The sequence below is a fragment of the Micromonospora sp. PRAS1 genome (genome assembly GCF_059553435.1).
This window is the reverse complement of the sequence record NZ_JCANNB010000019.1, coordinates 57672-114869: the sequence shown is the minus strand read 5'-3', so window position 1 is coordinate 114869 and position 57198 is coordinate 57672. Positions and strand designations below refer to the sequence as shown.

Genomic DNA, 57198 nt, shown 5'->3' with positions numbered 1-57198 from the left:
CTCCACCGCCTGACGGGCGCCGAGCAGCCGGGCCAGGAAGGTCAGGAAGGCGGCCTGCTCCGGTGCGACCTGCATGGAAGCCTGCGCGGGCAGGAGGCTCAGCGTCTCCTCGGCCAGATCGCGGACCACCTCGTCGGGCGGGGTGCCGTGCGCGACAAGGTACGTGTGCAACTCGTCGGTGAGCGGGATCGACTTGAGCGTCATGCTCGGACGCTAGCCGAGCGGCTCGACCAACTGGTTGCCGGGCGCGACCTTCGTCCACAGATCGGTGATCCGCAGCTCCAAGTCGGCGAGCAGGCGCCGCAACAGTGGTAGGGAGAGCCCGACGACCGTCCCCGGATCGCCCTCGATCCGTTCCACGAAGGGCCCGCCGAGACCGTCGATCGTGAACGCGCCGGCCACCGCGAGCGGTTCACCCGTGCCGACGTACGTGGTGATCTCGTGGTCGGTGATGTCGGCGAAGTGCACCACCGTGGAGGCCACCGCCTCCGCCCTACGCCCACCCATCTCGATCAGACAGTGGCCGCTGTGCAGCACCCCGCTGCGACCGCGCATCCGCTCCCAGCGCCGGACAGCGTCGGCGGCGTCCTCGGGCTTGCCGAGGATCTCCCCGTCGAAGGCGAGCACCGAGTCGCAGCCCAACACGAGCGTGCGCTGGTCGTCGGTGGGCCGCAGGCGGGTCAGCACCGACTGCGCCTTGAGCCGGGCCAACTCCAGGCAGAGCTCCTCGGCCCGGTCGGTCACCACGAGCGATTCGTCGACCCCGCTGACCAGCACCTCCGGCTCGATGCCGGCGGCGTGCAGGGACTTTCGGCGGGCCGGACTCGCCGAGGCGAGCACCAGACGTAGCGGCAGGGAATCAGGCACCCCGTCGACGTTACCGGCTACCGCCGTCCGCCACGCCGCCCCGTCTGCCGTCCGGGCCGGAGGCGGCCCGGCCCGGCGCTGCCGGGTCGAACCGCCTCGGTCCAGTACGACGACCAGGTTCCCTTCGCCTACCCAGCACCCGGCTTCGGGATCATGTCGGGATTGCCCGAAGCTGTGGCAGTGCGGCGACCGCGAGTGGCCAACTCGTATTCTTGGCGGCCTCCGCCTCGATCCAGGCCCGGTCGAGCGGCCCCTGTATGAGCCACCCGCTGTCCGGGGCGTGCAGCCATGCCTCGTAATCCTTCACCCGGTTACCGTTGTAAGCGGTGCACTCATACCAGACCTCCCAGTAGTAGGCGCCCTCGGCGTTGTCCCACCAGACCAGGGGCCGGGTCTCGCATACCGGCTTGAGCTTGATGGTAATGGCTTGTGTGGTGTTGACGAGATCCTGGGTGACGAGGTTGATGTTGAAACCGGCGCTGGCCCGCGCCGCGATCGCGATCGCGTAGATCTGCGGCACGAGGCGAGCGATGGTGTCGGCCGCGCTCAGACTCTGTACGGCGTTGAAATAGGACGATGCCCGAGCGGCGCAGCTCGTTGCGTTCTGAGCCCAGAGTTGACGCACCGTGGGACTCATATTGTTGATGTCGGCGAATTCGATTGTGTGCTCCCGAGCGCACGCCTGGATGTCGGCGCTCGCGATCCTGTCGATGTGATTGAGGATTTCGGTCTTGGCCGACTCCACCGCCGCGACGATCTGGTTCACGGCATTCTGCAGGGCGGAGGAACCGCTGCCGCTGGAGGCGTAGGCGGACGCCACACTGACGATGAGCGAGGCCCAGTCGAAGAACATGAGTGGTTGAACGGCCGACGACCGTACAGCTTCGGCCGAGCTGGTCCGGGAGGGCGCCTCGGTGGCGAGGGCAGGATGCGTCGTTCCCGTCAGCCCGATCACCACCGCCAAGGTCGTGGCGACGAGACACCGCGCAATGCGTCTACTCATGTCGATATCCGTTCTCGTCGGTCGGTCCGGGTCTTTGCTGGAGTTGCGAGTTTTCCCGTCAGCGCGGGTCGGGTGCAGCTCGCTACGGAAGGGCGTTGATGGTGTCCCTCGCCACTCGCCAGCTCGAGTTCGCGATGGCCCGCTCCCGGACATCGTCGACGCTCACCGGTCCACGCACCCACTTGCCTGTGGACTCGTTGTAAATCTGGTAGTCCGAGGCTCGTTCACCGTTGGCCGCAACGCACTCGTACCGGGTCTCGGTGATGTAGCCGGGGGTGTCGGGGGCGATCCTCGATGTGCAGGTGGGGGCCAGCTCCGCATAGATCGACCGGAGGAGTGCGAGGTGCTCGGCCTTGATCTCGTCCAACTTGACGGTCGCCCCGGCATCCGTCCGCACGGCGAGCGCCAAGGGGTAGAGGGTGCTCGCCGCCATCCCGATCTGGTCCTTGGCCTTGCGATCCTGCACCACGTAATACTTGGCGTAGGAATTGCCCGCGGCGCGGTTGAGAAACATTGCGAAGTTCCACAGGACAATCTCGTTGTCGCGAAACGCCTGGTAGTTCGCCATATCGCGCCCGGCCGACTTGGCGTCATTCATGACGTCGGACGCCACGATGTTGTCGATGTGGCCGGTGACGGAGACTTCCATGGCGGTGACCGCGCCGACCGCCTCCCGGACGAGTTGCTCGACGTCACTCGCGGACAGCTGTCCGCTCTTGAAGATCCGGTACCCGGTGAAAATGATGGTGATGATGCTGCCGCTGGCGCCGTCCGCCGAGCTGGCCCGTGCCGGCACCACGGACAACGTCTGCACCAACGTCAGGGCGAGAGCCGTGCTGATGACGCTGCGTAGGATCTTGGTCCGCAAGGCGACGAATCCTCCTCCGTCAGATCGAAGAATGAAGATGTCGTCACAGTCTGTAGGCGGCGGTGATCGCTGTCTTCGTCACTTGCGGAAATCCGCGTGCCAACTTTCGTGAACCTGCGCAACGGGGTCAACGCGTGGTGGTCATCTGCCGTGGTCATCTGCCGTGGTCATCTGCCGTGTGCCGTGGTCATGTGCCGGCCCGAGATCCGGTTTACCCCCGGCCTCGGCAGCCGTGCGCCCAGAGGCCATCCTCGCCAGTTCGCGGACCCGATCGCTGACGGCTCAGCGAGCAATTCCCCGGCGTGTCGGGTAGCTCCAACGCCAACGATCAAGGCGGCGGCCGGCGGAGGGGCGGCGTTGCATCAGCGAGTGATTCTGGGCGGCGGGTCGTCGGATCGCCGCCGGTGCCGGACAAACAACGCCCAAGCGCCACCAGCCGCCAGCAGCACACCGAGGGTGACCAAGCCACGCACGGTGGCAGCACCCTCCCCATCGGCCCATGGCCCATCCGCCGCCGTGGTCGGGCTGCCGTCGTCCGGTGCGCTCGGCGGTACCGATTCAAAACCCCTCGGCGGTACGTCTGCCGTCAGCGCCGCCACCAGATCGATGACGCCGTACCCGTACTGGTCGTCCCGGCCCGGCGGCCCTTTGTCGATGGCAGTGGCGGTCAACCGATGCGCCACCTCGTCCGCCGGAAGGTACGGATACTTGGCCCGAATCAACGCCGCCGCCCCCGCCACAATCGCCGCAGCACTTGAGGTGCCCGTGCCGACTCGGTACTTGCCGTTGATGCTAGTGCTGTAGATGTCTTTTGCTGGTGCGACCAAATCGACGGCAGGTCCAGCGACTGAGATTGCAATTTGTTCGCCAGTGTTATCGATGCCGCCAACGGCTATCACATTAGCTGACGCGGCCGGAAAAGGAACCGTGAAATCTTCGGGATGGTTGCCCGCTGCCGCCACGACGATGATGTTAGCGGAACGTGCGGCATCGAGAGCGCGCAAAAGGCGGGCGTTAGGTCCGCCGCCTGCGGATACGCTGATTACGTCAGCGCCGGATTCGATTGCGTATTCGATCGCCGCGGCTAATCGGTCAATCTCGCCGTCGTTGCTTCCGTCGAAGCATCGCACTGGAAGGATCTTGGCTTTCGGTGCGACTCCGAGAGCGCCTGTGTTGCTTAGTTGGCCGTGCGCGGCAATAATTCCTGCCATCCCAGTCCCATGCCCCGATAGGTCCTGGTGGCCGTCCTTCTGTTCGCTGCTTACGAGGTCGATCCCATCAAGAAGATTATTTTCGAGATCTGGGTGGGCGGCCACTCCCGTGTCCACTACGGCGATCGTAACTCCTTCTCCTTGGCTAATGCGGTGAGCCTCGGCTGCTTTTAGATAGGGCAGATGCCATTGGTCTCCACGAGCGCGACCCGAATCGCTTGGTGCTGAATTTGTTGTTGCCGAAGTTGGTGCTGCTAGCGGTCCCAGCGGTAGTGCCAGTAGGGTGATGCATGCCATAGTGAGATTCAGCTTCACTTTGGGAAGCCAATTGCGGGACCAGGGTTAATTGGTCCCTCCTCTTCCGGCGGCAAGACTATCGGACTTACGCCCTGGTCGACCTGCCACGGGTGGTCCGGATCCCATCGCCGTGAACCATCGTTATTCTGATCCTCAATGCCCGGTCGAACAGAACCAAGGCCAGGCGCTAGGGCGCCGGGAGTTCCAGGCGTAGGAGAGCCCCCGACCGGGGCTTGGAGTCCGCCGAACCCTCTTCCCCCGCCTGGTCGAGAGCCCGCGCCTCCGGTCGGCGAGGTGCCTGCGGCCCCGCCGCCAATGACACCGCCAATCGGGTTGACGCGACGTGACTGTGGACCACTGGTGCCGGCTGGGCCGTATCCCGAGCCAGGAATGCCGCCGATGACTCCACCGGGCGGGATTGCCCTTAGGGGGCTCGTGCTAGGGGATGGATTGCCTCGAATAAAGGCTGATCGGCTATCCGGACGGTGGGGCAATGGTCCTGTACCCGGATAGCCTGGCCAGTTAACCGTTCCCGATCGTGACGGGGAATCGATGCCAGGTGTTGGAGGGGTAAGTCCGGCAGGCGTGGCACCGGCTGTTGTAGGTGTAATTGGACTAGGAGTCAGTCGAGGGTCTACTCCGCCGAGTACAGGCCCGATAGTCGGTGTTGCGGGCCCAGTCACCTGACGCGGCGACGACGCTGGACGCTTGTCTTGATTTGCTGGTGGTGGCAGGGGTAGTGGAACAATGGGCGGGATGATCGGTGCCGGGCCGCTTCCATAGGCATCAGGAGGTGACCCGTCCCGGACATTTGGTTTGGGTGAAGGGGGTTGGCGGAGCATTACTTGGGCTTGTTGGAGTTCGCCGCTGAGTCCGTACATGATGCCGCGTGCCTGGATGTTCAGCCGCTCGAGATCGGAGTCGGTGACCGGGGGCTGGCTCGCTCTGCTGCCGGCGGCGGCCTTGGGGTCGGCGATCGTCTCGTCCCACGCCCGCTTCTGTTGGAGTTTGCTGGCGTACTCTTCGTAGATTTTTCCGAGTTCGGTGCGGGTGCTGGCGAGCGCCTGGGTGGCGGCGGCCAGCGCACTCTGGTTGGCGGCGGCGGCATCGTGCGTCTGTTGTACCTGCTCGATCAGGCCGTCCAGTTCGGCGAGGTAGACGCGAGCCGCCGCGTTGGTTTCGGGTGGCCAGGCCTTTGCCAGACCGTCTCGGTAGGTCCGGAGCCGCGTGAGGTGCTCGCCGGCCAGGTCGCAGACCTTGCGCCAGCCGGCGACGTGGCGCCAATGCTGATCGGTCTGGTGGTCTTGCAGGCAGGCCCACATGTCGCCGACGTTCATGAGGTACCAGTCGGTGAGGCCGCCGCTGCGGCCGACGCCGGGATCTCTCATGGCAGCACCACCGGGCCGGCGCTGTCGGGGCCGGTGGGGTCGGTGAGCGAGGGCGATGGTCCGGACCGCCCGGACGCGAAGCCGGTGCGGTTGAGTGCCGTCTGGATGTCGGCGACCTGTGCTGCGGAGAAGGCGTCGGCTGTGCCGTACCGGTCGGCGACCTGACCTGCGGCGGCGGCCAGGTGGCCGGTGCTGTGGCCGAGGCCCCAGACGGCGTTGGTGGCGGCTTGTTGGGTTTCCCAGTGTGCCCGCATGAACTGCACCAACTCGATGAACGCGTCCGCCGGATTGGGCACCTTGGCGAGCATGTCATTGGCGATGTACGGCAGGTGGGTGGCGTAGTTCTTCTCCACCTCGGCGCGGAGCTGGTCGGCGAACTCCCGCATCTGCCGGATGTCTGCCTCGATGCCGCCGTAACCGCGTAACCAGGACGCTTGTCGATCCTCCTCGGGGATCATCGACCCCTCCCAATCCTGTCACGGCTTCGTTCCACTGAGTGAGGTTAGTGGGTGGCCGCCGCCCTCGGGAGCCCTCCCGCTGCCCGGGCAGCCGGCGCGTCCGGTGGGGTGTCGGATATCCGAAGGTCAGCGCGGAAGTCCGGCGGCGCGCCACGCGCCGGGACCGGGCAGCCGGCGTACGCCCGCCGGGCGACCGCTGCGTGCCCAGGCCGAGGCGGGAGCCGGAGCCGGCACGGGTGCCGGGCGGGACCGGGCGACGATCGCGCCGACCAGCGCGGCCAGTTCCTCGGCCGTGGGCGTGCCGCGCACGATCCGGAACAGTGGCTCATCCCCAGGCATGTCCTCCAGCGTACGCCGGGTCAGCTTTGATCTTCGTCGCACAGTGGCGTGCCGGCGGTGTGAGCGTCGGCGCTGCCGGGTACGGTCTCAGCGATGTCTGACGCTTCCTCCACCCAACTCGTCGCCGACCGGTACCGGCTCATCTCGCCGCTCGGTCAGGGCGGCATGGGTCGGGTATGGAAGGCCCGCGACGAGGTGCTGCACCGCGACGTCGCGATCAAGGAACTCGTGCCGCCGCCGGGCCTGACCAGCGACGAGCGCCGCGAGATGCGGGAACGCTCGCTCCGCGAGGCCCGCGCGATCGCCCGCCTCAACAACATAAACGTGGTACGCATCTTCGACGTGCTCCGCACCGACGGCGACCCGTGGATCGTCATGGAGTACGTGGCGTCCCGGTCGTTGCAGGACACTCTCGCGGCCGACGGGCCGGTGCCGCCGGCCCGGGCGGTGGAGATCGGGCTGGGCGTGCTGAACGCGCTGAAGGCCGCGCACAAGGCCGGCATCATGCACCGTGACGTGAAGCCCGGCAACGTGCTGCTCGGCACCGACGGCCGGGTGGTGCTCACCGACTTCGGGCTGGCGACGATCCCCGGCGACCCGAACGTCACCCGCACTGGCATGGTGCTCGGCTCACCGGCGTACATCGCGCCGGAGCGGGCCCGGGACGGCACGTTCGGGCCGGAGGCGGACCTGTGGTCGCTGGGCGCCACGCTCTACGCCGCGGTGGAGGGCAAGTCGCCGTTCGCCCGGCCGTCGGCGATCGCCACCCTGGCCGCGCTCGCCACCGAACCGGTCCCGCCGGCCCGTAACGCCGGTCCGCTCAAGCAGGTGCTCGCCGGGCTGCTGCGCAAGGATCCCCAGGAGCGCATCACCGCCGAGTCGGCCGAGCGCATGCTCCGCAAGGCCAGTGGGCGGCGGGCTCGCGGCATCTCGCTGCTCGACGGCGTACGCCGGCCGGGGCCGAACGGTCCGCGCGAGCCGCGCCCGCCGCTGGTGCCGGGACCACGCCCATCCGGGGAGCGGCCGGCCACGCCGTCCGCCCCGGTCACGCCACCCGCACCGCGTACGCCTCCGCTCTCCGCGCTCGCCGCTGGCGCTGCGGTCAGCGGCTCCACGCGGGACCAGTCGACCACCACTGCGCCCGGATCGGACGCGGACCCGACGGCGAAGGTCGACGGCGCCGCCTCGGGTCCGGAGGCCGCCCCGACGACCAGGGTGGACGCCTCCTCCGGTACCGGCTCGGATGCCGCGCCCACGGCAAAGGTGGATGCCCCTGATCCGGCCGCCTCGTCGAGCGGGCAGGGCTCGCCGCCCGCCGCCGAAGTCAAGGACTCCGCAGGCAGCAAGGAAGTCAAGGACTCGGCCGGCAGCAAGGACACAACCGAAGCAGGGGACACCGCCGGCATCGGGGGCACCGACGATTCGGTAACCAAGGGCGAGGACGCTGCCGGGGGCAAGACTGCCGGGGACAAGGCTGCGGCCGAGGGCAAGGCTGCCGGGGATGAGGCTGCTGCCGGAGGCAAGGCTGCTGTCGAGGGCGAGGCGGCTTCGTCCGGCGATGCGGTGTCGGGTGCGCAGGCTGGTGCGGCGGGCGCTGCCGCGAAGGTGACGCCGACGGCCAGCCCGGACCGGTCGACGTCGGAGGTCTTGGCGACCCGGGTGGATTCGCAGGCCCCGGTGGCGGACGCGACTCGGGTCGTAGCGGGTCGCACCTCACAACTGTCGTCGGCACCGGTGAGCCCGGCAGCGGCGCGCGGCTCCATCTTCAAGGCGGGTCAACTGCGGTCGGAGCGGATCCGCCGCGCTGTGCTCGTCGGTGCCCTGGTCGCTCTGCTGCTTGTCGGCCTGGTGGTGGTCGTACCGCTGCTCACCAACCGCGACGGCGGCGAGGGGGAGACCCCGCAGGGCACGGCCGGCACCACCGAGGCGTCCGCGCCGCCGACCTCCGAGGCACCCGCCCCGCCGCCACCCACAAGCGCCGCTCCGCCCAGCCCTTCCGCCTCACCCAGCCCGTCCGAGACCGCCGCCGACGGCGTGCCGGAGGGGTGGACGCTGCGCACCGACCCGGTGGGCTTCAAGGTGGCGGTGCCGGACGGCTGGCGGCGCACCTCCGGCAGCACCTGGGTCAAGTATCGGGACCCGGACGGGGTCAGCGAGCTGACCATCGACCGCACCGACACGCCGAAGAAGGATGCGGAGGCCGACTGGCGGCGCATCGAACCGGGTCGGAAGAACGTCCGTGGCGTGCAGAACTACAAGCTGATCGGCATTTCCTCGCTCGACTGCAAGTGGCGTACCTGCGCCGACTGGGACTGGTTGCAGACCCGCAACGGGGTCGAGATCCGGGTCCGTAACCGGGCCTTTGTCACCGCCAGCAACCGGGGTTTCGCCCTGCGTTGGGAAGTGCCGAACCGGGACTGGGATGCGCAACTCGAGAACTTCGAAATGATCTTCCGGGAGTTCGTGCCGGACCGCCAGGACTGACGCCGAGGCATGGTCTTCCTCCGTTCGGGGTATCTGATCTCCGAAGACGGAAGGGAGGCCCGAAATGGGTTACCGAGGAAGGGATGCCCGGCCCCGTCTGGCACTGTGGACGCTCGTGGCGCTCGGCAATCTCGCACTGCTGGTCGCCGCCGCCGGTGTCGCCGTGCTGGCCACGCTGGTCAGCATCCTGACGCTGGCCGGAGCCGCGTTCGTCGGCTGGAACGTTACCCGCCGGGGCACCATCACCCGCCGTGGCGGCATGACCGTGCCGGTTGCGCTCGCCGCCCGACGGCGAGCCTGAGCGACACCGTCCGGCGGTGGGTCGGTGTCTGCTTCGAGCAGGGACGCCAGCCCACCGCCGCAGCCGTACGTCAGGTGTTGTTGGCCAGGGCGATCAGCCGGTTGCGGTCGCCGTTCCAGTAGTTGCGGTCGACCGCGCCGCTGATGCCGGCGACGCTGCCGGAGTCGGTGTACTGCCAGAAGCTCCAGTACGGGGCGCCGGCCGGCAGGGTGCCGACCGAGGAGGACCAGCGGGCGACCCAGAGCGGGTGGTTGGCCCACGGGCCGCTCCAGCTGCCGGTGCACTGGTTCCAGAAGCTCGTGGTGGTGTAGATGACCGCGTACCGGCCGGTGCGGGAGCGGTAGGTGTTCAGGAAGTCCTGCACCCAGTTGCGCATCGCGGTGGTGCTCAGGCCGTAGCAGTAGCCGCCGCTGTACGGGTTCGCCTCCAGGTCGAGCGCCGCCGGGAGGGTACGGCTGTCGGCCGACCAGGCGCCGCCGTTGGAGGCGAGGAAGTTCGCCTGGACCGCGCCGGAGGAGATGTTGGGCCGGGCGAAGTGGTACGCGCCCCGGATCACCCCGGCGTTGTACGCGTTTACGTAGTTCGCGTTGAAGTTCGGGTCTTTGTAGCTCGTACCCTCGGTGGCCTTGATGAAGGCGAACTGGATGCCGGCGTTGCGGACGCTCGTCCAGTTGATGGTGCCCTGGTAGCGCGAGACGTCGATGCCCGGCACGGTGGCCGCGGCGGCCGGGGTCGCGGTGGCGACGAGCCCGGCTGCCGCGGTCGCGAGCACGGTGAGCGCGGCGGCGGTCAGCCGGCGCAACGATGATCTGGTACGACCCATGACGTCCTCCTGAGACGGGTGTCGATTGACAGTCATCTTTGGAGTGCGACGTCGGGCAAATCAATGGAGATGAGGAAAACTTAAACCGCGCGGAGTGTGGTGCGGGCACACCTGGCGTTCAGCGCAACGTCGCCGGATCGACCTGCCAGCGGAACGGCTCAGCGAGCGTGAGGGTCTCGCCGGCCTTGGCTACCTGGTCCTCGACGTAGTGCCCGCCGTCGAGCCGGTACAGCCGCAGCGAGTGAGCGTCACCGTCCTGCTCGACCAGCAGGTACCAGGGGATCCGGGCGATCGCGTAGAGCTGCATCTTGAGCACTCGGTCGGCGGCGGCGTTGCCCGGCGAGACGATCTCGCAGACCAGCGCCACCTCGGCCGCCTCGATCACAGTGCCCTCGTCGTCGGTGTCCGCCACGACAACATCCGGTATCGCGATCCGGTTGGAACCGAGCCGGAGATTCACCGCCTCGAACACCGCGAGGCCGGCGGGCTCGGCCGCGAGGTCGAGGCTGTTCGCCAGGCGCCGCGACACCAACTGGTGTCGCTTGCTCGGGGCAGGACTCAAGATCAGGCTCCCGTCGAGCAGTTCGATTCGGTCATTGGTCTCGCCCAAGGCGAGGTACTCGGCCTCCGTCCAGAGGCCGACGTGCGAGTCCAGGGGCATCGCGCTCACCGGCGTTCACCTCCCGATCCGATCGTCACCCGGTCAGTCTCACACCATACGGGCGGTTGGCCCGGGATCGACACCCGAACGCCTCACCCGCCTGAGGGCCGGGGCCGGAACGTGAGCGGTAGGCTCGCGCCTCATGGTGTCGATCGAGGGCATGACCGCGTTCTGGGACCGCCTGCTCGGTGCGCAGCCCGACCCACCCCCGCTGCTTGTGGTGATCACCGCCCTGGTCGCGCTGCTGGTGGTCGCCACCCGGCTGCCGTGGCGGATCGCCCGCAACGTGATCACCATTGCCCACGAGGGCGGCCACGCCCTGGTCGCCGTGCTCACCGGGCGCAAGTTGCAGGGCATCCGGCTGCACTCGGACACCTCCGGCCTCACCCTCTCCGCCGGCCGCCCCACCGGCCTGGGCATGGTGCTGACCCTGCTCGCCGGTTACCTCGCCCCACCCCTGGTCGGCCTGGGTGGGGCGTGGCTGCTCGCCGGCAACCGGATCACCCTGCTGCTCTGGATCGCGGTGATCCTGCTGCTGGCCATGCTGATCATGATCCGCAACGTCTACGGTGCGCTCACCCTGGTGGTCACCGGCGGTGCGGTGCTCGCCATCTCCTGGTACGCCAGCCCGCAGGTGCAGGCCGCCTTCGCCTGGACCGGAGTGTGGTTCCTGCTGCTCGGCGGCGTACGCCCGGTAGTGGAGTTGCAGCGGCTGCGTACGCAACGCGGCATGCCGGCCTCCGACGCCGACCAGTTGGCGGGGATCACCCCGCTGCCGGCGTTCTTCTGGGTGGTCCTCTTCGGCCTGGTCAACCTCGCCGTGCTGGTGACCGGCGGCCTGATGCTGGCCGGCCCGCTGCTCGCCGAGGCCGGCCTGGTGGCTTCCGGCTGACCGGTCACCGCACTGCCGCCAGGTGGTTGACCCGACCTCCGTTCAGCACACCTACATCGGCTCCCCCAAGTTCGCTTCATGGTCAAGTGGTGTGGGCTTGCCGACCCGCTCTGCGCGGGGAGTGATGATGGTCAGCCGCTCGGGGCTCATGCAGATCCACTGTCCGGAGCCGAACTCCGGTCGCAGTATCCAGATCGCCTCGCTGAGAATGTCGGTGACGATGCCCGGCCGGTCCGCGTCCTCGTCGTGGACTAGGTCGCCGACCCAGGCCAGGGGTGCGGCATGGCTGGACTCCTGGTCGAGGGGGTTCGCCTGCGGTGTTGGTTCCGGCATGATGCTCTACCTCCGATCGGGATGTGGGGATGGATGGCGAGTCCGCCGCGTATTCGTGGTGGCTGACCTGGGCTGCTGCGGTCGGTCGGCGCGTTGATTACCGCCTCGCCTGGGAGCGAAAGCGGGTGGATTGAGTCTTCGGAGTCCGGCTACCTCTGGCGGAACCGGTGCCATGCCGTGATCCGGGTGCGCGCGATGTGAGCCTCCGGGCACCAGCCGCTGTCCGTGCAGTGTTCGCAGCGGTGATGCCGGTGGTATTCGAGGACGTACCAGGCGTGCTTGATCAGGTGGGGCGTCCGCCGCGCTGTCACGACCAACGTCCCACCCTGGGCTTCACGGCCGAGTTCAGCAGCGGGCGGACTCCCCGCAGCAGGCCGAGGTGCAACGGGTTCTTCGCGTGCCAAGCCATCGCGCCTCCCGAAAGGCGATACTGATTCTGGTTTCCTAAATTAGGAATCCATAAACGGATGGTAAGGCGGTGATCCTGATTTGGGAACCCTTGGCGTGTCGTCAGGTCGATGGATCGCAGCGGCGGAATACTCGCCGCATGGTCACCCCGACGATCCAGCGACGTCGCCTCGGCAACGCCCTCAAGCGAGCCCGAGAGGCAGCAGGCAAGTCCCAAGAGGAGGCAGCGGAGGTAATCGACTCAGCCTCAAGCAAGATCAGCCGGCTGGAGTTGGGCCAGTCCGGCATCCGGCTCACCGATCTGAAGTTGCTGCTCGACTTCTACGGGGTCAGCGCGGAGGAGGCTGAGCCACTACGGGAACTCGCGCGCGCCGGACGGCAGCGGGGGCGGTGGAGCGGATACCGGAACGTGGTCCCCGATTGGTTCCGGCAGTACCTCGACCTGGAGGCGGACGCGGCCGAGATCCGCTGGTATCAGCCCGAGGTCCTCCCCGGGATCCTCCAGACCGAGCCCTACGTCCGGGCCATGATCGACGGGGAGGACGTAGAGCGGCAGATCGCAGTGCGCCTCGAACGACAAAAGGTCATCGATCGCCCGGACGGGCCGGAGTTGAACTTCATCCTCAGCGAGTCCGCGCTTCGCCGGAACCTCGGGGACCGGACGACGATGCAGGATCAGCTAGCCCATATCGCCACGCTCGCCAAGCGACCGAACGTCACAATCCAGGTCTTTCCACTCGATGCCGAGACGTACGTGGTGTGTTCGTACAACTTCATCATCCTTCGGTTCGGGGAGGAGGTCGCCTCGGACGTGGTCTATCTGGAGACGTTCACGGACGCGGATTACCTCGACAGCCACGAGGCGCTTCGCGCCTACACTCGGCTGTGGGATGGTCTCCGGGCTGCGGCTCTGGGGCCGGCTGAGTCCCGCAGGCTCATCCTGCGGATCGCCGACGAGATGAAGTAGAGGCTGACATGTCGAACCCCGATCTCACCGGCGCGGCGTGGCGCAAGTCCACCCGCAGCGACGCCAACGGCGGGGCATGTGTCGAAGTGGCGGATCTCCGCAACGGGGTCGCCGTCCGGGACAGCAAGGACAAGACCGGCCCCACGCTGGCCTTCGACGCCCAGGGCTGGCGTACCTTCATCGACTCCCTCAAGAGCGACTAGCCACTTTCGAAGACGAGTTCGGTGGGCGTCAGTTGGTCGAGTCGCTTCGAATGGGCTGGCGGCGGAGGCTGTACGGGAGCGCGGAGCTTCAGGAGCGCTTGGGCGTGTTGCGCGTCCGGATCGTCCAGATCACCAGCCGACCCGATTTTCCGGAGCCCTTCGATCGCCTGGCTGGCGGGGCGGTCTGGCTGGTGGAGGATGTGGAAGCTTGGATCACTGAACACCAGCCGTGGAAGGCCCGGGGAGCAGACGAACCACCGCCCCCAGAGGATTGATCTGCACAGCTCGTCCCTCAGCCCCGCCCAGGGCTGGCCTGCGAGGGGCCCGATGGTCGCCAGGACGTTGATTTCACAGTGAAATCAATATTTCACAGTGAAATCACGACTGTCCGCGATGTTCCTCCCGCTGCGCAGCCCCCCACCCGCCTCCATGTGAATCTTGGAGCGCAAGCGCCCCCAAAGGGGCGTTTTCGCACCAAGATCCAGCGGCGACCAGCAGCGACCAGCGCCTACAGGGGGATGTTGCCGTGCTTTTTTGGGGGGAGGGTTTCGCGCTTGGTGCGTAGGACCCGTAGCGCCCGGACGAGCTGGGTACGCGTCTCGTGCGGCTGGATCACCGCGTCCACGTAACCCCGCTCGGCGGCGACGTACGGGTTGGCCAGGGTGTCCTCGTACTCGGCGATCTTCTCGGCGCGGAGGGCGGCCGGGTCCTCGGCGGCGGCCAGCTCCTGTCGGTAGAGGATGTTCACCGCGCCCTGCGCGCCCATCACCGCGATCTGCGCGGTCGGCCAGGCGAAGTTCAGGTCGGCCCCCAGGTGCTTGGAGCCCATCACGTCGTACGCCCCGCCGTACGCCTTGCGGGTGATGACGGTGACCTTCGGCACGGTGGCCTCGGCGTACGCGTAGATGAGCTTGGCACCCCGGCGGATGATGCCGTCCCACTCCTGGCCGGTGCCGGGCAGGAAGCCGGGCACGTCCACAAAGGTCAGCACCGGGATGTTGAACGCGTCGCAGGTACGCACGAAGCGGGCCGCCTTCTCGCTGGCGGCGATGTCAAGCGTGCCGGCGAAGTGCATCGGCTGGTTGGCCACCACGCCGACCGGCCGCCCCTCGACCCGGCCGAAGCCGACCACCATGTTCTGCGCGTAGAGCGGCTGGACCTCCAGGAACTCACCGTCGTCAAGCACGTGCTCGATCACCCGGTGCATGTCGTACGGCTGGTTGGCCGAGTCGGGGATCAGCGCGTCCAGTTCCCGGTCGGCGTCGGTGACGGTCAGGTCGGCGTCGACCGGGAAGACCGGCGGCTCGTCCAGGTTGTTCGACGGCAGGTGGGACAGGAGCGCCTTGACGTAGTCGACCGCGTCCTCCTCGTCGGTGGCGAGATAGTGCGCGTTGCCGCTGCGGGTGTTGTGGGTACGCGCCCCGCCCAGCTCCTCCATGCCCACGTCCTCGCCGGTCACCGTCTTGATCACATCTGGGCCGGTGATGAACATGTGCGAGGTCTGGTCGACCATCACGGTGAAGTCGGTGACGGCCGGGGAGTAGACCGCGCCACCCGCGCACGGGCCCATGATGAGCGAGATCTGCGGGATCACGCCGCTGGCCCGTACGTTGCGGAAGAAGATCTCGCCGTACAGGCCGAGCGAGACCACGCCCTCCTGGATCCGGGCACCGCCGGAGTCGTTGATGCCGATGACCGGGCAGCCGATCTTCATGGCCAGCTCCATCACCTTGACGATCTTCTCGCCGAAGACCTCGCCGAGGGAGCCGCCGAAGACGGTGAAGTCCTGGGCGAAGACGCAGACCTGCCGGCCGTCGACGGTGCCGTAACCGGTGATCACGCCGTCGCCGTACGGGCGGGTGCGGTCCAGGCCGAAGTTTGTGGAGCGGTGCCGGGCGAGTTCGTCCAGCTCGACGAAGGAGCCCTCGTCGAGGAGCATCTCGATCCGCTCCCGGGCGGTCTTCTTGCCCCTGGCGTGCTGCTTCTCCACGGCGCGGGCCGAGCCGGCGTGGACCGCCTCGTCGACCCGACGGTCCAGGTCCGCCAGCTTGCCGGCGGTGCTGTGGATGTTGGTCCCGGTCTCGGTAGTCACCCAGGGAATATAACGATGGTTCAGGTCACCCACGGTGTGCAGTCCACCTCTGCGGGCGCGGCCGTAGGCTGGCGGGATGCCGGGTTCGCCGTACACCGATCTGGATCGTCCGCCGTTGTCGGCGGCCCGGTTGCGCCGGGCGCTTGTCGCGCCCCACGGCCCGTGGTCGCGCCTGGAGCTGCGTACCGAGACCGGCTCCACGAACGCCGACGTCGCCGAGGCGGCGCAGGGTGGCGAGCCGGAGGGCCTGGTCGTCGTGGCCGAGCGGCAGACGGCAGGACGCGGGCGGCGCGGCCGGGTCTGGCAGTCACCGCCCCGGGCCGGCATCGCGACAAGCGTGCTGCTCCGGCCCGGACAGGCGGTGCCGGACCGTGGCTGGCCGGCCGCACCACCGGCGGGGTACGGCTGGCTGCCGCTGCTGGCCGGCGTGGCGCTGGTCGAGGCGGTGAACCGGCTGGCCGAGCTGGACGCCACCCTGAAGTGGCCGAACGACCTGCTCATCGACGAGGCCAAGTGCGCCGGGATCCTCGCCGAGGCGGTGCCCGGCCCCGTCGCGGGTGAACCGCCGGCCGTCGTGCTCGGCATCGGGCTGAACGTCACGCTCCGCGCCGACGAGCTGCCGGAACATCCGACCGGCCTGCCGGCCACCTCGCTGCAACTGGCCGGCGCGGCGGCCACCGACCGGGACCCCCTGCTGCGGGCGCTGCTCCGGTCGCTCGCCGAGTGGTACGCCCGCTGGCGGGCCGCCGGTGGTGACGCGACGGCAAGCGGCCTGCGTGACGCGTACCTGAAGGTGTGCGACACCGTGGGCCGTGAGGTCCGCGCCCTGCTCCCCGACGGCAGCACCCTCACCGGCACCGCCACCACCGTCGACCAGGACGGTCACCTCCTCCTGACCACCCCCGCCCCAACCCCCCACGCCCTCCCCACCACCCACTCCCTCCCCGCCGCCGACCTCCTCCACCTCCGCTGACCCACCCCACCCCCACTCTGCGGCGATCTTGCACTTTGGGTCAGGACAAATGGGTATGCAAGGCGCGAAACGGCGACGACAAGTGCAAGATCGCGGAGGCAAGGGGTGGGCGTGGCCGGGTGGTGGATGTGGGGGAGCGGGCGTGGGAGGTTAGCGTCTGGGCGTCCGGTTCTGCGAGGAGGTATCCGTGGCGTTCCCCGAAGACGTGCTCACCGAGGACGAGCACGTCGTTCTGCATCTGCATCCGCACTGGAAGGCCCTGCTCCGGCCGGTGGCGGTGCTGGTGCTCGCCATCGCCGCGGTGGCGGCCGGTGTGCTGTTCCTGCCCTCCGGCGGTGGCGGCTCGATGACGCTAGCCGTGATCGGCGGCCTCGGCGTGCTGGCGGTGCTCTGTCTGACCGTCTGGCCCTACATCTCCTGGCGGAGCACGCACTACCTGTTCACAAACGAGCGGGTGGTGCTCCAGCACGGGATCTTCTCCCGGGAGCGGCGGGACATCCCGCTCAGCCGGGTCAACGACCACTCGATGAACCAGCGCTTCATCGGGCGGCTGCTCGGCTACGGCACCCTCACCATCGAGTCGGCCGGGGAGCGCGGTCAGTCCGTGCTACCCGACGTGCCGAAGGTGGACCGGGTCCAGACGAAGCTCTACGAACTCGTCGAGGCGTTCCACGACAAGCACTCGCTCGGCGACGGTGAGCTGCGCGAGATCCTCGCCGAGCGGGACAAGAGCGCCGGCGCCTGACCGGTCCGCCGCAACGTCGTGGACCCGGAACCACCCCGGGCCCACGACGGGACCGGTTTCGAGGGTCAGCGGCGGCGGAAGCGGCGTGGCGTGGGGGCGGCCTGGAGTTCGGCGAGTTCGGCTTCCAGTTCCCGGTCCAGCGCCGCGCTGAGTTCGGCCTCGGCGCTCAACGCGCCGGCCCGTGGCTGGATGGGGCGAGGGCCGTCGCCCGGCTGCCGCGCCGGTGGCTCCTCTTCCTCCAACTCCGTGATCGATTCGGCGAGTTCGGCCACCGGGTCCATCTCGGCCATCGTGTCCCACTCGTCGCGCGGCAGGCCCTGCCACTTCTGGGTGGCCTGGACGGGCGCCGCGGGCTGGAAGACGAAGGTGCGGTACGACCAGAAGCGGAACAGGGTCGCCAGCACCACACCGCCGGTCTTGGCGATGTTCAACGCCAACAGGCCGTGTACGCCGAGCCCGTACTTGGCGGCGGCGAGTACGCCGAGTTCGATGAGCAGGCCCACCCCGTTGAAAAAGAAGAACAGGGCGTATTCCCGACGCATCGCCGATTTCGGACGATCCCGGTACGTCCAGTGCCGATTCATCAGATACGACGTGATCGTCGCCACCACGGTGGCGACCACTGTCGCCTTGAGTTGACCGTCCACGAAAACGGTGAGTGCGAGGGCGTTGAACACCGCGTAATTGATGACCGTGTTGATGCCACCGACCAGGCCGAATTTGAACGCCTCGTGGAGGAACTTCTGCCAGCGTTCAGGCAGCAGGCGGGCGAGAGGCATGGAAAACACCTTAGGGCAGTGGGCTGAGGTCGGCTGGTTCCGTCCGGATGGGTGGGCGCCGGGTCACGCCCGGAGATCCCGGTTCGCATCCGCGACTTCCGGGGTTCCCGCTTCGACGAAGACGAACCGCCGGTACGACCAGAAGCGGAACAACGTCCCGAGCCCGGTGCCCACGACGTAGCTGGCGATGTTGTCGGCGAGACGGTTCTGGAAGACCTCCGGCCAGATGCTGCCGAGGCCGTAGCGGCTGATGGCCAGGCAGGCGACCGCGATGCCCAGGCCGACCGCGTTGAAGACGAAGAAGAGCGCGTACTCGCGGGCCGGGTTGGAGCGCTTCCGGTGCCGCCAGGTCCAGAAGCGGTTGCCCAGGAAGGCGAAGGTCGCGGCGAACACCGTGGAGATGGTCTTCGCGGTGATCTGCTCGACGCCCTGCGGGCCGATCAGGTAGTTGAAGAGCGCGAAGTCGAGGAGGAAGGCGACCCCACCCACGGTCGCGAACTTGCTCAACTCCCGTACCAGGTGACCGAACCGGTCGACCAGGGTATGGACCAGACCCGAGCGGGTCGGCGGGGAATCGGACTCCCCGGTCATCGTGGCGGCCACCGTGCGAGCGTACCGGTTGACGGCCGCCCGGACGGGTAGCAACGACCACCGGGGTCCACCGGTACGGCGAGGCGAACGGGCACGGACGGAGCGTAACCGCCGCCGGCCGGATCCGGAGTTGCTTGCCCTTCCGGTGGTATCTGTCGCAGCGCGTCGACCCGGGACCCTCGCCAGGGTGCCCGGCGGAAGGTCCGCCGCAGGATTTGCGTGAAACTGCGCGTGAAAGCGGGTAAAGGCTCGTGAAGCCGCAGCGTGACCGTGCCTTGTGCAGTTCTTCACAACCGGTCCCACTGACTGACGGGGTCCACCGGTTTACGCTGAGCCCAATCCCAGGTTTCCACGAAGGCGACGCGATGCGGCGCCAATACTCGTGCACTCCATAGACCGGTCAGCGTCGACCACAAGGAGATGTGTCATGGTTGCTCCGGCCACCTTTCGGGGTATCGATCAGGCCCCGACGTCCCACCCCAAACTGCTCGCCTGGGTCCGTGAGGTCGCTGAACTGACCACCCCTGACCAGGTTGTCTGGGTGGACGGGTCCGACCAGGAATGGCGTCGGCTCACCGACGAACTGGTCGAGGCCGGCACCCTGGTCCGACTGAACCCCGAGAAGAAGCCCAACTCGTTCTACGCGCGGACGGACCCGACGGACGTCGCACGGGTCGAGGAGCGTACGTTCATCTGCTCCGTCGACGAAGCGGACGCCGGACCCACGAACAACTGGATGGCACCCGCCGAGATGAAGCGGACCATGACGGAGTTGTACCGCGGTTCGATGCGTGGGCGGACGATGTACGTCATCCCGTTCGTGATGGGTCCGGTCGAGGCCGAGAAACCGATGTTCGGTGTGGAGATCACCGACAGCCCCTACGTGGTCGCGTCGATGCGGATCATGACCCGGATGGGTGCCAAGATCCTCGAAGCGATGGGTGACGACGCGGACTTCGTGCACGCGCTGCACTCGATCGGCGCGCCGCTGGCCCCGGGCCAGCAGGACGTCGCCTGGCCGTGCAACGAGACCAAGTACATCTCGCACTTCCCGGAGACCCGGGAGATCTGGTCCTTCGGCTCCGGCTACGGCGGCAACTCGCTGCTCGGCAAGAAGTGCTACGCGCTGCGGATCGCCAGTGTGATGGGGCGCGACGAGGGCTGGCTCGCCGAGCACATGCTGATCCTCAAGATCACCTCTCCGGAGGGGCGGGTCTACCACATCGCCGGTGCCTTCCCGTCGGCCTGCGGCAAGACCAACCTGGCCATGCTCGAGCCGACCATCCCGGGCTGGAAGGTCGAGACGATCGGTGACGACATCGCCTGGATGCGGTTCGGTCCGGACGGCCGGCTCTACGCGGTCAACCCGGAGTACGGCCTCTTCGGCGTGGCGCCCGGCACCGACTGGAAGACAAACGCCAACGCGATGCGGACGCTGGACCGGGGCAACTCCATCTTCACAAACGTCGCGCTCACCGACGACGGGGACATCTGGTGGGAGGGCATGGGTGAGCCGCCGGCCCACCTGATCGACTGGAAGGGCAACGACTGGACGCCGGAGAGCGAGAACCTCTCCTCGCACGCGAACAGCCGGTTCTGCACCCCGATCACCCAGTGCCCGATTCTCGCCGAGGACTACTACGACCCCAACGGGGTACCGATCGACGCGATCCTCTTCGGCGGCCGGCGGCGGGACACCGTACCGCTTGTCACCGAGGCCCGGGACTGGGTGCACGGCGTCTACCTGGGCGCCACCCTCTCCTCGGAGACCACCGCCGCCGCCTCCGGCGCGGTCGGCGTGGTGCGCCGCGACCCGATGGCGATGCTGCCGTTCATCGGCTACCACGGCGGTGACTACTTCCGGCACTGGATCGAGATGGGCAAGGGGGCCGACGGCGACGAGTCGAAGCTGCCGAAGGTCTACTACGTCAACTGGTTCCGCAAGGACCCGGAGGGCAACTTCCTCTGGCCCGGGTTCGGCGAGAACGCCCGGGTGCTCAAGTGGATCATCGAGCGGATCGAGGGCCGGACGGAGGCCGTGGAGACGCCGATCGGGATGGTCCCCACGGTGGACGCCCTCGACATCGAGGGGCTCGACATGACCCCGGAGGATGTCCGGATCGCCCTCAAGGTCGACCCGAACGAGTGGCGGGACGAACTTCCGCTGGTCACCGAGTGGTTCGAGAAGTTCGGCGACAAGCTGCCCGGTGTCCTCTGGGCCGAGTTGGACGCCCTGCGGGCCCGGCTCGACGCGGAGCAGCCGCAGCGGTAGGTGTGATCGACGCCCGGCGCGGGCATCATCGGATTCCATGAGGACGGCCGCCGAGACCGAGGTCCGGCGGCCGTCCGCCGTCCGGGCGCTCACCACCCTGCTCGCGGTCACCGCCGCGGCCACCGTCGTGGTCGAGGTGCTCAACTGGTGGTACGCGCCGGAGCAGGGCTTCGGTCTCGCGGTACGCACCGGCTGGGCGATGCTGCGTTCGTTCGGCTTCCTGCTGTTGATCGGGCATGTCCGCCGAGGTCGTACGGTGGCCCGCCCGCTGGGCCTGATCCTCGCCATCACCACCGTCTTCGCCGTCGGCCGGCTGATCGTGCCCCGGCACGGCGTGCCACCGCTGCCGGGACTGCTGGGCTTCGCCCTGCTCACCGCGCTCTGCGTCGCCGTGGTCTGGCTGCTGTACCGGTCCCCGGCCGTCGCCGGGCATCTGGTGCGGCACCGGGCCCGGCTGGTCATCGACCGGTCCGGGATCTCCTGGCGCGAGCTGCCACCACGCCGGCCGGAAGCCAGCGCCTGGCTGCTGACCAGCCGGGTGGCGGCCTTCACGTACAGCCCGCTGATGCTGGTTCCGGCCCTGGTCGCCGGGGCGGCGATCCTGGACGGCCGGCTGTTCGCCGTCCCCGCGGTGCTGTTCTGGCTGGGCGCCGGCATCGCGACCAGCTACCTGGTGCTGTTCTGCACCGCCTTCCTGCTGCGCGGCCGGCGCTGGGCCGGCACCCTGCTGGTCGTGATCACCGTCGGCGTGCTCGCCGTCGACCTGCCACTCTGCTGGTGGCTGCTCGGCGTCGACGGCCTGGTCCGCGACGGCGCACCGCTTGTCGCCGCCGCCGGCCTCGCCGTCTACGGCGTCCGCCGCGCCGCCCGCGTGACCGAGCAAACCACCCCGGGTTAGAGCAGGCGGGGCACCCGGTCGGGGTGGGCTGCGGCTGGGCGGAAGGAGGGGCTGTGCGCGACGAGTTCGACGTGGTGGTGGTCGGGGCGGGGCCGGCCGGAGCGGCTGCCGCGCTGGCCGCCCGTCGGGCGGGAGGTGAGGTGCTGCTGCTCGACCGCGCCGACTTTCCGCGGGACAAGGCGTGCGGCGACGGCATCGCCGCGCACGCGCTTGACGTACTCGCCGAACTGGGGGTGCCCGACGCCGTGGCCGGTTACCCGCCGGTGCCGGCGCTGCGGCTGATCGCGCCCGGTGGCGCTGCGGTGGCCCGGGCGCTGCCGAGGCCCGCGTACACGGTGCCGCGTCAGGTCTTCGACGCCCGGCTGGTGACGGCGGCGGTCGGCGCCGGTGCCCTGCTGCGTCGCCGGACGGTACGCCGGGTCGAGCTGCGGCCCGATCGGGTGGTGCTCGACGGCGAGATCTCCGCGCGGGTGCTGGTCGGCGCGGACGGTGCCGGGTCCGTCGTCCGCCGGGCGCTGGGCGAGCCGGCCAATCCCGACCGGCACCTGGCGCTGGCGATCCGGGGCTACGCGCCCGCACCCTCCGGTCCGCCGGTACAGCTCATCGTCACCTCGGCCGCCCGTTGGCCGGCGTACGCCTGGTCCTTCCCGATCGGTGACGGCCGCGCGAACATCGGCTACGGGGAGGTGCTGCGGGGCGAGGCGCTGAGCCGGGCGCACCTGCTCGACCGGCTCGCCGCCCTGCTACCCGGCGTCGAACCGGCGCAGGTGACCGGGCTGCGCGCCCATCACCTGCCGCTGTCCACCTTCCGGCCGGTGCCCGGGCACGGTCGCGTACTGCTCGCCGGGGACGCCCTGTCGCTGATCAACCCCTTCACCGGCGAGGGGATCTTCTACGCACTGCGCTCGGGTGCCCTGGCCGGGGCGGCCGCGACCGGCGCGCCCGAGCAGGCCGCCCGCTGGTACGCGCAGGCGCTGCGTCGCCGGCTCGGCAGCCACCTGCGGCACAGCTCGATGGCGGCCTGGTTGGCCCGGCACAGCCGGATCGTCGACGCGGCGGTGCAGGCGGCCCGCCGGGACGAGCGGGTCTTCGGCACGGTCGTCGAACTGGGCCTGGGTGACGGCCTGCTGGACGCTCGTACGCTCGCGCTGATCGCCCTCGGCCTCTCGGCGCGGCGTCGGCCACCGGGGCGCTGATCGACGCGAGGGCTCGCTACCCTGCAAGTGATGACTCTGCGGAAACTTCTCTACTCCGTCTACGAGCGGCGGCTGACGGCCAAGCTCGCGGGCCGTCCGGTGCCCCGCCACGTGGGCGTGATGTGCGACGGCAACCGTAGGTGGGCCCGGGAGATGGGCCTTGTCGATCCGAACGACGGGCACCGGATGGGTGCGGAGCGGATCAAGGAGCTGCTGCGCTGGTGCGATGCCGCCGGTGTGGGGCACGTGACGCTCTGGCTGCTCTCCACGGACAACCTCTCCCGGCCGGCGGCGGAGCTGGATCCGCTGCTCAAGATCATCGAAGACCTGACCACCGAGCTGGCCGAGGAGGCCAATCCCTGGCGGCTGCGGATGGTGGGCGCGCTCGACGTCCTGCCGACGGGCCTCGCGACGGCCCTCAAGGCCGCCGAGGAGCGGACCCGGGAGCGCTCCGGCAGCGCCCAGGTCAACATCGCGGTCGGGTACGGCGGCCGGCGGGAGATCGCCGACGCGGTGCGCTCGCTACTGCTCGAACACGCGGCGAACGGCGGCACGCTTGAGGAACTCGCCGGGTCGCTCGACGTCGACGACATCTCCGAGCACCTCTACACCCGGGGCCTGCCGGATCCGGATCTGATCATCCGGACCAGTGGGGAGCAGCGCCTCTCCGGCTTCATGCTCTGGCAGTCGGCCCACTCGGAGTTCTACTTCTGCGAACTGAACTGGCCGGACTTCCGCCGGGTCGACTTCCTCCGCGCGCTGCGCTCGTACGCCACCCGGCAGCGCCGCTACGGCGTCTGAGTTGCCGCTGGGCCGGCCTCAGGTGAGCGTCTGGCTGCCCACTGCCTCAGGTGAGGTGGTGGGCGGCGGCGGTGAGGAAGTCGCCAAGCGCGGCCGGTGAGTCGATGGTGAGGTCGGCGGCCTCGGCGACCTCGTGCCCGGTCTCCGGGTTGGCGACAGCGACGCAAACGCCCAGGAAGTTCGCGTCGGCGGCGGCGCGGGCGCGCAGCGCGGCGAACGCCTTGATGTCGGAGACGTCGTCGCCGAAGTACCAGGCGGCACCCGCCCCCTGCACCAGCTCGTCGATCACCATGCCCTTGTCCCGGTCGACCGGCGGCTTGACCTCCAACACCATCCGCCCGACCTGCACCCGCAGGCCGAGGCGTTCGGCCTGGGCGTTGCCCCACTCCTCGACGGTGGCGGCGAGTTGCGGTGCGGTACGCCAGTGCAGGGCAACGGAGAGCCGCTTGTACTCGACGAGGGCGCCGGCCGGCAGCTCGGCGCGGGCCAGGTCGGCGAGTTCGGCCATGGTGGGCACCCACGGCAGTGCGGCCGGCTCGGTGACTGTGGCACCGCCGGAGTGGCTGTGCTCCAGCCCGTAGAGCCCGTAGAGGTCGACGCCGGTCAGCCCGTCGAAGTGCTCCCGGAGGAACTCCACCGGCCGGGCGGAGACGATCGCGACCCGGCGGACCACCGGGGCGAGTGCCTCGATGGCGGCCAGCACCTTCGGTGCGGGCTGTACCTGCGTCGGATCGTCGGCGACCGGCGCGAGTGTGCCGTCGAAATCGAAGAAGAGAATGGTCTCGGCGGCCCGGTCGGCGGTGGTTCGCCAGGCCAGGTCGGCGTTCAGCGGGATCTTCGGCTGGGGATTGCCCAGATTCAACGGCGGCACGCGCGACAGCGTACCCCGGGTTCCGCCGGTCATTCCTGGCGTGGAACCTGCGTGCGGACGCGGCGGGATCAGCGCTCGGCGGCCCCGCGTCCCCGGCGTCCGAACGGCACCACGGCCGCTTCCTGACCGTGGCTGAGCAGGTAACCCTCGACGAAGCCGGCGTTCCGGTCGCCGGTGTGCGTCTCGATCTCCCGCAGCCGCTCCACCATGAACTCGGTGAGCGCGGTGAGTCGGTCGTTGAGCCGGTCGTGCAGTTCGGCGACCACCGCCAGGACGATCGAGGTGCCGGCGGTGACCAGCGTGAAGAGGTTGACGAGCAGGGGTAACTGCCCGCCGTTCAGGGCCAGGGTCACCGCGTTTCCGGTGACGCAGATCGTCAACGAGACCGTCGTGACCACGACTGCCAACCATTTCAGGGTCATGAGAGACCCCCTTCTGTCCCGCAGGGCTGGGTTCGGCCTTGTCCCGTCCCCCCGCCGACGACGAGCCCAAGCAGTACGAATACGGACGCTAGCGCGCCCGTTCCGGCCCCGGAGCGAAACGAATGATCCTGACCTGCCGTTCTTTCGCCATCTGAGGAACTAGCCGGCAGCATCCCCTCGTTTTCGGACACCAGTCGGGAGAGTCGGGCGGTATGCGAGGTAACGAATGGTTTCTCGGATGTGGAACTTCTCCGCATCCGATACGTCGGGGTCGACCAGCCGGCGCAGCAGCGCCTCGACGTCGGGGTCCATCGGCGGCGGGGGCGGGGCGTCCCGGCGGGCCGTGTTCCGGTCCCAGCCCAGCGCCGCGAAGGCGGTGGCCGGGTCGAGCCCGAGGCCCTGACAGAACGCGACCACCCGTTCGGCTGCCGGGTCGCTGGCCCAGTCGCCGCGTACCCAGCGGTTGATCGTCTGGCGCGAGACGCCGGTGCGCCGGGACACCTCGGTGCCGCTCCAGGCGCGGGTCGCGCGGGCCTCGGCGAGAGCCTGCCGGACGAAGGTGGCGAAGGCGATCTTCCGTGCGTTGGCCGTCTCGGTCACCCCGTGACCGTACGACCGGGTGGCTCGGCCGGTGGGTCCCGGCACGCCTCTGTCACGCTTGCGTGACGTCATCATCGGCTGTCGGGTTACTGATGTAGCACTGTCTTTGAGGGGTGTCACCTGGGCAGAATAGATGTGCGTAGAGGTGGGGGCAAACAGAGAAGAAAGCTGATACTGTCACGTGCATGGGACAACCTACGGTGTGTCACGTGCATGAGGCGAGCGGCCCTCGCCAGCGTCCCGCGCCCGGTCCGAGGGGGGCCCGGTGACCGAACTCGCAACCCGCGCCCAGGCATTCAGCCTGGTTGCAGCCGGCGTCGCGGCGGGGCTGAGCGCCCCCTGGCGCCTCTACCTCGCCCGGGGCTGTCGCTACCTGTCGCTGAGCGTCGGCGACCGGGCCGAATGGAACGCCTGGCGGACCCACCTCGGCTGCCCGGAACTCAGCGTCCGGGTCTACGACGCCGGTGGGGAGATCCGCCGCTCCTCGGTGGCCGAAGTGGTCCTGGACGGCTGCCGGATCAGCGTCGAGCTGGTCGAGGAGATCGGCACCGACGACCTCGACCGGTTGCTGGTCGCCGACCCCACCACGATCGAGCCGGAGGAGCGATGAGGGGGGCGCGCGGGATGGGAGCCGCCCGATGAGCCCCTTCCTCGCGATCTTCCTGGTCCTCGTCCTCGCCGCCACGAGTTACGCCGCCGGTCGGCTGCACGGGCAGCTCAGCTACCGGATCGGTTACCGCTTCGGCTACCGGCAGGGCTACTTCGACGGTGACCGTGGGGCGTGGAACCGGCGCCGCCGGGAGGCGCAGGCCGCCATCGCCTCCGCCCTCGCGGTCAGCGCGCCGCCCGCCACCCGGGTCCCCGCCACGGTGGTCCGGGCGGGCACGGGCACCACGTACACCGGATCGTCGTTCGCGGAGCCGGCCGCCTCGGTCACCGGGCGGCACCCGACCGGCACCCTCGTTCGACGGACCGGCTGAGACCGGTCACCGGGCCTCGGTCCGGGCAGGCTGCGGCGCACCGTCCAAGCGGGCGGACGCCGCCGGGGTCACGGTCAGACCGGTGACGGTGGCTCCACCGGCCGGGATGCGCGCAGGGGGCATGCATCCCGGCCGGTTCACTCTGGTCACCAGCCGGACGGGTCGCGGGTTCACTCTGGTCACCAGGCGGACGGGTCGCGGGTTAACTCGGCCACTAGCCGGACGGGTTGCGGGCGGCTAGCGTCTAGGCATGGCGCGGGATTGTCCCGAGCCAGCCGGCCCGCCCGGCCTGCGACCTCGCGCACGGGGCCCGCATCCGACCCCGTGTCCGCCGGGCACCGGAGGAGGCGGACCGCGGGTGGCCGGGTGCCCATCCGCCGGAGCAGGCCTGTGACGACTCGCCGTACGACCGCCGGTGCCGAACAGGGCCCGGCCGCGACTGCCACGACCCGCCGCACCACCCGGAGCCGCCGCACCGCGGCCGCCGGGTCGGCCGACACCAGGGAGCCCCGACCAGCGGGCCAATCTTTCGTCCTGGACACCTCTGTCCTGCTCAGCGATCCGGCGGCGTTCCACCGCTTCGCCGAGCACGAGGTGGTGCTTCCCCTGGTGGTGATCTCCGAACTGGAGGGCAAGCGACAACACCCCGAGCTGGGCTGGTTCGCCCGGCAGTCCCTGCGCATGCTGGACGAGCTGCGGGTACGCCACGGCCGGCTGGACCGGCCGGTGCCGGCCAACGACGAGGGCGGCACGCTGCGGGTGGAGCTCAACCACACCGACGACGGGGTGCTGCCCCCGGGGTTCCGCAACGAGTCCAACGATGCCCGGATCCTCTCCGTCGCGCTGAACCTCGCCGCCGAGGGGCGGACGGTGACCCTGGTCAGCAAGGACATGCCGCTGCGGGTCAAGGCCGCTTCGGTCGGGTTGTGCGCGGACGAGTACCGGCACGGCCAGGCGAGCGACCCGACCTGGACCGGCATGGCCGAGTTGGAGTTGAGCGAGGAGGCGATCGGCCAGCTCTACGGCGGCGAGACGATCGACGTGGACGCTGCCGCGGGCCTGCCCTGCCACACCGGCCTGGTGCTGCACTCGTCCCGGGGCTCGGCGCTCGGCCGGGTGCTACCCGACAAGACCGTGCGGCTGGTACGCGGCGACCGTGAGGCGTTCGGCGTGCACGGGCGCTCTGCCGAGCAGCGGATCGCCCTCGACCTGCTGCTCGACGAGTCGATCGGCATCGTCTCGCTCGGCGGTCGGGCCGGCACCGGAAAGTCCGCCCTGGCGCTCTGCGCCGGCCTGGAAGCGGTGATGGAGCGTCGCCGGCACAAGAAGGTGATCGTCTTCCGCCCGCTGTACGCCGTCGGCGGCCAGGAGTTGGGTTACCTGCCCGGCTCGGAGTCGGAGAAGATGTCGCCCTGGGCCCAGGCGGTCTTCGACACGCTCGGCGCCGTGGCGCACGAGAACGTGATCGAGGAGGTCGTGTCGCGAGGGCTGCTCGAGGTGCTGCCGCTCACCCACATCCGCGGGCGGAGCCTGCACGACGCCTTCGTGATCGTCGACGAGGCACAGTCGCTCGAGCGTGGGGTGCTGCTGACCGTGCTCTCCCGGATCGGCCAGGGCTCCCGGGTGGTGCTGACCCACGACGTCGCCCAGCGGGACAATCTCCGGGTTGGCCGGCACGACGGCGTGACGGCGGTGATCGAAGCGTTGAAGGGTCATCAGCTCTTCGCGCACGTCACGTTGAGCCGTTCGGAGCGGTCGCCGATTGCCGCGATGGTGACGGACCTACTGGAAGACATCCCATAGGAGCGCCCGATTTGGGGGCATTTGTGGCGATTATTTGAGTGACCAAAGTCACAATCGATCGTGACCGTTTCCCATCAGCCTCACTGTGCGCGATTGTGTCCCACGGGCGCCCACGCACCATGCGCATCACTGGTGATCGTCCACCCCACCCGGGGCGGACGGCTCGCCGGAAAGGCGGATCGGTGCGTCGACGGTGACCGGCACCGCCGGTCGCGGGCGCTCGTGGCGCGCTTCGGCCCCGGTGTGGGCCGTGGTCACGCCGCGTCCCTGACCCCGACGAAGGGATCACTTCGTGAGTCGGCCCTGGAGCCGGTTCGCCGCCCGTGGCGCAGCAGTCGCGCTGCTCTCCGTGGGCGTGGCCGGCGGTTTTTACCTCAGCGAGGACCGCCAGTCGCAGCGCCCGGGTCCCGGGGCGCAGGTGGCCGGCACAGTAACTCAGATCGACGTCGAATACCGGCAGGAGCAGCAGGTCTCCCGGCAGGTACGGGCGGTTCGACAGCAGGCCACCGAGGCCCGGCAGCGGGCCCGTGCCGCCGCCGAGAAGGCTCGGAAGGCCGAGGAGGCGGCACGCAAGAAGGCCGCGGAGGAGAAGGCCGCCAAGGAGGCGGCCGAGGCCGCCGCAAAGGCCCTCAAGCCGTACGACGGCCCGGTGCCGGCCTCCTGCAAGGAGTACAGCGGTCACCGCAAGACCGGCTGTGCCCTGATGATCGACGCGGGCTTCAAGATCGACCAGTTCCCCTGTCTGGACAAGCTCTGGAACAAGGAGAGCGGCTGGAACCCGAAGGCCCACAACCGGTCTTCCGGGGCGTACGGGATTCCGCAGGCGTTGCCGGGTAACAAGATGGCCTCGGTCGGCGACGACTGGCAGACCAACCCGGTGACCCAGATCAAGTGGGGTCTCGGCTACATCGAAGGCCGCTACGGCACCCCGTGCAGCGCGTGGAGCCATTCGCAGGCCAAGGGCTGGTACTGACCTGACCGCGACGACGGGCGGGGCTCCGGGGTGACCCGGGTCCCGCCCGTCGCCGTACCTGCCGGCAGAGCGGCGTCCGGGCCTGCCGGCAGAGCGGCGTCCGGGCCTGCCGGCAGAGCGGCCTCCGGGCCGCGAATGCCCCGGACGGGCGGTGGGCCGCCCCCGACGGGACGAAAAGTGGCGGCTGCCGGCGTTTGCTGATAGCTGTTGTCAGGTGACCCTGCAACCGGGAAGTGGCGACCCGCACCAGTTCGGCACCGAGGCCTTCTACGCGTCCATCGGCCGGGCCTTCGTGGCGATGTGCGCAGTGGTGCCGGTCCTGTTCCTGATCGAGGGCCTCGACCAGTGGCTCGGTGCCGGGTTCGACGCCGCCGCCGGCATCATCCCGCAGCGCATCGACGGCCTGGACGGCGTCTTCTTCTCGCCGTTCCTGCACCACGGCTTCGACCACCTCTACAGCAACAGCATCCCGCTGATCCTGCTCGGCACCTTCGTGTTGGCCGCGGGCGCTCGCCGGTTCCTCTGGTCCACGCTGGTGATCGTGCTGGTCAGCGGCCTGGGTGTCTGGTTCACCGGATCGCCCAACACGATCGTCGTGGGGGCCAGCGGGGTCATCTTCGGCTACCTCGGCATCCTGCTGACCCGGGGCATCTTCGAGCGGAGCTGGTGGAACTTCGCGGTCTTCCTGCTGGTCGGGCTCCTCTACGGCGGCCAGCTGGTCGGCGTCCTGCCGACCGACGAACGGATCTCCTGGCAGGGGCACCTGTTCGGGCTGCTGGGCGGCATCGTCGCGGCGATCATCTTCCGCCGGCGACGGCCCGACCTCGACGGGCCCTACCGCTCCGAGTCGCCCATGACCATGCCCTGAGCGCGGCTCTGACCATTAACGATCACCCTGGCCGGGCCGCTACCGGGCACGTCGCCCGGCCCCGACCGGCCGCCCGGCTTTACCCGCTGCCCTGCGCCCACCGCCAGCGGCGAGCGCGACGGCGACGAGGGTGAGCAGGGCCCCGAGCAGGGTGGTCGCGTCGGGGCGCGAGGCCGCCGTGGGCAGCAGCACGTCCAGCAGCACCGCGCCGATCACCTGGCCGGCGATGGTGGCCAGACCGAGCAGGAGTACGCCGGTGAGCTGGACCACCGCCGCGGCCACCACGATGAACGCGATGCCGATCGGTCCGCCCAGGTAGAGCCAGGGCTCGCTGGGCAGGCTCCCGGGCGGCCGACCCCGCAGGGCGAGGCTGACGACGAAGGTGACCACCAGCACGGTCGTGCCGACGGCGAAATTGACAAACGTGGCGGTCAGGCTGCTGCCGGTGACCACCCGGACCCATCCGTTCACCGCCTGTTGCCAGGCCACCCCGACGCCGGCCAACAGGGGTAGCACGGCCAGACCGAGAATCGCCGGATCGCCGAGCCGGTCACCGACCGCCAGCAGCACCGCAGCCACGGTCAGGACCGCTCCGCCCAAGCGGGCGGGGGTCACCGGTTGCCGGCCGGCTGGACCGACGCCGGCCCGGTCGACGACCAGACTGCTGCCGGACTGACCGGCGACCACCGCCACGGTGAACACGGCCACACCGAGGGCGCCGACCGTGGCCCCCTGGGTCGCCACCAGGAACGCCCCGCACGCGCCGCCCAGACACTGCCAGGGGCGTAGCGCGCCGTTGGCGAGTGCCTCGCGCAGGGCGCGCAGCCCGCGTCGCCCGTGCCGGGTGGCGGGTGCCAGCACCGACAGGAGCAACAGGCCCAACCCGAACGAGACGACCGCTGCGGCGATGCCGTCGCCCAGTCGGGCGCCGAGTTCGCCGTTGATCCGTGACTGGATGGCGACGGCGACTCCGCCGACCGTCGCCAACCCCACCGCACCGGCCCGGCGCCGCGCCGACACCGTCGGCGCGGCCACCGTGCCAGCCGTACTCACTCCGTCACGACTGCTCTGCCAGGGGTCGGCCGTCGAAGTCCACGGCCGAGTAGAGCGCCAGCTTCTCCAACCGGTGGTACGAATCGATCACCCGGATGGTGCCGCTCTTCGAGCGCATCACGATCGACTGGGTGTACGCACCGCCAGAGCGGTAACGCACACCGCGCAGCAGGTCGCCGGAGGTGACGCCGGTGGCCACAAAGAAGCAGTTGTCGCCGGTGACCAGGTCGTCGGTGGTGAGCACCCGGTCCAGGTCGTGCCCGGCGGCCAGCGCCTTCTCCCGCTCGGCCTCGTCGCGCGGCCAGAGCTTGGCCTGCATCATCCCGCCCATGCACTTGAGGGCGCAGGCGGCGGTGATGCCCTCCGGCGTACCGCCGACGCCCATCAGCACGTCGACGTCGGTCTCACCCCGAGCGGCGGCGATGGCACCGGCGATGTCACCGTCGGAGATGAACCGGATCCCCGCGCCGGCCCGGCGGATCTGGTCGACCAGCTCGTCGTGCCGGCTCCGGTCCAGTACGCAGACCGTCACCTCGGAGACGTCGGTGCCCTTGACCTTGGCGATCCGGCGCAGGTTCTCGGCGACCCCGGCGTTGATGTCCACGACGTCGGCGTAGATCGGGCCGACGGCGAGCTTCTCCATGTAGAAGACGGCGCTCGGGTCGAACATCGCACCCCGCTCGGCGACCGCCAACACCGCCAGGGCGTTCGGCATCCCCTTGCTCATCAGCGTGGTGCCGTCGATCGGGTCGACCGCGACGTCCACCTCCGGACCGCTGCCGTCGCCGACCTCCTCGCCGTTGAAGAGCATCGGGGCGTTGTCCTTCTCGCCCTCGCCGATCACCACCACGCCCCGCATGGGGATCGAGTTGATCAGCTTGCGCATCGCGTCGACGGCGGCGCCGTCGCCGCCTTCCTTGTCGCCCCGCCCGACCCACCGGCCGGCGGCCATGGCGGCCGCCTCGGTGACCCGAACCAGGTCGAGGGCGAGGTTGCGGTCGAGATCCTGTGGGGTACGCGTCCTGGTGGTCGTCATTGAGCGGCTCCTCCTCGCGGCGGTGCGGGGTTGACCGGGCCGGCTGATCTGGGCATGGTCGTTCGCCGGCTGTGTTCCTGATCCTCACACGATGGCGGATCCGGGAGCAGGGCGGGGCGGTGATGGGCCGGATACCGCCGGTCGAGCCAGCTGCGAGAATGGTGGGGTGGAACCCGCACAGCCCGCTGACCGAGCACCCGTGGACCTCCCCTCGACAAGCGACCAGCCGCCCGTCGACCGGACGGGTGGACCGGACGTACCCGAGGAACGGCTGCAGCCGACGGCGAGCGCCGCGCCGGCAGCGGCCGAGCCCGCCGCCAAGTCCGAGCGGTCGCCCCGGGATATGGCCATCTCCCTGCTGGTGCTGCTGGTCCCGATCGTCCTGCTGCTCGCCTTCTACCGGGGATTCCTCGGCGGCGACCAGCCGACCACGGTCGACCCGACGCCCGCCTTCGAGCAGGCGCGGTCCGCCGGAGCGTTTCCGGTGAGTGAACCGACCGGGCTGGGCGAGGGCTGGCGGACCGTACGGGCCACCTACCGCATGGCGGAGGGCGGTGCGATCCTGCGCGTGGGGTACGTCACACCCGAGGGGCGGGGCCTCCAGGTGGTGCAGAGCGACGTGCCGGCCGAGCAGCTGCTGCCCACCGAGTTGACCGACGAGGGGCAGCCGCAGGGGCAGGCCGACCTCGGGACGAACACCTGGCAGCGGTACACCGCCCGCGGCAACGAGCAGGCACTCGTGCTGCTCCAACCGGGGCGCACCGTGATCGTGATCGGTGACGCCCGGGACAACGAGCTTCGGGAGATGGCGACGGCCGTCGACTGAGCGCCCCCCCGGATGTCCGGCCGATCCGTTACGCTCCCCGGGTTCGATGCCCGGCCGGCGTTGGTCGGGCCGTTTTTCTGGTTGAAGAGAGACAATCTGTGAACATTCGACGCTGGAGCGTGGGCGTCATCGCCGCCACGCTGCTCGTTCCCGGCGTAGCCGCCTGCAACTCCGGCACCACCGACGCGCCGGCTGCGGCCGGCTCGTCCGCGCCGGCCATCCCCGCCGACCCCAAGGAGGCGCTTGTCGCCTCCACCAAGGGCCTGGCCGAGGGCAACTTCACCTTCAACATCACCGCCGACTCGATGAACGGCAAGGGCGTCTTCCACAAGCCCAGCAACAGCGCCCAGATGGCGATGAACATGAACGTCGAGGGCATCAGCTTCGACTTCGAGCTCATCCAGATCCAGCCGGACACCTGGCTGAAGGTCAACCTGGGTGAGCTCTTCGCCGGGGTGCCCGGCATGGAGGCGATGAAGGACAAGTACCAGCACCTCGACGCGGCCAAGGCCGGCCAGAGCAAGAACCTCGACCTGCTGAGCGACGGCACCGACCCGGCCGACGCGGCGGCGATGTTCCAGGGTGTCACCGACGTGCAGAAGACCGGCGAGGGCGCGTACAGCGGCAAGGTCGACCTGACCGCGGTCAAGGACTCGGTCGCCGCCGACGAGGACATGCTCAAGGCGCTGGGCGAGCAGGCCAAGGAGATCCCCTTCACCGCGAAGCTGGACCCGGAGGGTCGGCTGACCGAGCTGGTCATCTCGGTGCCCGCGGCCGGCGAGGTCAAGGCGCAGGACATCAAGATCAACTACGCCGACTACGGTGCCGCGCCGACCGTGCAGAAGCCGCCGGCGGACCAGGTCATCGAGGCCAGCGACCAGATCTACGACATGTTCAAGTAGGTCGGACGGCAGCAGTCGGACGGGGGCGGGCTCGGCTCGCCCCCGTTTCGCGTCCCGGCGGCTGGGTGATTGCGCAAGCCGCCGGCAGGGAACAAGGCAGGTGAGCCTCCGGCGCGCGCCGCGTCGGCTGACCCTGCTGGGAGACATCGATGAGCGTACGACGACTGAGTGCCGGTCTCATGGCCGCTGCGCTGCTCACGCCCGGAGTTGCCGCCTGCACCACCACTGGCGACGGTACGGCCGGGCCCACTGCCACGCCCTCCGCCACGCCCTCCGCCACGGCCACCGGCACTGCCGCACCGGAGACGGACGCGGAGGCCAAGCAGGCGTTGCTGGACTCGACGCGGGAGATCGGCAACGGCAACTTCCGGTTCCGGATGTCCGGCGCCGGCTCGACCGCCGAGGGGCAGGTGCACCAGCCGAGCCAGAGCGCGGAGCTGCGGATGAGCATCGGCGAAGCGGGCGACGACCTGGCGATGACCCTCGACCTCATCCACGCCACGCCGGACAGCTGGGTCAAGTTGGACCTCAGCGGTGCCGCAGCGGAGAGCGTGCCCGGGCGCGACCGGCTCAACCTCGGCAAGTACCAGCACCTCGACCAGAGCCGGATCCAGGGCAACCGCAACCTCGGCTTCGATTTCGACCAGGTCGACCCGGCCGGCAGCGAAGTGCTCACCCAGGCCGTCACCGAGGTACGCCGTACCGGCGAGGGCGCGTACGCCGGCACCATCGACGTCTCGAAGGCCGCCGAGGCCGGATCGCTCGACCAGGGTCTGATCACCGCGCTCGGCGCGCAGGCGAACTCGGTGCCGTTCACCGCGACCACCGACGCGCAGGGTCGGCTGACCGAGCTGGTCCTCCAGATCCCCGCCGCCGGGGAGGTGCGGGCACAGGAGATCCGGGTCACCTACAGCGACTACGGCAACGCGACCGCCGCGCAGAAGCCCTCGGCCGACCAGGTCGTCGAGGCGCCGCCGGAGCTGTACAACCTCTTCGACTGAGCCTCGACCCGGGTCGCCGCAACGCGCCTGAGGTTGCCGGACGCGACCGGGGCTCCGGGGGCGCGACCGGGTTCCCGGGTCGCGACTGGAGGTTCCCGGGGTGCGACTGAGGTTCCCGGGTTGCGACCGGGGGTTCCCGGGGTGCGACTGAGGTTCCCGGGTTGCGACCGGGGGTTCCCGGGGTGCGACTGAGGTTCCCGGATCGCGACCGGGGGGTGCCGGGGGCGCGGCAAGTTGGCGGAATTTGGCGGAATGCGGCGGGGGCCGAGCGTCCCCGCCGCTTCGGCCTACCCGCTCGGTCGACCGCTGCCGGTCAGCTGGTCTGGGCGGACCGGGCCGCGTCGATGCGGGCGCGGGCGCCGTCGAGCCAGCGCTGGCAGATCACCGCCAGGGCTTCGCCGCGCTCCCAGAGCGCCAGCGACTCCTCCAGTGACGTGCCGCCGGCCTCCAGCCGTTCCACCACCGACGCGAGCTCGGCCCGTGCCTGTTCGTAGCTGAGCTGCTCGTCGGCCCCACCACTCTGCTCACCACTCACTTCACCCATCCCACCCATCCCACCACAACCCCCATCACCCTCCCCCCTTCACCCTCCCCGCCCCGCCCGTTCGCCTCGCCCCGCCCCGCCCTGCCCCGCCTCGCCCTGCCCCGCCTCGCCCTGCCCCGCCTCGCCCCGCCCTGCCCCGCCTCGCCCCGCCTCGCCCTGCCCCGCCTCGCCCTGCCCCGCCTCGCCCTGCCCCGCCTCGCCCTGCCCCGCCTCGCCTCGCCTCGCCCCGCCCCGTCGATCTTGCACTTTCGGTCGGCAATAGGCGGCCTTTGCCCTCTTTGCGGGGGCGGAAACTGCAAGATCGCGCGTGGTGGGGTGGGGTGGGGTGGGAGGGTGGGTGGGAGGGAGGGTTGGGGGGTGTTTTAGGGGGTGACGGTGGCGGGGAGGTCGCCCTCGGCCAGGCGTAGGCGTAGCGGGGTGCCGGGGGTGGCGTCGGCGGGGGCGCGGACGACGTGGCCGTCGGTGCGCTGCACGATGGCGTACCCCCGGTCGAGGGTGGCGGCGGGGGAGAGCGCGCGGAGCCGGGCCAGCGTGTGCCGTAGGTCGTCATCGGCGGCGGTGAGGCGATGGGCCAGGCAGCGTTCGGCGCGCTGGCGCAGGGCGGCCAGGTCGGCGGCGCGTTGCTCGATCATCACCTGTGGGCGGGCCAGCACCGGCCGGGAACGCAGTGCGTCGATCCGGTGCGTCTCGCGGTCGACCAGGTTCTGCACGGCCCGGTGCAGCCGGTGCCGGGCCTGGTTGATCAGGCGCAGTTCCTCGGCCAGGTCCGGCACCACCCGCTTGGCGGCGTCGGTGGGCGTCGACGCCCGGACGTCGGCGACGTAGTCGACAAGCGGCGCGTCGGTCTCGTGGCCGATCGCGCTGATCACCGGCGTACGGCAGGCGTACACGGCCCGGCACAGCGCCTCGTCGGAGAAGGGCAGCAGGTCCTCGATGCCGCCCCCGCCCCGGGCCAGGATGATCACGTCGATGCTCGGGTCGGCGTCGAGCACCCGGAGCGCGTCCACGATCTGCGGCACGGCGGCGGGTCCCTGGACGGCCACGTTCACGGTCCGGAACTCCACGGCCGGCCAGCGGCGGCGGGCGTTGGTCAACACGTCCCGTTCGGCGGCGCTGGCCCGGCCGGTGATCAACCCGATCCGCCCCGGCAGGAAGGGCGGGCGACGCTTGCGCGCCCGGTCGAAGAGCCCTTCGGCGGCGAGCAGCTTCTTCAGCTTCTCCAGCCGGGCCAGCAGCTCGCCGAGCCCGACCTGGCGGATCTCGTCGGCGCGGAGGCTGAGCGTGCCCCGGGCGGCGTAGAACTCGGGCTTGGCGTGCAGCACGACGCGGGCACCCTCGCGCAGCTCGGGCGCACCGGAATCGAGTACGTCCCGGTTGGTGGTGACGGTGAGGCTGAGATCGGCCGACGGGTCACGCAGGGTGAGGAAGACCATGTTCGCGCCGGGCCGGCGGCTGATCTGCGCCACCTGCCCGTCGACCCAGACCCAGCCCAGCCGCGCCACCCAGGCGCCGATTTTCTGGCTGACCACCCGCACCGGCCAGGGCTCCTCCGAGCTGCTCGGCGGCGTACCCGTGCCTGGTGCTGACCCGTCCGCGCTCATCCGCCCACCCTAAGGCCGCCCGCGAGGCGCGGACGGTGGGCCTGCGCCGGTTGCTCGGGAGGCGCGGACGGCGGGCCCGCGTACGATGAGGGGGTGACTGAGGCTGAGACGACTTCCCGGACCGGCAAGCGCGTGCTCCTGGCCAAGCCCCGCGGCTACTGCGCGGGCGTCGACCGAGCGGTGCAGACCGTCGAGGAGGCGCTCAGGCTCTATGGCGCACCGATCTACGTCCGCAAGCAGATCGTGCACAACAAGCACGTGGTGCGGACGCTGGAGGCCAAGGGCGCGATCTTCGTGGAGGAGAACGAGGAGGTGCCCGAGGGCGCCACGGTGATCTTCTCCGCGCACGGCGTGGCGCCCGAGGTCTACGAGCAGGCGAAGCAGCGGTCGCTGAAGGCGATCGACGCGACCTGCCCGCTGGTGACCAAGGTGCATCACGAGGCGAAGCGGTTCGCCGCCGAGGACTACGACATCCTGCTCATCGGCCATGAGGGCCACGAGGAGGTCATCGGCACTTCGGGCGAGGCGCCGGAGCACATCCAGTTGGTGGATGGCCCGGAGGACGCCGACCGGATCACCGTGCGGGACCCGAACAAGGTCGTCTGGCTGTCGCAGACCACGCTCTCGGTGGACGAGACGATGGAGACGGTGGCCCGGCTCAAGAAGCGGCTGCCGATGCTCCAGTCGCCGCCCAGCGACGACATCTGCTACGCCACCAGCAACCGGCAGCACGTGGTCAAGGAGATCGCCGCGGAGTGTGACGTGGTGATCGTCGTCGGCTCGCGTAACTCCTCCAACTCCGTACGGCTGGTCGAGGTGGCGCTGGACGCCGGCGCCCGCGCCGGGCACCTGGTCGACTTCGCCCACGAGATCGACGACGCCTGGCTGGCCGGGGCGCAGACGGTGGGGCTCACCTCCGGCGCGAGCGTGCCGGAGGAGTTGGTTCAGGAGGTGCTGACGCACCTCGCCCAGCGTGGCTTCACCGACGTGGAGGAGGTGGTGACCGCCAACGAGCGGCTCACCTTCTCGCTGCCGCAGGAACTCAAGCGTGACATGAAGGCCGCTGCGGCGGCTCGCGCCTGATCCGTCCCGCCCGCTGGGAACGATCGGCCCGCCCACCGCGTCAGAGCTGACATGAGGACCATTCGGATCGCCGCCGCCGCGCTGATCGTCTGCACGGCGCTTGCTGCCTGCGCCGGTCAGGACGCCGGGGACGGCTCCGCCGCCCCGATCTCGACGGAGGCATCACCCGTGACCGAGCTGCCCACCCCGGATCCGACCGGCCCCCTCCCGCAGCCCACCGATCCGGTGAACCCGCCCGCGCCCGGCCACCCGGGCAAGGGCGCGGTCACTCCGCCGCGACCGACCGCGACCAGTGAGTTGACCCTGACCGGCCGGATCGAGGCTGGCGTCGAGCCCGGTTGTCTCCTGCTCGACGGGTACCTGCTGCTCGGCGGCCCCCGCGACGTACTGACCGCCGGTGCCACCGTGACCGTGACCGGCCGCCCCAATCCCGGCCTGATGACGACGTGCCAGCAGGGCACCCCCTTCCAGGTGGCCTCCGCCCAACGCGCCTGACCCACCCCACCCCACCCCACCCCGCCCCACCCCCACCCACCCGCGTTGACCATGAGGTTGGCGGCAGTAGCTGATCTTTGAACCGCCGCTAACCTCATGATCAACTGAGGCGGTGTCGGGGGCGGCTGGCAGGATGCGTCGATGCGTTTCCGATCGATGCTTCTGTCGGCGGCGGGGGTGCTGGGGGTCGCCCATGTGGTGGGCGTGCTCACGGACGCGCCGATCCTGCGTCAGGCCGAGGTGCTGGCGCTGCTTCTGCTCCTGGCGTACGCGCTGCTCGCCGGGCTGCCGTCGCCGCGCTGGGCGGTGCCGGCCGCGCTCGCCGTGCTGGTGCTCGACGCGCTCCGGACGATGCCTCCCGACCGCGTCGACTACGGCTGGCAGGTGTTCCGGTACGAGCCGCTCGACCTGAGCGGGCGCTTGCGTGATGGGCTCGAACTGACCTGGGCGCCCCTGGTCGTCGTCCTGGTGCTGGCCCTGGTGGCGAGGCGGTCCGCCGGCCGTCCGAGCCGAGGGGTTCTGGTCGGCGCGGTGCTGGCCGGCGGGTTGGTACTCGGCTACGCGGCGATCCGGCTGGCCCACGATCACCACAACGCTCGGCCGGCCTGGGCCGGCGATGGTGGGCGGTCCGACAGCAACGAGCTGTTCACTGCGGCCCTGACGCCGCCGCTGGTACTCGCGTTGGGCGCGATCGCCCTGGCCACGATGCTGGTCGGGCAGAGACGCCGGCTCGCGGCCTGCGGTGCCGGGCTGCTGGCGTTGGCCGCCGTGTTCTACCTGGACACCGCCATGGCCCTCGGCCCGCAGCGGCTGTCGGCGTACCCGGCGGACCCGGGTGTGGTGTTCACGGAGATGTTCGCCTTCACGCCGACCCTGGCCACGGCCCCGGCCCTGACGAGCGCTGCCGAGTTGACCGGCTTCCTGCTGCTGGTGGTCGGTCTGCGTGTCACCGACGCGGAGCGGATCCAGCCTGCCGACAGCGGAGCTGGCCCGGCTGACGGATAGGAGAAAGGCCGGGGCGTCGGGTAGCGGCAGCGGATCGAGCCGCCGGGTAACGGACGGAAGCCCGCCCCCGGAGATCCGGGGACGGGCTCCCGTGTGGTGCGGGTGGTGTCAGTTCACCGCGCCGATGGAGACGGTGCCGCGACCGACGACCGCGCCCTCGGTGGTCACCACGGCCAGCTCACCGGAAAGCTTCCGGCCCGCGGCCGGGGCGGACTGGGCGGTCACCGTACCCGAGAGGGTGCCGGTGGCCCCGTGCGCCAGGGTGAGCGTGCCGCTCGACGCCGTCAGGGTGCCGAGCGCCGGAGACGAGTACGAGTCCTGGTAGTCGTACTCGGTGCTGCCACCGGCACCGTCCACCGCGTACGCGTCGACGACGACCCGGTAGGTGCCCGCGACCGGGTTGGTCAGGGTCACCGCCTCCTCCGAGTCACCGTCGGCCTGCTGCCCGACCAGGGTGGTGCCCCGGTAGATGAACAGGTCGAGGTCGGCGCCGGCGTTCGACGGGTTGCCGATGCGGGCGGTGAAGGTGGTCGCCCCCGCCGGCACCTCGACGATGAACTCCTGCTGGGCCAGCTCCACGATGGTCGGCCGCTCGGCGTGCACGCTGGAGAGCGGGCCGCCGCGCCCGGTCACCGAGACCGGGCCGAAGGTGTTCTTCAGCGACCAGGTCACCGGGGTCGGGGCACCGGCGGTGACCGCCGGCAGCTCTACCACGGCCGGGTCGACCGCGACGCCCTGAACCCGGGCCTGGAGCTGGAACGGGTTGTTCAGCGCCGGCGAGGTCCGCCGGGACTCCACCTCGATCTCCCAGACACCCGGCATCGGGTTGGCGTAGTCACGCTCGAACGAGTCACAGACGACCGTGCTGATGAAGTTGGTGAAGCAGGCCAGGCTGGAGGTGCTCTCCACCGGGACGCCCCACGGGTTGATGGCGATGAAGCGGGTCTGCGACCCGGTGGCGATGCCGGCGAGGTTCACCTGGAGGGCACCGGCACCCGGCGGGACCGTCACGAAGTACGACGTGGTGCTGTTCCGGTCCACCGAATCACGCGCCGAGTACGCGAAGTTGGGCTTGCTGACGTCGTTCGAGGCCACCACCACGGCGGAGAACTCGAAGTCGATCGTGTTGGTGGCCGGGTCGTCGATGGTCACCAGCGTGCTGTGCGCACCCGCCGCCTTGGGCTTGGCGGTGACCGTGATGGTGACGGCCTTGTTCAGCGGCAGCGTGACGTTCTTCGGCGCCGAGAAGGTGCCGTTGTTGCCGCGCAGACCGATGTTGTGCTTGACGTTGCCGGTCGGGCCGGTGGTCCGGGTCAGCTTGACCTGGTACGACTTCGACTGGTTCACCTTGTGGCCGCCCTCGGTGGAGCCACAGCGGTTGTAGACGCCGGTGCCCCGGTGCGGGGTGGCCAGCTGACCGGAGAGCGCCGTGCAGACCGGGGCGTCGGCGACGTACTCGTTCGGCTCCACGCTCTTGCGCAGCAGCTTCCAGGCGCCCGGCACGTCGAGCATGCCGTAGCCCTGGCCGTACGTCGGGGTGTCGGCGATCGGCTTGGCCGAGCTGAAGATGGCCCGGCGCAGCGCGGCCGGCGTGACCCCCTGGTCGGTCGCCTTGGCGGCGGAGAGCAGCAGCGCGGCGCCGCCGGCGGCCTGGGGAGAGGCCATCGAGGTGCCGTTGAACATGCCGTAGCCCGGCGGGAGGGCGTAACCGGCCTCGGGGACCGGGCTGCCGGCCTGCCAGACCGGGGTGGTGGAGATGGCGGAGCCCGGCGCGGTGATGTTCGGCTTGGCGCCGCCGTCCTCACGCGGGCCGCGCGAGGAGAAGTTGAACAGGGCGTTCTTCTTCTTGACCACCGAGCCGTAGTTGGCCAGCCAGGTGTCCTTGCTGACGCTCGCCGCCACGCTTACCACGTTGCTGGAGGCCGACGGGTCACCGATGGTGTTCACGCCCGGGCCGGAGTTGCCGGCCGAGATGAACATCTGCACCCCGTAGGTGGTGATCAGGTTGTTGTAGAGGGTGGCGCGGGCGTTGTTGCCGTCGTTGAGCGCCGGCAGGCCACCGATCGACATGTTGATGACGTCGACCCCACGGTTGATCACCAGGTCGGCCATGCCGGTGGTGAGCGCGGCGTACGTGCAGCCGCCGCCCCACGAGCAGGCACGGGAGGAAACCAGCTTGGCGCCGGGGGCGGCACCGTTGAACGCCTTGTTGCCCAGCATGCTGTTGGCGGCGGTGATGCCGGCGACGTGCGTGCCGTGCGCGCTCTCGATGATGCCGATGTTAACGTAGTCGACTAGGCCCGGGCCGCCGAGCGGCGTGGTGTCGACGTTCTTGCGGTACTCGACCACGAAGGACATCCGCTCCTTGGCGGGCGTCGCCGGGTTGTCGGTGCCGAAGTAGCCGACGTCGAACTTCTCCTTGTAGGGCCGCATCACGGCCTCGTCGGTGAAGTCGCCGTCCTGGTCGGTGTCGACCCAGACGTTGTTTGTCGTCGGGTCGAAGAGGATGCCCCACTGGTCGGTCTTGTCACCGTCGCGGTTGACGTCACCGGCGGGGTCGCTCCGCTCGGTGATCGACTCGCTGAACAGGTTGAACCGGTAGTTGCCCGCCGGTGCCGTCCAGGTGCGTCCCGCCGCGGTGAAGGTCGGACCGGTCACCTGGGTGATCATCGGTCGCCAGGTGGAGTCCTCGAACGGATCCGTGGCGGTGACCCAGTCGACGATCTTGCGCTCGCCGGTGGTGGTCTTCTGCAGCGCCGGGTGCTCCAGGTCCACACCGGAGTCCATGATGCCGATGGTGACGCCGCGCCCGTCCCACTTGGGGTTCTGCTTGACGAACTTGACCGCACCGATCTCGCCCGTCGGCATGTACGCGTTGTCGGCGGGCGTGTTGTCACCCGGGCCGCTGAGCGTGCTGCCCTGCTTCTCGGCCTTCTTGGCGCCCTGGACGGCCTCCGGCTTCGGGTCGGGCAGCTGGATTTCCTGGTCCAGGTCGACGGCGGCGACGCCGGGCAGGGTGGCGGCCTTCAGCGCCTTGCTGGTCGGCACCTTGGCCAGCACGTAGCCGATGGTGTCGTAGCGCTCGTTGACCGCGGCACCGAGTTCCTTGAGGTCGCCCTCGACCTCCTTTGCCTTCCCCTTCTCGGTGGCGACGATCATCGTGACAGTGGGTGCCTTCTTCGCCTCGGCCTCGGCGAGCAGCTTGGCGTCGTGCTGACCCAGCGCCTCGGCGGGGGTGACCTGCGCGGGGTCGGGGCCGGCGGGAGCGGCGCTTGCGGTGGCGGCACCGCCCGCCACGGTCACGGCGCCGGCCGCCATGACCGAGGCGAAGAGCGCGGCGGAGGTACGCCGGCTCAGGTTTCGGGGTTTACTCACGTTCTCTTTCCTCCAGAGAACTCAGGCGCCCTCAGAAGCAGGGCACGCGTGAGCGAATCCTTCGTGGTGCCGGCCGTCGATGTCACTACCGCCCGGTACGTTGTGACCATCTCGTGATACGCGTAATTCGCGCTGTCACATAGTTGTCAGTCAGGGCACCGATTTGGTTGACCGGATTCGATCATCCGATGTGGAATCTGCGACCAGTTCGGGTGCCTGTGGTTGCCGGGGAGCCAGTTCCACCTGGTCCGGCGTGGCCAGTTCCCGGTCGGACACACCCAGCTCGGCCAGCTTGCGCGCGCTGACCAGCACCCGCGCCTCAAGCGATCCCACCGCCCGGTTGTACGCGGTCACCGCGGCACCGAGCGAGGAACCGAGCTTGCCCACGTGGTCACCGAGCGTGGAAAGGCGTGCGTAAAGTTCCCGGGCCAACGAATGCACCGCGACCGCGTTGCGGGCCAGCTGTTCCTGCCGCCAGGACCAGGCCACCGTACGCAGCATCGCGACCAGGGTGGCCGGAGTGGCCAGCACCACGTTGCGGGCGAAGGCGTGCTCCAACAGCGTCGGATCGCGCTGCAACGCCACGTCCAGGAACGGATCGGCCGGTACGAAGAGCACCACGAACTCGGGGGTGGACTGGAACGCCGCCCAGTACGACTTGGCCGCCAGCGCGTCCACATGAGCCCGCAGGTGCTTCGCGTGCGCGTCGAGATGCGCGTCCCGGCTGCGCTCGTCGCGTGCCTCCATCGCGGTGAGGTACGCGTCGAACGGCGCCTTGGCGTCCACCACCACGGTCCGGCCGCCGTGCAGGCGGACCACCAGGTCGGGGCGTACCGTCTGCTGGTCGGTGGCGGCGGTGACCTGCTCGGAGAAGTCGCAGTGCTCCAGCATGCCGGCGGCCTCGACGATCCGGCGTAGCTGATGCTCGCCCCACCGGCCGCGTACCTGAGGCGCGCGCAGCGCCGCCACCAGCTGTTTCGTCTCGGTACGCAGCTCGCCGGAGACGGCGCTCATCGAGCGCACCTGCTCGCGCAACTCGGCGTACGCGTCGACCCGGTCCCGCTCCAGTTCGGCCACGCGCTGCTCGTAGCGGCGCAGCGTGTCGTGCAGTGGCGCCACCGCCCTGGCGACCGCCTCCTGCGACTGGGCCGTCGCCTCGTAGCTCAACGCCCGCATCGACTGTTCCAGCCGGCCCTCGCCGTCACGGGTGGCGCGCAGGGTGGCGTCCAGCCGGGCGATCTCGGTAGCCGCGCGCGCCCGGCCGGCGAACCAGCCCACCGCCGCACCGGCACCGAGACAGACGACGACAACCACCAAGGTCGTGAACTCCACGCCACGAGCTTGCCAAACAACGACGACCGGCGCCGCTCACGAAGTGCCGCCGTCGGGCCGGTAGCGCCCCGGCGGCCTCCGGTCCGGCGGATGACGTGCTGCGGTCGGTGCACGGAGCAGGTTGGTCCGTGGCACCGGGTGGGTACGTTTGACTCGTGGAACTTCTGCTGGTCATAGTCCTTCTGGTGGTCCTCGGCGTCGGCGTGGCGCGGTGGCAGCGGCAGCGCGCGGCGCGTGACCTCGCCGACGTGCAGGCCGACGCGCGACGCTGGTACGAGCGCCTCGGCGGACAGGTGATGAACCTCAGCGGCGAGGAGCCGGCGGTACGCCAGGCACTGGCCGACGCCGCTGAGCGCTACCACGCCGCCGGCTCGCAGCTGGAGCAGGCGCGCAGCGCCACGCAGTACCGGCTGGCCCGGGAGACCGCGATCGAGGGCCTCACCTACATCCGGGCCGCCCGGGTGGCGCTCGGCATCGATCCGGGGCCGGACCTGCCGCCGTTGGCCGCAGCGAGCGGTGCCGGGCAGCTGACCGTGCCGCGTCAGGTCGATGTGCAGGGCCAGACGTTCAAGGCGGGCCCGCAGCCGGGCCGGGACACGCCGTACTACTACCCGGGCGGGCGGATGCAGGGCCGACCGGTGCCGGCCGGCTGGTACTCCACCCCGTGGTGGAAGACGGCGCTGGGTGCCGGTGCCGGCGTCATCGGCGGCATGCTGATCGCCGACGCGCTCTTCTCGCCGTCGTTCGGCGACCCCGGCTACGACGCCGCCGCTGGCATGGGCGATACCGGCGGCGACTTCGGCGGTGGTGATTTCGGCGGTGACGACCCCGGCGGCGGCGACTTCGGCGGTGATTTCGGCGGCGGCGACTTCGGCGGCGGCGATTTCGGCGGCGGCTTCGACATCTGACGCCCGGTCGATCAGCCGGTGTTAAGAAGGGGCCCTTCCTCTACCGCAGGCGTTAACAAGGGCCCCTTCCTTACACCTCAGCCGGTGTTGCGCATGCCGGCGGCGATGCCGTTGACCGTGGTGAGCAATGCACGCTCCAGAGCCGTGCCGTCGCTGGGGGCACGCCGGCCACCCGGCGCGGTGACCACCGCCCGCCCGGCGGCACCCGAGTCGCGGTACTGCCGCAGCAGCGCCACCTGGAGGTGGTGCAGCGGCTCCAGGTAGGTGTCGCGGACCGCGAGGGTGCGCTGGAGCACCGGGGAGCTCTCCAGCAGGTCGGGCGAGTCGGTGACGGCCAGCACCTCGCGCCGGGTCAGCTCGTACTCCTCCTCGATCTTGGCGAAGATCGGGTGCAGCTTCTTCGGGACCAGGGTCTCCACGTACCGGCGAGCGATGCCGAGGTCGGTCTTGGTCAGCATCATCTCCACGTTCGACAGGAACGTGCGGAAGAAGTGCCAGTTGCGGTGCATCTCGGCCAGCACGTCGGCCAGCCCGGCCTCCCGGGCAGCGGCCAGGCCGGAGCCCACGCCGAACCAGCCGGGCACGATCTGCCGGGTCTGGGTCCAGCCGAACACCCACGGAATGGCCCGCAGCCCGGACAGTCCGGCACCCGTGTTGGGTCGCTTCGCCGGCCGGGAGCCGATGTTAAGCGCGCCGAGCAACTCGGTAGGCGTGGAAGCCCAGAAGTACGCCGGCAGGTCCGGGTCCTCCACAAGCGACCGGTACGACCGGAACGCCGACTCGGACACCACGTCCATCGCGGCGTCCCAGCGCTCCAGCATCTCGGCCGGCTGCCGGGGCGCGGTGTGCAGCAGCGTGGCCTGGAGCACGGCGGCGACGCTCAGCTCCAGGTTCTCCCGGGCCAGCGCGGGCAGCGTGTACTTGTCGGAGATGACCTCACCCTGCTCGGTCACCTTGATCGCGCCGTCCAGCGTGCCGTAGGGCTGGGCCAGGATCGCGTCGTGCGTGGGCCCGCCACCGCGACCCACCGTGCCGCCCCGGCCGTGGAAGAGCCGCAGGTGCACGCCGTGTCGGGCGGCCACGTCCCGCAGCGCCCGCTGGGCCCGGTGGATGGACCACTGGCTGGTGGTGATGCCGGCCTCCTTGTTGGAGTCGGAGTAGCCGAGCATCACCTCCTGCACGTCACCCCGGGCCGCCACCAGCGCCCGGTACGCGGGCAGCGACAGCAGTTCGTCGAGCAGTTCACCACCGGCGTTCAGCTCGGCGGGGGTCTCCAGCAGCGGCACGAAGCCGATCCGGGCCCGGCCGCTGTGCACGTCTACCAGCCCGGCCTCGCGGGCCAGCACCACCGCGGCCAGTACGTCGTCCACCCCGAGGGTCATCGAGATGATGTACGACTCGATGACCTCGCTGCCGAACCGGTCCTGCGCCTCGCGGATGGTGCCGAACACGTCGAACGTCTTGCGGGCCGCCTCGGTCAACGGGGTGTCCGCCGTGGAAAGCGGGCGACGCCCGGTCAACTCGTCGGCGAGCAGCTTGGTGCGGTCCAGCCGGGTCAGCGCCGGGTAGTCGTCGACCTCGCCGACCGCCCGGTAGAACTGGGTGAGCACCTCGTGGTGCTTCTCGGCGTGCTCCCGGACGTCCATCGTCGCCAGGTGCAGGCCGAACGCGGAGACGGTACGGATGGTCGAGGCGAGCCGCCCGACGGCGGTGAGCTGGCCGGAGTTGCGGGCCAGCGAGGCGCGCAGCAGCTCCAGGTCGGCGATCAGCTCGGCGGAGCCACGGTAGTCCCGCCCCGGCACGTGCGGCGTACCCTGCCGCAGCCGGGCCCGGGTGTTGGCCAGCTTGGCGCGTACGCAGCGGGCCTTGAGCCGGTACGGCTCCTCGGCGTTGACCCGCCGGAACCGGGGCGCCACCTCGGGCAGCGCGTCGAGGTCGGCGGCGAGGCTGGCGGAGAGGTCCAGCGACACCCCGCGCAACCGACGGGAGACCGACACCTCGTTGATCAGTTCCTCCATCGCCGCCTCGGTGGCGGAGAGCCCGTGCTCGTGCTGGATGGCCAGCACCTCGCGGGTCACCGTCGGGGTGACGAAGGGGTTGCCGTCCCGGTCCCCGCCGATCCAGGTGCCGAAGCTGAGCGGGCGGGCCGTCGGCGAGGTCTCCACGCCGAGGGTGCGCAGCGTCTCGGCCAGGTCGTCGAGCACCTGCGGGGCGGCCTCGGCGTACAGGTCGCGCAGGTAGTAGATGGCGTTGCGGGCCTCGTCGGTCGGATCCGGCCGGTCCAGCCGCAGCTCGTCGGTCTGCCACATCAGGTCGAGCAGCTCGGCCAGCCGCCGGTTCGCCGGGCCCTCGTCGCTGGCGCCGTAAAGGATCGCGTTGGCCGTCTCGGTGTCCAGTTCGTCGGCGATCGCGCGCAGCTTGGACAGGATCGACCTGCGGGCCGCCTCGGTCGGGTGCGCGGTGAAGACCGGGCGTACCGCCAACCGGCGGGCCACCGAGGCGATCTCCTCCGCCGGCACCCCACGCTCGGAGATCATCTTGGCCGCCTGGTCCAGCCAGCCACCGTGAATCGCGCGGCGGCGACGCAGGTCACGGGCCCGGTGCACCTGCTCGGTGATGTTGGCCAGGTGGAAGTAGGTGGAGAAGGCGCGGGCCAGCTTGGTGCCGGTGGTCACGTCCAGCCCACCCAGCCGGCTGGCAGCGGCCGGTGGATCGGTGCGGACCTGGGCGCGGATCTCCTCGACGAGGTCGAGCAGGGGGCGGCCCTCCTGGCGGGCCAGCGTCTGCCCGAGCAGCGTGCCGAGGCGACGGATGTCGGCGCGCAGGGCGGCGTCCGGGCCATCATGATCGTGCTGGTCGGTCACCATGCGCTCCTCACCTGAGTACGAGGGACAGCGCTGTCCGACTCCCCCGATCGTATCCAGCTCAACCCCGATGAAAGGAAGGGCCCCTCGTTAACGCCTTTTGTATCGGAGGAGCCCCCGCGCGGCACCTTGATCACTCACACTTCAGCTCTCCGCACCTTCCCGTGCTGCTCAGACGCACGTTGGCGGCCCGACGACCGGCAGCGCGCCGGCCGTCCGACCGACTCTGCGGTGATCAAGCCCACGTACCGCTCCTCGGGTAGCCGGGGTCGCTTGATCGTTGGCGGTTCGGTGACACGGACGACGGCGTGTCGCGTCACTTTTCCGCCAACGATCACGTCGCGGGTTCCACAGGGCGTACGCGCGGACGGCGGTGGAGCGTCGGTCCGGGGAGATAGTGTCGACCGGTGAAACCCCCCGTCCGGCCGGACGCGGGGTGATCGTCGTGTCCTCGCCTCGGAAGTGATCATGACTGCGCTCACCGGACTCTTCGCCGCCGCTCTGGCCGACCCGGGCCTGGCCCGCGTCCGCGACCTGGCGCGCTCCGGTGCGGCCCAGGTCGACGGCCTCGACCTGACCGCCCCGCCGGCGCTGCGTCCGTTCGCGGTCGCCGCCGTAGCGGCGGATCCCGCTGGCTCGGAGCGCGGTCCCGCCGGCCCGGGCAATGGCTCTGCCGCAGCACAAGGCGGCCCGGGCAATGGCTCTGCCGCAGCACAAGGCGGCCCGGGCAATGGCTCTGCCGCAGCAGGAGGCGGCCCGGGCAACGGCGCTGCCGCCGGGGGAGCGGGGCGGCCGGTGCTGGCGGTCACCGCCACCACCCGCGAGGCCGAGGATCTGGTCGCGGCGCTTGGCGGTCTCCTGCCGGCCGAGCAGGTGGCGATCTTCCCGAGTTGGGAGACGCTGCCGCACGAGCGGCTCTCGCCGCGCTCCGACACGGTCGGTCGGCGGCTGGCCGTGCTGCGCCGGCTCGCCCACCCGGACTCGGCCGACGCGCATGGGCGTACCGGGCCGCTGCGGGTGGTCGTGGCACCGGTCCGGTCGGTGCTGCAACCGCAGCTCAAGGGGCTTGGCGACCTGGAGCCGGTACGGCTGGCGGCCGGTGACGAGGCCGACCTGGAGCAGGTCGCGCGACGGCTGACCGACATGGCGTACGCGCGGGTCGACCTGGTCACCAAGCGCGGCGAGTTCGCCGTGCGCGGCGGCATCCTCGACGTCTTCCCGCCCACCGACGAGCATCCGTCCCGGGTCGAGTTCTGGGGCGACGAGGTGGAGGAGATCCGCACCTTCGCCGTCGCCGACCAGCGCACCATCGAGCAGGTCGCCCAGCTCTGGGCACCGCCCTGCCGGGAGCTGCTGCTCACTCCGGCGGTCCGCGAGCAGGCCGCCACGCTGGCGCAGCAGCACCCGGAGCTGGCCGAGATCCTGGACAAGCTGGCCGGTGGCGTACCGGTCGAGGGGATGGAGTCGCTCGCCCCGGCGCTGATCGGCGGTGACTCGATGGAGCTGCTGCTGGACTGCATGCCGGCGGGCACCCACGTGCTGCTCTGCGATCCGGAGCGGATCCGCACCCGGGCGCACGACCTGGTGCGTACCTCGGAGGAGTTCCTGGCGGCCAGCTGGGCTGCGGCCGCCGTCGGTGGCCAGGCCCCGGTCGACCTCGGTGCCGCCGCCTTCCGCACCCTGGCCGACGTACGCGCGCGGGCCACGAACCTGCGCCAGCCCTGGTGGACGCTCTCCCCGTTCGGGCTGGCTGACGACCTTCATTCGGTCCGGAGTACCGGCTACCGGCGCGGAGGCCGAATTATGGTCGACGCCGGCCCCGCCGCGACCCGGCAGCCGTGGGAGGACGAGCCGGAGGCGGTCGACGTCACCCCCGACGACGCGATCGCGGTGGCCCTGACCGCCCAGCCCGCGCCGCTCTACCACGGCGAGACCGCGCGGGTGGTCGACGACCTGAAGCGGTGGGCCGGCGAGGGCTGGTCGATCGCGCTGGTCTTCGAGGGGCACGGTCCCGCCCAGCGGGCGGTGGAGGTGCTCCGCGACGGCGGCCTCGGCGCCCGGCTGACCGAGCAGGTGCCGGACGCGCCCGCCCCGGGCGAGCTGCTGGTCACCTGCGGCAGCCTGACCGGCGGATTCGTCGACGAGGCGGCCCGGTTCGTGCTGCTCACTGGCAGCGATGTCACCGGCGGTCGGGGCGTCTCCACCCGGGACATGCGCAAGCTGCCGAGCCGGCGGCGCAACACCATCGACCCGCTCGAATTGCGCGCCGGTGACCACGTGGTGCACGAGCAGCACGGCATCGGCCGGTACGTGGAGCTGGTGCAGCGTACGGTCAACGGCGCCTCCCGGGAGTACCTCGTCATCGAGTACGCCCCGAGCAAGCGCAATCAGCCGGGCGACCGGCTCTTCGTCCCCACCGACCAGCTCGACCAGCTCAGCCGCTACGTCGGCGGTGAGCAGCCGACGCTGCACAAGATGGGCGGCTCGGACTGGCAGAAGTCCAAGGCCCGGGCCCGCAAGGCGGTCCGCGAGATCGCCGCCCAGCTGATCCAGCTCTACGCCGCCCGGAAGGCCTCCAAGGGGCACAACTTCGGGCCGGACACCCCGTGGCAGCGGGAACTGGAGGACGCCTTCCCCTGGCAGGAGACGCCGGACCAGCTCGCGGCCATCGAGGAGGTCAAGCGGGACATGGAGCAGAGCGTCCCGATGGACCGGCTGATCTGCGGCGACGTGGGGTACGGCAAGACCGAGATCGCGGTACGCGCGGCGTTCAAGGCGGTGCAGGACGGCAAGCAGGTGGCCGTGCTGGTGCCCACCACCCTGCTGGTGCAGCAGCACTACAACACCTTCGCCGAGCGGATGAGCCAGTTCCCGGTGACCATCCGGCAGCTGTCCCGGTTCCAGACGCCGAAGGAGGCCGAGCAGACGCTGGAGATGGTGGCCAACGGCACCGCCGACATCGTCATCGGCACCCACCGGCTGCTGGCGGCGGCCACCCGGTTCAAGTCGCTGGGGCTGGTGATCGTCGACGAGGAGCAGCGCTTCGGCGTCGAGCACAAGGAACACCTGAAGTCGATGCGGGCCGCGGTCGACGTGCTGAGCATGTCGGCCACCCCGATCCCGCGCACCCTGGAGATGGCGATCACCGGGATCCGCGAGATGTCCACAATCGCCACTCCGCCGGAGGAGCGGCATCCGGTGCTCACCGCCGTCGGGGCGTACGACGAGCGGCAGGTGGCCGCCGCGATCCACCGCGAGCTGCTCCGCGACGGCCAGGTCTTCTACCTGCACAACCGGGTCGAGTCGATCGAGCGGACCGCCCGGCGGCTGCGCGAGCTGGTGCCCGAGGCCCGGGTCGCGGTGGCCCACGGCCAGCTGGGCGAGGACGCCCTGGAGCGGGTCATGGTCGGCTTCTGGGAGAAGGAGTACGACGTCCTGGTCTGCACCACGATCGTGGAGTCCGGCATCGACATCCCGAACGCCAACACCCTGATCGTGGAGCGGGCCGACCTGCTCGGCCTGGCCCAGCTGCACCAGATCCGGGGCCGGGTCGGCCGGGGTCGGGAGCGGGCGTACGCGTACTTCCTCTACCCGCCGGACAAGCCGCTCACCGAGCACGCCCACGAGCGGCTGGCCACCATCGCCCAGCACACCGAGCTGGGCGCCGGCATGTACGTGGCGATGAAGGACCTGGAGATCCGGGGCGCCGGCAACCTGCTCGGCGGCGAGCAGTCCGGGCACATCGAGGGCGTCGGGTTCGACCTCTACGTACGGATGGTCGGTGAGGCGGTGCAGGCGTTCAAGGGCGAGCGTCCCGAGGAGGAGACCGACGTCAAGATCGATCTTCCGGTGGACGCGCACCTGCCACACGACTACGTCGGCGTGGAGCGGCTGCGCCTGGAGATGTACCGCAAGCTCGCCGAGGCCCGCGACGAGGAGCGGCTGCGCGAGGTGGCCGCCGAGATGACCGACCGGTACGGCGAGCCGCCCGCCCCGGTGCAGAACCTGATCGCGGTGGCCCGGTTCCGGTTGCTGGCTCGCCGCTACGGCCTGACCGACGTCAGCATGCAGGGCAAGCACCTCCGCTTCGGCCCGTTGCCGCTGCCGGACTCGAAGCAGCTACGGCTCAAGCGCTACCACCCCGACTCGGTCTACAAGGCCGCGCTCGACCAGGTAAGCGTGCCCCGCCCGACCACTCGCCGGGTCGGTGGCGAGCCGCTGCGCGACCAGGCGCTGCTGGAGTGGTGCGCCCAGCTCCTCTCCGACGTCCTCGGCGACCCCACCCCGGCCCAGCCGGCCGCCGCCGCGCGTTGAGCTCCGTGCCGGCTTTGGTGACCCCCGGCCCGGCCGGCCGCCGCCGCCGCGCGTTGAGCTCCGTGCCGGCTTTGGTGACCCCCGGCCCGGCCGGCCGCCGCCGCCGCGCGTTGAGCTCCGTGCCGGCTTCGGTGACCCCCGGCCCGGCCGGTCGCGGCCGCCGCGACCTGAGCCCGGGGCGGCTTCGGCGAACCCTCCCAGCCAGGGTGGGAAGGGGGCATGAGAGAGTGACGGGCATGCGTGCTCGCCGTCTTGTCGCCGTCGCCAGCGTGGCGGTCGGCCTGGTCGCTCTCGCCGGTTGCCGTTCCGAGCCGGGTGTCGCCGCGTACGTCGGTGACCACCGGATCACCGAGGACGCGGTCACCGAGGTCATCGACGACGCGCGGGCGAAGAACCCGGCGCCGACCGAGACGGCCGAGCCGGCCGAGGTTCCGGCCGGTCCGGCACCTCGGCTGCCCGGGCGCAGCGAGGTGGTGAGCGTCCTGGTGCTCACCCAGGTCTGCGACCGGGTCTCTGCCGCCGAGGGTTACCGGCCGCAGAATGAGGTCGACCCGGCCCAGATCGCCCAGGGGATCGGCCTGAGCCCCGAGACCGACTACGTGCGCCAGACCGCCGAGCTGTACGCCTGCCTGTCGGGCATTCCGGTCGGCGAGCCGGTGGCGCCCACCGAGCAGGAGTTGGCCGACCTGGTGGCCGCGGGCAAGCGGGCCGGCGCGGTGCCGGCCGAGGTGACCGTCGAGCAGGCCGCCGCCCAGCTCGACGGCGAGCAGCTCCGGTTCGCGCTGGCCAACCGCAACTCGCTGGCCCAGGCGGTCGAGGCGTACGACGTGACCGTCAACCCCCGCTACCGGCCGCTGGTCTTCCCGGTGCTGAGCTTCAGCGGGGAGACGCCGATCGTGGCGGTGGGCGTGCCGCTGGGTGAGCCGGGCTCCGGCGCGGTCTCCGACATCTCCACCCCGAAGCCGCAGCCGACGGCTGCCCCGACCGACGGCTGAGCATGCCCCGGATCGTCCTGCTGGTCACCTCACCCCGGTTGCCGGCCGGTCTGCTGACGGCGGCCGCCTGGGACGTCGTACGCGCCGCACCGGTGCTGGCGGCGGCGGAGAGTGAGCTGACCACGGCGATCCGGGCGTCCGGCGCCGAGGTGCGGATGCTCGACGGCCCGGCGGTTCCCGCGCTGCTGGACGCGGCGGCGACGCACGGCACGGTGGTCTGGCTGGCCGGACCGGCCGGCGACGAGACGCTCGCCCGCGAGCTGGGTCTGCGGTTGGCCCGGGAACCGGGCCTGGCGGAACTCGAGCTGATGTACGGCTCGTGGGACCCACCGGGTGCCCGGCTGCTCGACGCGGTGGCGGTGCTGGACCGGCTGCTCTCGCCCGGCGGCGATCCGTGGAAGCGGGCGCAGACCCATCGCAGCCTGGCCGAATTCCTGCTCGAGGAGTGCTACGAGGCGTACGACGCGATCATCGCCGGGGACACCGACGCGCTGCGCGAGGAACTGGGTGACGTGCTGCTCCAGGTGGTGCTGCACGCCCGGCTCGCCGAGGAGTTGCCCGAGGAGCGGAGGTGGACGGTGGACGACGTGGCCGGCGGGCTGGTGGAGAAGATGGTCCGGCGTAATCCGCACGTTTTCGCGGGCGCGGAGGCGGGCTCGCTGGAGGAGATCACCGCCAACTGGGAGCGGATCAAGCAGGCCGAGAAATCCCGCGACTCGGCGCTGGACGGCATCGCGTTGAGCCAGCCCGCGCTCGCCCTGGCGGCGAAGATCCTGGAGCGTGCCGCTCGCGCCGACCTGACCGTGCCGCTGCCGTCGCCGCAGGCCCAGCCCGATCCCGAAACCACCCTGGGTGCCGAGTTGCTGGCCGCCGTCGCCCGGGCCCGCGAGGCGGGCCTGGATGCCGAGTCCGCCCTCCGCCACACCACCCTGGCCTACGCGGACCTGATCCGCGCCACCGAAACCCCACCCGCCCCGGCTAGTTGATCAAGAAGTTCTGGTCGGGAATCGCCCTGGCGGTGACGCGAACTTCCTGACCATCCGGGCGACGTCGGGCATCACCCGGGTAGCTCGCGGCAGGCGGGTCGGGGTGGGGGTGGTTAGGGTCGGGGGGTGGAAGAGTTCCGGGTGGTGGGGGAACGGATCGTCGAGGCGGTGCTTGCGGCGCGGCCGGGGGTGGCGACCTCGGTGGGAGACCACCGGTACGACGACCGGTTGCCGGATTTCTCCGCCGACGCGGTGGAGCGCGACCGGGCGATGCTTGTGGACGCGGCGAGTGTGCTCTGCGAACTCGATCCGGATGCGCTGGACACCGCTGAATCGGTCGACCACGCGCTGCTCGCCACCCTGGTCGACCGCGACCTGTTCGAGCTGACCGAGATCCGGGCGCACGAGTGGGACCCGTTGGTGCACAACCCGGGCCCGCTGCTGCACGCCCTGATCGCCCGCCCGTACGCGCCGGCCGAGGAACGGTTGACCGCCCTCGCCGGCCGGCTCGCCGCCGTACCGGACGCGCTGGCGACCGCGCGCGCGGCGTTGCGCGACATGCCCCGCATCCATGCCGAGACCGCCGTCGGGCAGTTCACCGGGACGGCGGCGCTGATCCGCGACGAGGTGCCGACCCTGCTCGCGCAGGCACCCGCGTTGCTGGACCGGGTCGAGCCGGCGGCCACCGCCGCTGTCGCCGCGCTCGATGAGTTCGTCGCCTGGCTGCGTACCGGCCTGGCCACCGACGCCGGACCGGGCCGCGACCCACGGCTGGGCCGCCGCCGCTGGGAGGCCCGGCTCTGGTACGCGCTCGACACCGAGCTGGGCGCGGCGGAGATCCAACGCCGGGCGTGGGCGAACCTCGACCGGGTCACCGAGGAGATCCGTGCGGCAGCGGTCGAGCTGGTCGGCGGCCCGGCCGACGACGAGACCGTACGCCGGGCCCTGGACCTGCTCGCCGCCGAGCATCCCGACGACCACACAATCGTCGACCTGGCCGCCATCACCCTCGACGAGGCGAGCGACTTCGTCCGGGCCCACCACCTGGTCACCGTGCCGGACGACCCGTGCGTGATCCAGGTGATGCCGGAGTTCGCCCGGGGCGTGGCGGTGGCCTACTGTGACGCGCCCGGCGCCCTGGAGATTGCCGACCTGCCCACGTTCTACTGCATCGCACCGACCCCGGCCGACTGGCCGGCGCACCGGGTGGACTCGTTCTACCGCGAGTACAACGACCACATGGTCCGCAACCTGACCGTGCACGAGGCGATGCCGGGCCACTTCCTCCAGCTCGCGCACGCCCGCCGCTACGCGGGCTCCACCCGGGTCCGGGCGCTGACCCGGTCGGGTCCGTTCGTCGAGGGCTGGGCGGTCTACGCCGAGGAGCTGATGGCCGGGTACGGCTTCGGCGGCCTGCCGGTGCGCCTGCAACAGCTCAAGATGCAGCTACGGATGACCCTCAACGCACTGCTGGACCAACTCGTGCACGCCGAGGAACTGCCCGAGGACGAGGCGATGGCGCTGCTGACCGGGCGGGGTTTCCAGGAGGAGGGGGAGGCGTCCGGCAAGTGGCGGCGCGCCCTGCTCACCTCGACCCAGCTCTCCACGTACTTCGTCGGCTACCAGGAGGTTGCCGAGATTGCCGCGGCCCGACCAGGCGACGTGCCGGTGCGCGACTGGCACGACGAGATGCTCGCTCACGACTGCCCATCACCGCGCCACCTGCGTACCCTGCTCGGTCTCTAGGGCCGCGACGGTGACCGGGGGCGGCGGCTCAGCTGCCGGCGGGGCGGCGGTCCACCACGTCGGCGCCGGGCGGCAGGTCGAAGGCGGAACCGTCGACCTGCTCCTGGTAGCGGCTCAGCGCCAGCTCCACCGGCTCGCCGTCGACCTGACCGGTGAAGCTGCCCAGCGTGCCCTCCCCGGTCACGCAGGCGGAGAAGTTGTCGGCGCTCTGCCGGATGTCGACGCAGGTGGCGTGGAGCCCGGCGACAGTGGTCTCGCTCTGGGTGATCACCGCGCCCGGATCCAGCGCCGCGGTGGTCAGCAACCCCATCACCATCGGTGGGGTGACCAGCCCCTCCCGCTCGGCTGCGGCGAAGACGACCACCGAGGGCTTGCTGTTCGGGGCGGGCGGCGCTTCGAGGGTGCAGACGGTTCGCCGGTCCTCGACACCGCAGGTCGTGGTCGCCTCGTCGGTGACCGTGAGCTTGCCGCCCGGCCAGGCGTACGAGGAGCGGGCCGGGTCCTGTGCCTGGCTGATCGTGGCGCTCTGCCCGCCGGGGAGCTGGTACTCCGCCGAGTAGGTCGACTCCAGCGCCCGGTCCATCCGGGCGGCGAGGTCGTTGACGATGTCGGCCCGGCCCATCGCGCGTCCGGCGTCGTCGAGGGCCTGACAGCCAGTGACGGTGAGCAACGCGGCGGCCGACACGGCGAGCGTACGGAGAGTGGTCGAGGCGGCGGGCATGGCGACCAGCCTGATCGATCGGATCCCACTCGTGCAAACTCGTT

Annotated in this window: 51 protein-coding genes and 1 pseudogene (1 of these 52 cut by a window edge); 27 read left to right on the top strand and 25 right to left on the bottom strand. The window is 70.4% G+C overall.

Features of this window, described 5'->3' with window-relative positions; genetic code table 11:
• The 7 genes from AC507J_RS19285 to AC507J_RS19255 all read right to left on the bottom strand — a co-directional run.
• Positions 1-204, bottom strand: the 5' end (the start) of a protein-coding gene (locus AC507J_RS19285; protein WP_496290559.1) for an O-methyltransferase. It extends 450 nt beyond the left edge of the window; only the first 204 of its 654 coding nucleotides appear in the window; its start codon is at positions 202-204; its stop codon lies beyond the left edge, outside the window.
• A 9-nt stretch (positions 205-213) separates the two neighbouring features.
• Positions 214-867, bottom strand: coding sequence for a Maf family protein (locus tag AC507J_RS19280; RefSeq protein ID WP_496290558.1), 654 nt, complete (start codon positions 865-867; stop codon positions 214-216).
• A gap of 151 nt (positions 868-1018) precedes the next feature.
• Entirely contained in the window at positions 1019-1870 is an 852-nt protein-coding gene (locus AC507J_RS19275; RefSeq protein WP_496290557.1) for a hypothetical protein, read from the bottom strand.
• Between the two features lie 82 nt (positions 1871-1952).
• Positions 1953-2738, bottom strand: a complete 786-nt coding sequence (locus tag AC507J_RS19270) for a hypothetical protein (RefSeq protein WP_496290556.1) — start codon at positions 2736-2738, stop codon at positions 1953-1955.
• A 362-nt stretch (positions 2739-3100) separates the two neighbouring features.
• On the bottom strand, positions 3101-4246 hold the full coding sequence (gene mycP / locus AC507J_RS19265; RefSeq protein WP_496290568.1) for a type VII secretion-associated serine protease mycosin: 1146 nt from the start codon (positions 4244-4246) through the stop codon (positions 3101-3103).
• Positions 4247-5630: 1384 nt separating this feature from the next.
• The gene (locus AC507J_RS19260) at positions 5631-6092 is read right to left on the bottom strand and encodes a hypothetical protein (protein ID WP_496290555.1); all 462 of its coding nucleotides are present in this window, start codon (positions 6090-6092) and stop codon (positions 5631-5633) included.
• A gap of 126 nt (positions 6093-6218) precedes the next feature.
• Positions 6219-6431 (bottom strand): acyl-CoA carboxylase subunit epsilon, encoded by a 213-nt coding sequence (locus tag AC507J_RS19255; protein ID WP_496290554.1) that lies wholly within the window; start codon positions 6429-6431, stop codon positions 6219-6221.
• A 93-nt stretch (positions 6432-6524) separates the two neighbouring features.
• Here AC507J_RS19255 and AC507J_RS19250 point away from each other — a divergent pair, with 93 nt between their 5' ends.
• Both AC507J_RS19250 and AC507J_RS19245 read left to right on the top strand, forming a co-directional pair.
• The gene (locus tag AC507J_RS19250; RefSeq protein ID WP_496290553.1) at positions 6525-8915 is read left to right on the top strand and encodes a serine/threonine-protein kinase; all 2391 of its coding nucleotides are present in this window, start codon (positions 6525-6527) and stop codon (positions 8913-8915) included.
• A 64-nt stretch (positions 8916-8979) separates the two neighbouring features.
• Positions 8980-9216 (top strand): hypothetical protein, encoded by a 237-nt coding sequence (locus tag AC507J_RS19245; RefSeq protein WP_496290552.1) that lies wholly within the window; start codon positions 8980-8982, stop codon positions 9214-9216.
• Positions 9217-9286: 70 nt separating this feature from the next.
• On the opposite strand, the gene AC507J_RS19240 is transcribed toward AC507J_RS19245, so the two are convergent.
• Together AC507J_RS19240 and AC507J_RS19235 are read right to left on the bottom strand one after the other, a co-directional pair.
• Positions 9287-10039, bottom strand: coding sequence for a GH25 family lysozyme (locus AC507J_RS19240; RefSeq protein WP_496290551.1), 753 nt, complete (start codon positions 10037-10039; stop codon positions 9287-9289).
• A gap of 118 nt (positions 10040-10157) precedes the next feature.
• On the bottom strand, positions 10158-10700 hold the full coding sequence (locus AC507J_RS19235; protein WP_496290567.1) for a Uma2 family endonuclease: 543 nt from the start codon (positions 10698-10700) through the stop codon (positions 10158-10160).
• 142 nt (positions 10701-10842) lie between these two features.
• Between AC507J_RS19235 and AC507J_RS19230 the strand changes: the two genes are divergently transcribed.
• Positions 10843-11592, top strand: a complete 750-nt coding sequence (locus tag AC507J_RS19230; RefSeq protein ID WP_496290550.1) for a M50 family metallopeptidase — start codon at positions 10843-10845, stop codon at positions 11590-11592.
• Between the two features lie 51 nt (positions 11593-11643).
• On the opposite strand, the gene AC507J_RS19225 is transcribed toward AC507J_RS19230, so the two are convergent.
• Positions 11644-11925, bottom strand: coding sequence for a hypothetical protein (locus tag AC507J_RS19225; protein ID WP_496290549.1), 282 nt, complete (start codon positions 11923-11925; stop codon positions 11644-11646).
• Positions 11926-12472: 547 nt separating this feature from the next.
• Between AC507J_RS19225 and AC507J_RS19220 the strand changes: the two genes are divergently transcribed.
• A complete protein-coding gene (locus AC507J_RS19220; RefSeq protein WP_496290548.1) occupies positions 12473-13300 on the top strand; it encodes a helix-turn-helix domain-containing protein in 828 nt (275 codons plus the stop codon).
• A gap of 8 nt (positions 13301-13308) precedes the next feature.
• The gene (locus AC507J_RS19215) at positions 13309-13503 is read left to right on the top strand and encodes a DUF397 domain-containing protein (protein ID WP_496290547.1); all 195 of its coding nucleotides are present in this window, start codon (positions 13309-13311) and stop codon (positions 13501-13503) included.
• A gap of 508 nt (positions 13504-14011) precedes the next feature.
• Here AC507J_RS19215 and AC507J_RS19210 read toward each other — a convergent pair.
• On the bottom strand, positions 14012-15595 hold the full coding sequence (locus AC507J_RS19210; RefSeq protein WP_496290546.1) for an acyl-CoA carboxylase subunit beta: 1584 nt from the start codon (positions 15593-15595) through the stop codon (positions 14012-14014).
• A 76-nt stretch (positions 15596-15671) separates the two neighbouring features.
• Between AC507J_RS19210 and AC507J_RS19205 the strand changes: the two genes are divergently transcribed.
• Positions 15672-16568, top strand: a complete 897-nt coding sequence (locus tag AC507J_RS19205; RefSeq protein ID WP_496290545.1) for a biotin--[acetyl-CoA-carboxylase] ligase — start codon at positions 15672-15674, stop codon at positions 16566-16568.
• A gap of 187 nt (positions 16569-16755) precedes the next feature.
• The gene (locus AC507J_RS19200) at positions 16756-17313 is read left to right on the top strand and encodes a PH domain-containing protein (protein ID WP_496290544.1); all 558 of its coding nucleotides are present in this window, start codon (positions 16756-16758) and stop codon (positions 17311-17313) included.
• Positions 17314-17378: 65 nt separating this feature from the next.
• Here AC507J_RS19200 and AC507J_RS19195 read toward each other — a convergent pair whose 3' ends face one another.
• Both AC507J_RS19195 and AC507J_RS19190 read right to left on the bottom strand, forming a co-directional pair.
• A complete protein-coding gene (locus AC507J_RS19195; RefSeq protein WP_496290543.1) occupies positions 17379-18092 on the bottom strand; it encodes a GtrA family protein in 714 nt (237 codons plus the stop codon).
• Between the two features lie 63 nt (positions 18093-18155).
• Complete coding sequence (locus AC507J_RS19190) at positions 18156-18974, bottom strand: GtrA family protein (RefSeq protein ID WP_496290542.1); 819 nt, start codon at positions 18972-18974, stop codon at positions 18156-18158.
• Between the two features lie 136 nt (positions 18975-19110).
• Between AC507J_RS19190 and AC507J_RS19185 the strand changes: the two genes are divergently transcribed.
• The 4 genes from AC507J_RS19185 to AC507J_RS19170 are packed head-to-tail and all read left to right on the top strand — an operon-like array spanning position 19111 to position 23850.
• Positions 19111-20955, top strand: coding sequence for a phosphoenolpyruvate carboxykinase (GTP) (locus AC507J_RS19185; protein WP_496290541.1), 1845 nt, complete (start codon positions 19111-19113; stop codon positions 20953-20955).
• A 37-nt stretch (positions 20956-20992) separates the two neighbouring features.
• On the top strand, positions 20993-21853 hold the full coding sequence (locus tag AC507J_RS19180; RefSeq protein WP_496290540.1) for a hypothetical protein: 861 nt from the start codon (positions 20993-20995) through the stop codon (positions 21851-21853).
• A gap of 53 nt (positions 21854-21906) precedes the next feature.
• Complete coding sequence (locus AC507J_RS19175; RefSeq protein WP_496290539.1) at positions 21907-23049, top strand: geranylgeranyl reductase family protein; 1143 nt, start codon at positions 21907-21909, stop codon at positions 23047-23049.
• A gap of 30 nt (positions 23050-23079) precedes the next feature.
• Entirely contained in the window at positions 23080-23850 is a 771-nt protein-coding gene (locus AC507J_RS19170) for an isoprenyl transferase (RefSeq protein ID WP_496290538.1), read from the top strand.
• 46 nt (positions 23851-23896) lie between these two features.
• On the opposite strand, the gene otsB is transcribed toward AC507J_RS19170, so the two are convergent.
• The 3 genes from otsB to AC507J_RS19155 all read right to left on the bottom strand — a co-directional run bounded on the left by otsB (position 23897) and on the right by AC507J_RS19155 (position 25743).
• Positions 23897-24721 carry a trehalose-phosphatase gene (otsB, locus tag AC507J_RS19165; protein ID WP_496290537.1) on the bottom strand — a complete coding sequence of 275 codons (825 nt, stop codon included), beginning with the start codon at positions 24719-24721 and terminating at the stop codon, positions 23897-23899.
• Between the two features lie 68 nt (positions 24722-24789).
• A complete protein-coding gene (locus AC507J_RS19160; protein ID WP_496290536.1) occupies positions 24790-25143 on the bottom strand; it encodes a hypothetical protein in 354 nt (117 codons plus the stop codon).
• A gap of 159 nt (positions 25144-25302) precedes the next feature.
• Positions 25303-25743 carry a helix-turn-helix domain-containing protein gene (locus tag AC507J_RS19155; protein ID WP_496290535.1) on the bottom strand — a complete coding sequence of 147 codons (441 nt, stop codon included), beginning with the start codon at positions 25741-25743 and terminating at the stop codon, positions 25303-25305.
• A 265-nt stretch (positions 25744-26008) separates the two neighbouring features.
• Between AC507J_RS19155 and AC507J_RS19150 the strand changes: the two genes are divergently transcribed.
• The 3 genes from AC507J_RS19150 (at position 26009) to phoH2 (ending at position 28526) form a co-directional block, all read left to right on the top strand.
• A complete protein-coding gene (locus AC507J_RS19150) occupies positions 26009-26353 on the top strand; it encodes a hypothetical protein (protein WP_496290534.1) in 345 nt (114 codons plus the stop codon).
• A gap of 28 nt (positions 26354-26381) precedes the next feature.
• Positions 26382-26723 carry a hypothetical protein gene (locus AC507J_RS19145; protein ID WP_496290533.1) on the top strand — a complete coding sequence of 114 codons (342 nt, stop codon included), beginning with the start codon at positions 26382-26384 and terminating at the stop codon, positions 26721-26723.
• A gap of 390 nt (positions 26724-27113) precedes the next feature.
• The gene (gene phoH2 / locus AC507J_RS19140; RefSeq protein ID WP_496290532.1) at positions 27114-28526 is read left to right on the top strand and encodes an RNA 5'-3' helicase PhoH2; all 1413 of its coding nucleotides are present in this window, start codon (positions 27114-27116) and stop codon (positions 28524-28526) included.
• 126 nt (positions 28527-28652) lie between these two features.
• Here phoH2 and AC507J_RS19135 read toward each other — a convergent pair whose 3' ends face one another.
• On the bottom strand, positions 28653-28784 hold the full coding sequence (locus AC507J_RS19135) for a hypothetical protein (protein ID WP_496290531.1): 132 nt from the start codon (positions 28782-28784) through the stop codon (positions 28653-28655).
• Between the two features lie 34 nt (positions 28785-28818).
• Here AC507J_RS19135 and AC507J_RS19130 point away from each other — a divergent pair, with 34 nt between their 5' ends.
• Positions 28819-29499 (top strand): aggregation-promoting factor C-terminal-like domain-containing protein, encoded by a 681-nt coding sequence (locus tag AC507J_RS19130; protein WP_496290530.1) that lies wholly within the window; start codon positions 28819-28821, stop codon positions 29497-29499.
• 214 nt (positions 29500-29713) lie between these two features.
• Entirely contained in the window at positions 29714-30367 is a 654-nt protein-coding gene (locus tag AC507J_RS19125) for a rhomboid family intramembrane serine protease (RefSeq protein WP_496290529.1), read from the top strand.
• Positions 30368-30406: 39 nt separating this feature from the next.
• Here the strand turns inward: AC507J_RS19125 and AC507J_RS19120 are convergent, their stop codons facing one another.
• Positions 30407-31420: a DMT family transporter gene (locus AC507J_RS19120; protein ID WP_496290528.1), complete on the bottom strand. Its 1014-nt coding sequence runs from the start codon at positions 31418-31420 to the stop codon at positions 30407-30409.
• Between the two features lie 4 nt (positions 31421-31424).
• The gene (gene glpX / locus AC507J_RS19115; RefSeq protein WP_496290527.1) at positions 31425-32456 is read right to left on the bottom strand and encodes a class II fructose-bisphosphatase; all 1032 of its coding nucleotides are present in this window, start codon (positions 32454-32456) and stop codon (positions 31425-31427) included.
• 166 nt (positions 32457-32622) lie between these two features.
• Here glpX and AC507J_RS19110 point away from each other — a divergent pair, with 166 nt between their 5' ends.
• The 3 genes from AC507J_RS19110 to AC507J_RS19100 all read left to right on the top strand — a co-directional run bounded on the left by AC507J_RS19110 (position 32623) and on the right by AC507J_RS19100 (position 35185).
• Entirely contained in the window at positions 32623-33282 is a 660-nt protein-coding gene (locus AC507J_RS19110) for a DUF4245 domain-containing protein (protein WP_496290526.1), read from the top strand.
• A 98-nt stretch (positions 33283-33380) separates the two neighbouring features.
• The gene (locus AC507J_RS19105) at positions 33381-34184 is read left to right on the top strand and encodes a hypothetical protein (RefSeq protein WP_496290525.1); all 804 of its coding nucleotides are present in this window, start codon (positions 33381-33383) and stop codon (positions 34182-34184) included.
• A 149-nt stretch (positions 34185-34333) separates the two neighbouring features.
• Positions 34334-35185 carry a hypothetical protein gene (locus tag AC507J_RS19100; RefSeq protein ID WP_496290524.1) on the top strand — a complete coding sequence of 284 codons (852 nt, stop codon included), beginning with the start codon at positions 34334-34336 and terminating at the stop codon, positions 35183-35185.
• 313 nt (positions 35186-35498) lie between these two features.
• Here the strand turns inward: AC507J_RS19100 and AC507J_RS19095 are convergent, their stop codons facing one another.
• Both AC507J_RS19095 and xseA read right to left on the bottom strand, forming a co-directional pair.
• Positions 35499-35729 (bottom strand): exodeoxyribonuclease VII small subunit, encoded by a 231-nt coding sequence (locus AC507J_RS19095; RefSeq protein ID WP_496290523.1) that lies wholly within the window; start codon positions 35727-35729, stop codon positions 35499-35501.
• A 362-nt stretch (positions 35730-36091) separates the two neighbouring features.
• On the bottom strand, positions 36092-37330 hold the full coding sequence (gene xseA, locus AC507J_RS19090) for an exodeoxyribonuclease VII large subunit (protein ID WP_496290522.1): 1239 nt from the start codon (positions 37328-37330) through the stop codon (positions 36092-36094).
• A 93-nt stretch (positions 37331-37423) separates the two neighbouring features.
• On the opposite strand from xseA, the gene AC507J_RS19085 reads away from it, so the two are divergent.
• The 3 genes from AC507J_RS19085 to AC507J_RS19075 all read left to right on the top strand — a co-directional run bounded on the left by AC507J_RS19085 (position 37424) and on the right by AC507J_RS19075 (position 39913).
• Positions 37424-38413, top strand: coding sequence for a 4-hydroxy-3-methylbut-2-enyl diphosphate reductase (locus tag AC507J_RS19085; protein WP_496290521.1), 990 nt, complete (start codon positions 37424-37426; stop codon positions 38411-38413).
• 51 nt (positions 38414-38464) lie between these two features.
• A complete protein-coding gene (locus tag AC507J_RS19080; RefSeq protein WP_496290520.1) occupies positions 38465-38908 on the top strand; it encodes a hypothetical protein in 444 nt (147 codons plus the stop codon).
• A gap of 141 nt (positions 38909-39049) precedes the next feature.
• On the top strand, positions 39050-39913 hold the full coding sequence (locus tag AC507J_RS19075) for a hypothetical protein (protein WP_496290519.1): 864 nt from the start codon (positions 39050-39052) through the stop codon (positions 39911-39913).
• Between the two features lie 108 nt (positions 39914-40021).
• Here the strand turns inward: AC507J_RS19075 and AC507J_RS19070 are convergent, their stop codons facing one another.
• Both AC507J_RS19070 and AC507J_RS19065 read right to left on the bottom strand, forming a co-directional pair.
• The gene (locus tag AC507J_RS19070; RefSeq protein WP_496290518.1) at positions 40022-43288 is read right to left on the bottom strand and encodes a S8 family serine peptidase; all 3267 of its coding nucleotides are present in this window, start codon (positions 43286-43288) and stop codon (positions 40022-40024) included.
• A 150-nt stretch (positions 43289-43438) separates the two neighbouring features.
• Positions 43439-44620 carry a DNA recombination protein RmuC gene (locus AC507J_RS19065; RefSeq protein WP_496290517.1) on the bottom strand — a complete coding sequence of 394 codons (1182 nt, stop codon included), beginning with the start codon at positions 44618-44620 and terminating at the stop codon, positions 43439-43441.
• A 155-nt stretch (positions 44621-44775) separates the two neighbouring features.
• Between AC507J_RS19065 and AC507J_RS19060 the strand changes: the two genes are divergently transcribed.
• Positions 44776-45528, top strand: coding sequence for a hypothetical protein (locus AC507J_RS19060; protein WP_496290516.1), 753 nt, complete (start codon positions 44776-44778; stop codon positions 45526-45528).
• Between the two features lie 77 nt (positions 45529-45605).
• Here AC507J_RS19060 and ppc read toward each other — a convergent pair whose 3' ends face one another.
• Positions 45606-48392 (bottom strand): phosphoenolpyruvate carboxylase, encoded by a 2787-nt coding sequence (gene ppc, locus AC507J_RS19055; protein WP_496290515.1) that lies wholly within the window; start codon positions 48390-48392, stop codon positions 45606-45608.
• 768 nt (positions 48393-49160) lie between these two features.
• Here ppc and mfd point away from each other — a divergent pair.
• From mfd to AC507J_RS19035, 4 genes and pseudogenes are all read left to right on the top strand, one after another.
• Positions 49161-52706: pseudogene (gene mfd / locus AC507J_RS19050) on the top strand (transcription-repair coupling factor); the annotation flags it as partial.
• 236 nt (positions 52707-52942) lie between these two features.
• Entirely contained in the window at positions 52943-53701 is a 759-nt protein-coding gene (locus tag AC507J_RS19045) for a hypothetical protein (RefSeq protein ID WP_496290514.1), read from the top strand.
• 2 nt (positions 53702-53703) lie between these two features.
• The gene (locus tag AC507J_RS19040; protein ID WP_496290513.1) at positions 53704-54687 is read left to right on the top strand and encodes a nucleoside triphosphate pyrophosphohydrolase; all 984 of its coding nucleotides are present in this window, start codon (positions 53704-53706) and stop codon (positions 54685-54687) included.
• A gap of 126 nt (positions 54688-54813) precedes the next feature.
• A complete protein-coding gene (locus tag AC507J_RS19035) occupies positions 54814-56433 on the top strand; it encodes a DUF885 domain-containing protein (protein WP_496290512.1) in 1620 nt (539 codons plus the stop codon).
• 28 nt (positions 56434-56461) lie between these two features.
• Here the strand turns inward: AC507J_RS19035 and AC507J_RS19030 are convergent, their stop codons facing one another.
• Positions 56462-57154, bottom strand: a complete 693-nt coding sequence (locus AC507J_RS19030) for a hypothetical protein (protein WP_496290511.1) — start codon at positions 57152-57154, stop codon at positions 56462-56464.
• Between the last annotated feature and the right edge of the window lie 44 nt (positions 57155-57198).

Coding starts and splice junctions, on each gene's coding strand:
- AC507J_RS19215 (WP_496290547.1), top strand. CDS start 13,309: ATGTCGAACCCCGATCTCACCGGCGCGGCGTGGCGCAAGTCCACCCGC.
- mycP (WP_496290568.1), bottom strand. CDS start 4,246: ATGGCATGCATCACCCTACTGGCACTACCGCTGGGACCGCTAGCAGCA.
- AC507J_RS19240 (WP_496290551.1), bottom strand. CDS start 10,039: ATGGGTCGTACCAGATCATCGTTGCGCCGGCTGACCGCCGCCGCGCTC.
- AC507J_RS19275 (WP_496290557.1), bottom strand. CDS start 1,870: ATGAGTAGACGCATTGCGCGGTGTCTCGTCGCCACGACCTTGGCGGTG.
- glpX (WP_496290527.1), bottom strand. CDS start 32,456: ATGACGACCACCAGGACGCGTACCCCACAGGATCTCGACCGCAACCTC.
- AC507J_RS19220 (WP_496290548.1), top strand. CDS start 12,473: ATGGTCACCCCGACGATCCAGCGACGTCGCCTCGGCAACGCCCTCAAG.
- AC507J_RS19160 (WP_496290536.1), bottom strand. CDS start 25,143: ATGACCCTGAAATGGTTGGCAGTCGTGGTCACGACGGTCTCGTTGACG.
- AC507J_RS19080 (WP_496290520.1), top strand. CDS start 38,465: ATGAGGACCATTCGGATCGCCGCCGCCGCGCTGATCGTCTGCACGGCG.
- AC507J_RS19260 (WP_496290555.1), bottom strand. CDS start 6,092: ATGATCCCCGAGGAGGATCGACAAGCGTCCTGGTTACGCGGTTACGGC.
- AC507J_RS19235 (WP_496290567.1), bottom strand. CDS start 10,700: ATGCCCCTGGACTCGCACGTCGGCCTCTGGACGGAGGCCGAGTACCTC.
- AC507J_RS19170 (WP_496290538.1), top strand. CDS start 23,080: ATGACTCTGCGGAAACTTCTCTACTCCGTCTACGAGCGGCGGCTGACG.
- AC507J_RS19180 (WP_496290540.1), top strand. CDS start 20,993: ATGAGGACGGCCGCCGAGACCGAGGTCCGGCGGCCGTCCGCCGTCCGG.
- AC507J_RS19075 (WP_496290519.1), top strand. CDS start 39,050: ATGCGTTTCCGATCGATGCTTCTGTCGGCGGCGGGGGTGCTGGGGGTC.
- AC507J_RS19225 (WP_496290549.1), bottom strand. CDS start 11,925: ATGCCGGAACCAACACCGCAGGCGAACCCCCTCGACCAGGAGTCCAGC.
- AC507J_RS19100 (WP_496290524.1), top strand. CDS start 34,334: ATGAGCGTACGACGACTGAGTGCCGGTCTCATGGCCGCTGCGCTGCTC.
- AC507J_RS19030 (WP_496290511.1), bottom strand. CDS start 57,154: ATGCCCGCCGCCTCGACCACTCTCCGTACGCTCGCCGTGTCGGCCGCC.
- AC507J_RS19145 (WP_496290533.1), top strand. CDS start 26,382: ATGAGCCCCTTCCTCGCGATCTTCCTGGTCCTCGTCCTCGCCGCCACG.
- AC507J_RS19095 (WP_496290523.1), bottom strand. CDS start 35,729: ATGGGTGAAGTGAGTGGTGAGCAGAGTGGTGGGGCCGACGAGCAGCTC.
- AC507J_RS19185 (WP_496290541.1), top strand. CDS start 19,111: ATGGTTGCTCCGGCCACCTTTCGGGGTATCGATCAGGCCCCGACGTCC.
- AC507J_RS19230 (WP_496290550.1), top strand. CDS start 10,843: ATGGTGTCGATCGAGGGCATGACCGCGTTCTGGGACCGCCTGCTCGGT.
- AC507J_RS19255 (WP_496290554.1), bottom strand. CDS start 6,431: ATGCCTGGGGATGAGCCACTGTTCCGGATCGTGCGCGGCACGCCCACG.
- AC507J_RS19245 (WP_496290552.1), top strand. CDS start 8,980: ATGGGTTACCGAGGAAGGGATGCCCGGCCCCGTCTGGCACTGTGGACG.
- AC507J_RS19195 (WP_496290543.1), bottom strand. CDS start 18,092: ATGCCTCTCGCCCGCCTGCTGCCTGAACGCTGGCAGAAGTTCCTCCAC.
- xseA (WP_496290522.1), bottom strand. CDS start 37,330: ATGAGCGCGGACGGGTCAGCACCAGGCACGGGTACGCCGCCGAGCAGC.
- AC507J_RS19040 (WP_496290513.1), top strand. CDS start 53,704: ATGCCCCGGATCGTCCTGCTGGTCACCTCACCCCGGTTGCCGGCCGGT.
- AC507J_RS19045 (WP_496290514.1), top strand. CDS start 52,943: ATGCGTGCTCGCCGTCTTGTCGCCGTCGCCAGCGTGGCGGTCGGCCTG.
- AC507J_RS19250 (WP_496290553.1), top strand. CDS start 6,525: ATGTCTGACGCTTCCTCCACCCAACTCGTCGCCGACCGGTACCGGCTC.
- AC507J_RS19205 (WP_496290545.1), top strand. CDS start 15,672: ATGCCGGGTTCGCCGTACACCGATCTGGATCGTCCGCCGTTGTCGGCG.